Source organism: Actinomadura rugatobispora, from assembly GCF_042656285.1.
Taxonomy (GTDB): domain Bacteria; phylum Actinomycetota; class Actinomycetes; order Streptosporangiales; family Streptosporangiaceae; genus Spirillospora; species Spirillospora rugatobispora.
The window spans coordinates 1-55,138 of sequence record NZ_JBHSON010000080.1; the positions used below are offsets into that span (position 1 = coordinate 1).

17 protein-coding genes and 1 pseudogene are annotated in these 55,138 nt (G+C 74.2%); 2 read left to right on the forward strand and 16 right to left on the reverse strand.

The window, feature by feature from the left end; genetic code table 11:
• The 3 genes and pseudogenes from ACFPZN_RS41220 to ACFPZN_RS41230 form a co-directional block, all read right to left on the reverse strand.
• Positions 1-474 (reverse strand): hypothetical protein (locus tag ACFPZN_RS41220; RefSeq protein ID WP_378288029.1); only part of this gene is annotated, 474 nt, incomplete at its 3' end.
• Positions 475-1,501: 1,027 nt separating this feature from the next.
• Positions 1,502-3,112 (reverse strand): flavin-containing monooxygenase, encoded by a 1,611-nt coding sequence (locus tag ACFPZN_RS41225; RefSeq protein WP_378288030.1) that lies wholly within the window; start codon positions 3,110-3,112, stop codon positions 1,502-1,504.
• Positions 3,019-3,420 (reverse strand): annotated as a pseudogene (locus ACFPZN_RS41230) (alpha/beta hydrolase fold domain-containing protein); the annotation flags it as partial. The pseudogene ACFPZN_RS41230 and the gene ACFPZN_RS41225, both read right to left, overlap by 94 nt.
• A gap of 954 nt (positions 3,421-4,374) precedes the next feature.
• On the opposite strand from ACFPZN_RS41230, the gene ACFPZN_RS41235 reads away from it, so the two are divergent.
• Positions 4,375-5,604, forward strand: a complete 1,230-nt coding sequence (locus ACFPZN_RS41235; protein WP_378288031.1) for a cytochrome P450 — start codon at positions 4,375-4,377, stop codon at positions 5,602-5,604.
• Between the two features lie 55 nt (positions 5,605-5,659).
• Here the strand turns inward: ACFPZN_RS41235 and gmd are convergent, their stop codons facing one another.
• From gmd to ACFPZN_RS41285, 10 genes are all read right to left on the reverse strand, one after another.
• A complete protein-coding gene (gene gmd, locus ACFPZN_RS41240; RefSeq protein WP_378288032.1) occupies positions 5,660-6,694 on the reverse strand; it encodes a GDP-mannose 4,6-dehydratase in 1,035 nt (344 codons plus the stop codon).
• Between the two features lie 76 nt (positions 6,695-6,770).
• Positions 6,771-7,028 carry a ferredoxin gene (locus tag ACFPZN_RS41245; protein ID WP_378288033.1) on the reverse strand — a complete coding sequence of 86 codons (258 nt, stop codon included), beginning with the start codon at positions 7,026-7,028 and terminating at the stop codon, positions 6,771-6,773.
• Positions 7,028-8,242: a cytochrome P450 gene (locus ACFPZN_RS41250; RefSeq protein WP_378288034.1), complete on the reverse strand. Its 1,215-nt coding sequence runs from the start codon at positions 8,240-8,242 to the stop codon at positions 7,028-7,030. The genes ACFPZN_RS41245 and ACFPZN_RS41250 overlap by 1 nt, the downstream gene beginning before the upstream one ends.
• A gap of 46 nt (positions 8,243-8,288) precedes the next feature.
• Complete coding sequence (locus ACFPZN_RS41255) at positions 8,289-9,122, reverse strand: SAM-dependent methyltransferase (RefSeq protein ID WP_378288035.1); 834 nt, start codon at positions 9,120-9,122, stop codon at positions 8,289-8,291.
• A gap of 31 nt (positions 9,123-9,153) precedes the next feature.
• Positions 9,154-9,903, reverse strand: a complete 750-nt coding sequence (locus ACFPZN_RS41260) for a thioesterase II family protein (protein WP_378288036.1) — start codon at positions 9,901-9,903, stop codon at positions 9,154-9,156.
• Between the two features lie 29 nt (positions 9,904-9,932).
• Complete coding sequence (gene ccrA / locus ACFPZN_RS41265; protein ID WP_378288037.1) at positions 9,933-11,285, reverse strand: crotonyl-CoA carboxylase/reductase; 1,353 nt, start codon at positions 11,283-11,285, stop codon at positions 9,933-9,935.
• A gap of 19 nt (positions 11,286-11,304) precedes the next feature.
• Positions 11,305-12,495, reverse strand: coding sequence for a cytochrome P450 (locus tag ACFPZN_RS41270; RefSeq protein WP_378288038.1), 1,191 nt, complete (start codon positions 12,493-12,495; stop codon positions 11,305-11,307).
• 31 nt (positions 12,496-12,526) lie between these two features.
• A complete protein-coding gene (locus tag ACFPZN_RS41275) occupies positions 12,527-22,555 on the reverse strand; it encodes a type I polyketide synthase (RefSeq protein ID WP_378288039.1) in 10,029 nt (3,342 codons plus the stop codon).
• 117 nt (positions 22,556-22,672) lie between these two features.
• Positions 22,673-30,457, reverse strand: coding sequence for a type I polyketide synthase (locus ACFPZN_RS41280; RefSeq protein ID WP_378288040.1), 7,785 nt, complete (start codon positions 30,455-30,457; stop codon positions 22,673-22,675).
• Positions 30,457-40,953, reverse strand: a complete 10,497-nt coding sequence (locus ACFPZN_RS41285) for an SDR family NAD(P)-dependent oxidoreductase (RefSeq protein WP_378288041.1) — start codon at positions 40,951-40,953, stop codon at positions 30,457-30,459. The genes ACFPZN_RS41280 and ACFPZN_RS41285 overlap by 1 nt, the downstream gene beginning before the upstream one ends.
• 268 nt (positions 40,954-41,221) lie before the next feature.
• On the opposite strand from ACFPZN_RS41285, the gene ACFPZN_RS41290 reads away from it, so the two are divergent.
• Positions 41,222-41,686: a VOC family protein gene (locus ACFPZN_RS41290; RefSeq protein ID WP_378288042.1), complete on the forward strand. Its 465-nt coding sequence runs from the start codon at positions 41,222-41,224 to the stop codon at positions 41,684-41,686.
• A gap of 75 nt (positions 41,687-41,761) precedes the next feature.
• Here the strand turns inward: ACFPZN_RS41290 and ACFPZN_RS41295 are convergent, their stop codons facing one another.
• The 3 genes from ACFPZN_RS41295 to ACFPZN_RS41305 all read right to left on the reverse strand — a co-directional run.
• Entirely contained in the window at positions 41,762-43,156 is a 1,395-nt protein-coding gene (locus ACFPZN_RS41295; RefSeq protein WP_378288043.1) for a glycosyltransferase, read from the reverse strand.
• Positions 43,153-51,975, reverse strand: a complete 8,823-nt coding sequence (locus ACFPZN_RS41300; protein ID WP_378288044.1) for a type I polyketide synthase — start codon at positions 51,973-51,975, stop codon at positions 43,153-43,155. The genes ACFPZN_RS41295 and ACFPZN_RS41300 overlap by 4 nt, the downstream gene beginning before the upstream one ends.
• Positions 51,976-52,008: 33 nt before the next feature.
• Positions 52,009-55,138: SDR family NAD(P)-dependent oxidoreductase (locus ACFPZN_RS41305; protein WP_378288045.1), on the reverse strand; the 3,130-nt coding region annotated here is incomplete at its 5' end.

Consider the following 55,138-nt stretch of genomic DNA (forward strand, 5'->3'; position numbering starts at 1 on the left):
ATCCAAAGACTCCAACTCGCCACGCGCCACCGCCGCATCACGCTCACCCGACGCCACACCCTCAGCCACCACATGCACCAAACGGCCCAGCAGATGATCGGGAACAGCCTTCAGATCAGCCAGCGTCTCCTGCGGCGACGCCCCCGCACGAAGCCGCCCGATCAAATCAGGCAACGGCCCATCGACCAACTCACGCAACCGCCTCTCCAACCGGTCATCGTCGCTCTCCCGGTGAGACACCCAGTCGCGGACGCTACGCGCGTACCGGGCGTGATAGGCCGCGACCGCGAGCGCCAGGCTGACGATCAGCGCCGCCAGGCCGCCGATCGAGGCGCTCCAAGGACCGATGCGGTCCAGGATCAGAAGAGTTCCCAACCAGGCGCCGCCCGCGACGATGATCAGTATCAGCCAAACCCGGAACGCGTGTTCCAGCGCGTCTCGTTCAACTGCCGGCCGGCCTGCTTGTGCTGCCATCCATCGCGTCCTTCTGAGCATGGCGCGACGGGATGTGCGCAACCCTCGCCGCACTGCGAACATTACGGAAGTGAGTCCGATGGGAATGCACCATAACGCTCGCAGGTGCGGGCAGTCACTCAAACTTCGATTTTCTCCCGCACCCGGCGAATGAGACATGGAATCACCGAACAGGGTTCGGTAGTTAATGCATGCTCACCAGTATCCTAGGGGTCCCGAAGACCGGGACGGGGCGTCGGCCCTGCATTCGAGGAGTCGCCACAGTACGGTCATGGTCCTGGCCAGAGGTGATGCCCGCGCGGCGTGGCCGCTGCCGAGTGCCAAGGGCCGGCCCAGGCCCACGAACCGTCGCATGGCGAGATCCGGGCGGTTGCCAAGATCGCAGGCATGCCAGCGGCCGCCACGGTGGCGGCCGTCGGCATCCCCTCCCGTCGTAGATCGTGAAAGATGCTCGGGGAGCCTCAGCCTCGATCCACCGATGGATATCGGGAGTGCTCTTGCAGGCGGTTCTGGCTTGGGTTGCTGAGCCGCCGGTCGGTTGCGGGCATGGGCTATCAGCCGTTCTGCCCAGTTTCTCCGGTTGGGCCCTGGCGGGCGGGCCGGGGACACCGGCCAGGGGTGAGTGCGGATTCGGCACGGCCGAACACCTGCCGGTGAGTCAGGTCGACGTCGATGATGGCGACCCGTCGGCGCCGGGTAGCAGCGATGCCCGGGCGACCGGCTCGGCCATGTCCAGAGTCGAGGGAGCGCGGATCTGCTCAAGCGCCGCCGGCATGGCCGCATGCCGTCGCCGGTCGGAGTCGTCGGCCCCCCGCGCACATTGCCGCCGCTCGGCCCCGGCACCAGCCCGGAATCGGATACCGAGTTCACAGCAGAGACCCTAGAAGCGGCGTGGGAGATCTCATCGGGATCGAGGCCACGTGTGCGGCCAAAAGACGGACGCATGTTGCTCTTTCCGGGAAACGCCGGCCTCGCCCGCCCCGGCCGATCGGCCGGGGCGGGCGCAGATCGACAATCAATTCCGCCGCTACGCAGGAATAAAGTCGAATCCCTCATACCCCTTGGCCGCGACTTGTTCGCAGTGCTCCCGATAGGTCCCGACCCCGCCGGCGTACGCGAGGAAGACCCGCGGTTTACCGGGTACGTTCGCGCCATTGTAATAAGTGTCGGCGGTCGGGTAGAGCGTGTAGTGCGCGACCTCGTCGACGTGGGCCACCCACGCGCCCTCGGCCTGGACGTTCGCGTCGAGGGCCGCGTAGCCGTTGTCCCTCAGATGTGTGACCGCCTGAGTGACGAAGTCGACGTGCTGTTCGATCGAGACGACCATGTTGGACAGCACCGACGGGCTCAGCGGCCCGGTGATCGTGAAGAGGTTCGGGAAGCCGGCGACCGCCAGGCCCAGGTACGAGCGAGGGCCGTCCGACCATTTGTCGGTGAGCCGCACCCCGTCCCGGCCGCGGATGTCGATCGCGGTGAGCGCGCCGGTGATGGCGTCGAAGCCGGTGGCGAGGATGATGGCGTCGAACTCGTACTCCCGCTCCGCCGTGCGGATCCCCCTGTCGGTGAACTCGGCCAGCGGGGTCTGCCGCAGGTCGACCAGGTGGACGTTGTCCTTGTTGAACGTGGCGTAGTAGTCGGTGTCCAGGCACGGCCGTTTGATGCCGATCGGGTACGTGGTGGGGCAGAGCTTCTCGGCGACCTCGGGGTTCTCGACGATCTCGCGGATCTTGCCGCGGACGAACTCCGCCGCGGTGTCGTTGGCCGCCTGGGCGGTGATCGAATCGGTGAACGCGGTGAGGATGGGCATGAGTGACCCCTGATCCCAGGCCGCCTGATAGGTGGCGTTGCGCTCCTCCTCGCTCACCTCGAACGCCGACTTCTCGGCCACTGGGACCGGAACGCCGAAGCCGGACCGGCGCTGCGCCTCCCGCCACTCCCGGTAGTTCGCCTTCCGCTCGGCGATCTCCGCGTCGGTGAGGAGCCGGTTCCCGGCCGGGAGCGTGAAGTTCGGGGTCCGCTGGAACACGGTGGTGTCGGCGGCCTGCCCGGCCACGAGCGGGATGACCTGGATGCCGGAGCTGCCGGTCCCGATGACGCCGAGTCGCAGGCCGGTGAAGTCGACGCCTTCGTGCGGCCAGTCCGCCGTGCGGTAGATCTTCCCCTGGAAGCGCTCGATCCCGGGAACTTCTGGATCCTTCGGTACCGACAGGGACCCGGTCGCCATCACGACGTACCGAGCGGTGACGGTCTCGCCGCCGTCGGTCGTGACCGTCCACCGCTTGGCGCCGTCGTCCCAGGTCGCGCCGGTGACCTTCGTGGAGAACGTGATGTCCTCGCGCAGCTCGAACCGGTCGGCGACGTGGTTGAGGTACCGCAGGATCTCCGGTTGCGGCGGATACTTCTCGGTCCAGGTCCACTCCTGCTCCAGTTCCGGGGAGAAGGAATAGGAGTAGGACATGCTCTCGACATCGCAGCGGGCGCCGGGGTAGCGGTTCCAGTACCAGGTCCCGCCGACGTCCGGCGCCGCCTCGAACACGCGGGCGGTCAGGCCGAGTTCGCGGAATCGGTAGAGCTGGTAGAGCCCCGCGAACCCGGCTCCGACGATGACGGCGTCGACTGTGCGCTCCGATCCGGACATGTGGATCTGCCTTCCGAGAGGGGGGATGTGCCGTGTGGGGCGGGAAGTTCAGCGTCAGAACGAGGCCACGGTGGCGCCGGACCGATGCTTCTGGATCTGCTCACTGGCAAAGGACGGCTCCTCATTCCCTCCGGAAGCACATCGACGAAGGTGGAGAAGCCGTGTATCCGGCCTGGGAAGCGGTGATGCGCCACCGCGACGCTCGCGGAACGAGGCAGCTCGGCGTGGGCCTCATGGTCGTCTCGGAGTACGTCGTGTTCGGCGGTGAGCACAACCGCCGGTGGCCGGCCCGTCAGATCGGCCGCCCCGTAGCGGAGAGGCGTCCGGGGTGTCGCGGGAGCCCTTGTGCGTCATGGTCGCGGTACCGGCTCATCGCGTCCCGGTTGAGCATGAGCCGTTTCCCCGCATCGAGGTCCAGGTCGGCGTAGCGACCGGGCGGACGAGGGCGGGCGGCGGCGGACCCGGGTCGTACGCGCCGAGTCGGCGGGCCTCCCCGGGAGTCATTTCGTGCCCGGCTCGGCCATCTGGGTGGGGAAGCGCGCGGTCGCATCGTCGAGAGCCATGTCCACCTCGGCTTGTGAATCGGGGCACCAGGAGAGGTGATGAGACACGCGATTCGTGGCCGTCCTCCAGCGTGCCCACCGTTCGGTCGGGTGTCAACGGCGGTCCGGGCTCGCGCTGGATCGCGCCTCGCCGGTGGCGGCGCGCTGGTCCATCGCCGCGACGGCACCGGGTGGCCTGCGCCGTAACGCTCCTGGGTTCACGTAAAGCGTTCGGGTGCGAGTCGTGCATGCCGCCGTCCGCCGGCCTCCACAAGCACTTCTCGGCCGCGTTCCGTCCGCTCGTCCATTTGAGCGAATTCGCCCGCCGGGCGAGGACACGCGGCTCGCTGCGAATGCCCGGATCGGAACCAAGCGGGCCCTCGATAGAGGCAGGTAATGGTGGCGGTCTCGTATGAGTGCAGGTCGCGACGACCGCAGCAATGAGGTGACGGTCACCGTCAGGGCGACGCTCACCGCGCGACGCGCGCCCGCTGAGCACCATGCCCTCCCCCGTCACGGTGGACATGCTAGCGAGGCCGTGGCCCCAGCGTCTGGCACAGCGATCAGTTGGCACGACCAACGCGCTTCGGTTCCCCACAGTGCCTGTCAAGGACAATGGTGGCGATAGGGCAGGGTCACGGGCCAGGGCAGCACCTCAACCACATGAGAGATGATCGGACGAGTCTCGGGGACCGTGTGCGCGAAGGAAGGAGCACGACAGTGACCGTGACCGAAGAAGGGGCTCAGGCGATCAACCTGCTGTCCGTCGCGGCATGGGCTGACGGCCAACCACTCGACCAATTCCGTTGGCTGCGCGAGAACCACCCCGTCTATTGGCACTCTCAGCCCGAGCCCGCCCGCGACGCCAGATACGGGGCCGGATTCTGGGCGGTCACCAGCTACGAGGGCGTGCACACGGTTCTGCGGCACAACGACCTGTATTCGTCGCACGGCTACCTCGGAAAGCTGGATCTTCCCGAAGAGGTCGAGCGCAACAGTGCCTTCATCATGCTCGACGATCCGCGGCACGCGCTGCTCCGGAAGATCATCAGCGGCTGGTTCACGCCGCGCATGGTCAAGCGGCGGGAGGCCCGCTTCCGCGAGATCGCCGGCGACATCATCGACGAGATGAGCGAGCGGGGCACCTGCGAGTTCGTCCAGGACGTCGCCGGGAAGATGGCCTCGTACGTGGGCGCCGACCTGCTCGGCATCCCGCGCTCCGACGCGGTGGCCCTCTACCGGCACGTCGAGACGATCCACGGGGTTTCGGACACGCAGGATCCGGAGGCGGTCCGCGCCGCCAGGGAGGCCGAGGGCGAGTACTGCCGGCAGGTCTGGCGGGAGAAGCGCGCCAACCCGGCGGACGACATCTCGACCCGGCTCGCCTTCGGCATGATCGGCGACGAGCCGATGGACGAGGAGGCGTTCGTTCCCAACCTCGGACTCCTCGTCCACGGGAGCAGCGACACGACGCGCAACCTCATCGCGGGCGGGATCCTGGCCCTGCTGCAGAACCCGGACCAACGCGCCCTGCTGATGGAAGATCTCGACGGCGGGATCGGCGCCGCCGTCGAGGAGATGCTGCGATGGCTGAGCCCGGTCGCCCACGTCTACCGCATCGCCACGCGCGACACCGTCCTCCTCGGGCAGCGGATCGAACGCGGCGACGCGGTCATCCCGTGGTACGGCGCCGCCAACTCCGACCCGGCGAAATTCGAGAACCCCGAGCGGTTCGACGTCCTTCGTTCGCCGAATCCCCACATCTCTTTCGGTTTCTCCGGGCACTACTGCCTCGGGGTGCACGTGGGAAGGCTTCAGGGACGGGTCATGGTGCGCGAGGTCCTGCGGCGCATTCCGGACCTCGAACTCGCCGAGCCGGTCAGTTGGCTGGCCTCGACGCTCGTGTCCGGGCCGGCCACAATGCGGGTCCGGTATTCACCCACGAAATGACCCGCCTGACCTCCGCGGTAGGGGCCGGCCCCACGGACACGGCCCCGTCCTCCGCTCAGACGATGGTGCCGCGCAGGTGGCGTTCGATGTCGGCGTCGACCATCATCGCGGCCAGCTCGTCCACGGTCGTCTCGGCCTGCCAGCCGAGTACCTTCCTGGCCTTGGACGCGTCGCCGAACAGCAGGTCCACCTCGGCGGCGCGGTAGTACTGCGGATTGACCCGGACCAGCTCGCGGCCGGTCTCGGCGTCGACGCCCCGCTCGTCCAGGCCGCCGCCCCGCCACCGCAGCTCGATCCCCGCCGCCCGGAACGACAGGGTCACGAAGTCGCGGACGGACACGGTGCGGTTGGTGGCCAGCACGAAGGTGTCGGGCGTGTCGGCGTTCAGCATCCGCCACATGCCCTCGACGTACTCGCGGGCGAAGCCCCAGTCGCGCTGGGCGTCGAGGTTGCCGAGCTCGAGCGTCTCCAGCTTGCCCAGCTTGATCCGGGCGACCCCGTCGGTGATCTTCCGGGTGACGAACTCCCGGCCGCGCAGCGGCGACTCGTGGTTGAACAGGATCCCGCTCACCCCGAACAGGCCGTACGCCTCGCGGTAGTTCACGGTCATCCAGTGCGCGAAGAGCTTCGCGATGCCGTACGGGCTGCGGGGGTAGAACGACGTCGACTCGTTCTGCGGGACCTGCTGCGCCATGCCGAACATCTCCGAGGAGGACGCCTGGTAGAAGCGCGCCTCGGGCCGCACGGTGCGGACGGCCTCCAGCAGGTTCAGCGCGCCGACCCCGGTGATCTGCGCGGTCGTCACCGGCTGGTCGAAGGACACCCTGACGAAGCTCTGCGCGGCGAGGTTGTAGATCTCGTCGGCGCGGGTCGCCTCCAGCAGCCGGATGCTGCTGCCCAGGTCGGTCAGGTCGTACTCGACCAGGCTCAGGCACGGGTGGTCCCGGATGCGCAGTTCCTCGATGCGCCAGAAGTTGGCCGAGCTCGTCCGGCGGTAGGCGCCGTAGACCCGGTACCCCTTCTCCAGCAGGAGCTGGGCCAGGTAGGCGCCGTCCTGACCGGAGATCCCGGTGACCAGCGCGGTTCTCATCGGCGCCTCCTCGTGCCGCCCGGCAGCGGCGCGTTCGCGCACCGCTGCCGGCCGGCGTGCGTTCGGCTGGGCAGGCTCATGCCCGCTGCTGTCCGTAGACGCGGGCCGCCACCGGGTCGGCCAGGACCGGCTCGCCCGTCTCCGCGTCCGTGAGCACGATCGCCTCGACCGGGCACTGGAAGGCGATGTCGTAGACGTCGTGGCCGGGTTCCACCTCGGCGGTCACCGGCTGCGAGAACCCGTCCACGAGCTGGAAGTGATCCGCGGAGCTGCCGATGCACAGCCCGGAGCCGATGCAGTCCTCGGTGACCGCCAGGCGCCAGCGCACGGCCATCACCAGGCCACCGGCAGCCCGTGCAGGCCGCGGTCGAGGGTGCCCTTCTTCCACGGCAGCTCGTCCTCGGGTACCGCGATCCGCAGGTTGGGGAACCGCTGGATCAGGCCGGTGAGCGCCACGGCGATCTCCATCCGGACCAGGGCTGCGCCCAGGCAGTGGTGGATGCCGTGCCCGAAGCTCATGTGCGTCTTGCGCTTCTTGCTGAAGTCGCACTCCTCGGCGCCCTCGAAGATCCGCTCGTCGCGGTTGGTCACGTCGAGCTGCGAGATGACCGCCTCGCCCTTGCGGACGAGCACGTCGCCGATCTGGACGTCCTCCAGCGCCACCCGCGTGAAGCCGCCGCCCGCCACCAGCGGGGTGACCCGGAGCAGCTCCTCGATCGCGTCGGTGACCAGCTCGGGGTCCTCGACGAGCTGGTCCCACAGGTGCCGGTTGGACAGCAGCGTGTACATGAAGTTGCCGATCGCGTTGGCGGTGCCCTCGTTGCCGCCGATCAGCAGGCTCATGACCAGCAGCACCAGCTCGTGCTCGCTCAGCGCCCCGCGCTCGTCCCGGACCTCGATCAGCGCGCTGATCAGGTCGTCCGCCGACTCCTCCCGGCGCTCGGCGATGAGCTGCACGATGTAGGAGTAGATCTCGCCCGCGGCGATGCCGATCTCCTCGGGCGTGATGCCCTTGTTCGACAGGACGGTCCGGGCGAAGGAGTGGAAGCGGGCGCGCTCCACCAGGGGGACGCCGAGCAGCTCGCAGATCATGATGATCGGCAGCTTCATCGCGAACGACTCCACCAGGTCCGCCGGCGCGCCCTGCTCGGCCATCTCGTCCATCAGGCCCTCGGTGACCTCGACGGCGCGCGGCCGCAGGCTCTCCACCCGGCGCATGGTGAAGGTCTTGGCGACCAGCCGGCGGAGCCGGGCGTGCTCGGGGCCGTCCATGGACAGCAGGCTGCCCTCGGGCAGCGGGTTCGGGGTCACCCGCGGCACGTCGCGGTGGGTGCAGGCGGCCAGGCTGAACCGGGGGTCGCTCAGCACGGCGCGGGCCTCGTCGTAGCCGGTGACGAGCCAGGCGTCGCGGGTTCCGTGGGGCAGCCTGACCCGGATGACGGGCGTCTCGCGGCGCAGCGAGAGGTAGCGCGGGTCGAGTTCGAGGCGCTCGGACTCCTCGAACGGGAAGTCGAACTCGGGGCTCGCGGTGGACGAGTCGATGGTCACGTGGTGCTCCTCAGGTCGGTCCGGGGCCAGGGGTCTGGTGCGCCGGTCATGCGGGCCGCCGCGCGACGGCGATCATGTAGCCGATCTCCGCCGCCCCGGACACCGAGACCATGACCCGCTTCAGCAGCGCGTCGGCCCCGGCGCCGAAGCGCTCGTGGACGTGGCCGTGGATCCGGGCGAGGTCCGGGCCGAGGCGCAGCATCGTGTGCTGGGTGTGCGCGGTGATGTCCAGCAGCTCGACGGCCTCCAGCCCGGCGGCGGGCAGCAGGTCGCGGTACTCGGCCAGCCGGGGCAGCGGGACGAAGTCGGTCGCGCCGAAGGCGGCCTCGGCGACCGAGGGCTGGGAGGAGCCCTCCGGCGCGGTCTCGATCATGTCGGTCAGCACCAGCCGGCCGCCCGGCCGCAGCACCCGGGCCATCTCGGCGAGGGCGCGCGGACGGTCCATGTGGATGATCGATTCCAGCGCGAACACGGCGTCGAACTCGGCGTCGCCGAACGGCTGGTCCATCGCGTCCGCGTAGGCGAACCGGACGCGGTCGGCCAGGCCCGCCGCGGCCGCGCGCGCGGCCGCCTGCTCGACCTGTCCCCGGTTGGTGCTGATCCCCACGACCTCGGCGCCGGTCCGCTCGGCGAGCCGCACGGCGGGCTTGCCGATCCCGCAGCCCACGTCGAGGACCCGGTCGCCGGGGCCGACGGGGAGCCGGCCGAGCACCTGGTCGGTGAGCCGGTCGGTCGCCTCCTGGATCGAGGCCGGGTCCTTGTCGTCCTCCCAGTAGCCGACATGGAAGTTGCCGTCCCAGACCTCGCTGAACACGGGGCCGGTCAGGTCGTAGAAGTCCACGATCTCGTCGGGCGGGGGAATGCGCTGCTGTGCCGTCATCAGTGCTCCGTGAGAGGTGTGCGGGGGTCCGTCACCGGACCGCGAGCCGTTCGGTGATCACGTCCATGACCGCGATGAAGCGGTCGGTCAGGTAGAAGTGCCCGCCGGGGAACACGTGCAGCGCGAACGAGGAGTCGGTGTGCTCGGCCCACGCCCGCGCCTCCGGGACGGTCACCTTCGGGTCGGCGTCACCGGTGAGCGCGACGATCGGGCAGCTCAGCGGCGGGCCGGGCCGGTACCGGTAGGTCTCCACCGCGCGGTAGTCGCTGCGGATCGCGGGCAGGACCATGCGCCGGACCTCGTCGTCCTCGAACAGTTCCGGCGCGGAGCCGCCGAGCTCGCGGACGGCGGCGAGCAGCCCGGCGTCGTCCAGCAGGTGGTGCCGCTCGTCGCGCAGCCGGCTCGGCGCCCGCCGGCCGGAGGCGAACAGCACCGCCGGGCGGACGCCGGACGCCTCCAGGCGCCGCGCGACCTCGAACCCGAGCGTCGCGCCCATGCTGTGCCCGAACAGGCTGAGCGGCAGGTCCGCCCAGTCCCGCAGCACCTCGGCGATGTGGTCGGCGAGCTCGGGGATCGACTCGACGCACGGCTCGCCCCGGCGGTCCTGCCGGCCGGGGTACTGGACGGCGAGCACGTCGACGCGGGGCGCGAGGGCGTGCGCGGCGGGCAGGTAGAAGCTGGCCGAGCCGCCGGCGTGCGGCAGGCACACCAGCCGCTGGACGGCGTCCGGGGCGGGCCGGTAGCGCCGCACCCACCGCTGGTCCGTTCCGACGCCGGTCACCGGCCCCGGATCCGTTCGCTCGGCGCCCATCAGCCGACCAGCGCGCTCGTCGCGAGCCCCGCGAACGGGTTGAGCCGGTCGGCGCCGATCCGCTCCCGCAGGGCCGGGTCGGTCACCCCGAGACCGCGTTCGGGCGCGAGGCAGAGCACCGCGACCTTGCCGGTGTGCCGGTTGGTCTGCACGAGCCTGGCCGCCTCGCCGACCTCCGCCATCGGGAAGACCTCCGCCATCGTCGGCACGATGCGGCCCTGCTGGAAGAGCCGGTTGGACTCCCACTGCTCCTGGAGGTTGGCGACATGGCTGCCGATGACGCGCTTCAGCTTCATCCACAGGTAGCGGTTGTCGAACTCGTGGTGGTAGCCGGTGCTCGACCCGCATGTGACGACGGCGCCGCCGCGCCGCACCACGAACATCGAGATCCCGAAGGTGGCCCGGCCGACGTGCTCGAACACGATGTGCGGGTCCTCGCCGACCGCCCGCCGGATGATCTTGCCGAGCCGGCGGCCGATCTCGACGCTGTGCCTGGGGTCGGCGCCCTCGTCGCCGGCCAGCCCGAACTCCGAGCGCTGCACGATGACGTCGCAGCCGAGTCGGCGCAGCGCCTCCGCCTTGGCCTCCGAGCCGACGATCCCGATCGGGGTGCCGCCGCCGTTCTTGACGAACTGGACGGCGTAGGCGCCCAGGCCGCCGGCGGCGCCCCAGATCAGCACGACGTCGCCCTGCTTCATCCGGGCGCCGCGGTCGCTGACCAGCATCCGGTAGGCGGTGCCGGCGCACAGCGTGTTGCAGGCCGCCTCCTCCCAGGTGAGGTGGGACGGCTTGGGGATCAGCTGGCTCGCGCGCACCACCGAGTAGTGCGCCAGGCCGCCGAAGTTGGTCTCGAAGCCCCAGGCCCGCTGCTCGGCGCCGAGCATGCCGTCGGCGTGCGAGGCGGCCTCCTGGTCGTCGACGTAGGCGGGGCTCACCACCACGTGGTCGCCGACCCGCCAGCGCCGCACCCCGGACCCGACCCGGACGATGACGCCCGCCGCGTCGGACCCGACGACCTGGTAGGGCAGGTCGTGCCGGGCCGCCCAGCCGCCCTCGCGGGCGAACTGCTCCAGGAAGCGGAAGGTCGGCACCGGCTCGAACATCGCCGACCAGACCGTGTTGTAGTTCACCGAGCTGGCCATCACCGCGATGAGCACCTCGTCCGGTGCCAGCTCGGGCATGGCCACGGGCCCGACGTGCAGCGATCTGCGCACGTCCCGGTCCGCGTCGGCGCCGAAGAGGCCGACGTCCTCGGCCCGGATGTAGGTGGCCAGGTACTCGCCGGGGACCGGCGCCTGCGCGATCCGCTCGGGCTCGGCGCCCGCGATCGCCAGATCGGACAAGGTGTTCATGGAAGGGGACGACCTTTCGCTACCAGGCGACCTGGACCCGCTCGACGCCGTAGATCTCGTGATTGACCCGGAACTCGCCGGACTCCGCGGGCTCGGCGAGCCGCAGCGTGGGGAACTCGCGGACGAGGCGGTCGAACACGATCCGCAGCTCCACGCGGGCGAGCTGGGCCCCGAGGCAGTAGTGGATGCCGCGGCCGAAGGCCATGTGGCTCTGCGCGTTCCGGGTGACGTCCAGCTCGTCCGGGTCGTCGTACTTGCGGGGGTCGCGGTTCCCGGCCGCCAGCGACACGGTCACCATCTCCCCCGCCTTGACCTCCTGCTCCCCGATCCGCATGTCCTCCATCGCCGTCATCGTCGTGCCGTACTGGAAGATCGTCAGGTAGCGCAGCAGCTCCTCGACGGCGCCGTCCACCAGCCCGGGGTCGGCGCAGAGCCGCTCCCACTGCTCGCGGTGGGTGAGCAGCGCCATGGTGCCCAGCGCGATCATGTTGGTGACCGTCTCCAGGCCGCCGAACAGCAGCACGAAGGCGATGCCGACGATCTCGTCGTCGCGCAGCTCGCCGGCCTCGATCAGGGCGCTGATCACGTCCTCGCCGGGCGCGGCGCGCTTGGCGCCCACGAGCTGGTGCAGGAACATGACCACGTTCATCGACTGGCCCATCACCTCCTCGGGGGAGGCGTCCAGGGCGAGCTGGTTCTCCATCTGGGCCTGGAAGCTGTCGCGGTCCTCGTAGGCCACGCCGAGGATGTCGCAGATGACCTGGCCGGGAACGGGCCTGGCGAGGGCCTCGATGAGGTCGGCGGTGTCGCCGGCGGCCTTCATCTCCTTGATCTTCTTGTCGGTCAGCTCCTCGATCCCCTCGGCCAGCAGCTTCATCCGGCGGGCGGTGAACTGCTTGGCCACCTGGTTGCGCAGCCGGGTGTGGTCCGGCGGGTCCATGAACACGAACATGCCGGGCGGGGCGGGCATCTTCGGCGCGCCGGCCGGGGCGACCGGGGAGACCCGCAGCTCGCTCTTGGCGCTGAACCGCTGGTCGAGGTGGACCTGGTTGCCCTCCTCGTGCCCGGTCACGAGCCAGCCGAGCGAGCCGTCGGGGTAGCGGAGCCGCGAGACCGGTTCCCTCGCCATCTCCGCGAGGTCCGCGGGCGGATCGAACGGGCCGCGATCGCGGGCCATGGGCAGGCTCGGCGCCGCCGGGGTGTTCGTCATGGGTCTCCCTGGGTCGAAGGGGCGGTTCGGGTCACGAGTCGTCGGCCGGAACGCCGAACTCGGCGTCGATGAGGTTCATCAGCTCCTCGCCGGACGCCGATTCGAGCTCGCCGGACGCCGCGGTGCCGTCGTCCTGGCCGAGCCGGGCGAGCAGGGTGTTCAGGCGCGCCCTGAGCGGTCCGCGGGACGCCTCGTCCAGCGGCAGTTCGCCGAGCAGCGCGGCGAGCCGGTCCAGTTCCCGCAGCGCGGCCGCGCCGGGGGCGGGGGCGGAGGCGGCCTGCTCGGAGGCGAGGCGGGCGGCCAGCGCCTCCGGGTTCGGGAAGTCGAACACCATCGTCGCGGGAAGCCGCAGTCCGGTGGCGGTGGCGAGCCGGTTGCGCAGCTCGACCGCGGCCAGCGAGTCGAAGCCGAGGTCGCTGAACGCCTTGCGCGGCGCGACCGCCTCGGCCGTCGGATGCCCCAGCACGGCGGCCGCCTCGTCGCGGACCAGCTCCAGGAGCCGTTTGGCGCGTTCGGCCGGGTCGAGGCCGGCGAAACCGGCCGGCCGGTCGGCGGTCCCGCCGCCGCCCGCCGGGAGGCGCGGCTCCGGGCGCGGCGCGGGGACGAGCGCGCGCAGCATCGCGGGCGGTTCCTCCGCGCGGCGGCGCAGCGCGGCCAGGTCGAGCCGTCCCGCCACGACCGACGGCGCGCCCAGCCCGACCGACCTGCCGAGCAGGTCGAGCCCGTCCCCGGCGGAGAGCGGCAGGAACCCGCCGCGCCCGATGCGGCGGCGGTCCACCTCGGACAGCCCGGCGGTCATGCCGGTGCGCACCTCCCACGGTCCCCACGCCACCGAGACGGCGGGAAGCCCGGCCGCGGCGCGGTGCTGGGAGAAGGCGTCGAGGAAGGCGTTGGCGGCGGCGTACCCGGCCTGGCCGGGCGCGCCGAACACGCCCGCGGCCGAGGAGTAGAGCACGAACGCGGACAGGTCGAGGTGCGCGGTCAGCTCGTGCAGCCGGACCGCGGCGTCGACCTTGGGCGCGAGCACGGCGTGCAGGCGGTCCGGGGTCAGCCCGGTGAGCAGGCCGTCGTCGACCGCCCCGGCCGTGTGCACGACCGTCCGCAGCGGGTGCTCGGCGGGGACCCGGTCCAGCAGCGCGGCGGCGGCGGCCGGATCGGCGAGGTCGCACGCGTGCAGCTCCACCTCGGCGCCCTGGGCACGCAGCTCCGCGACCAGGTCGTCCGCGCCGGGCGCGCCGGGTCCGCGCCTGCTGGTCAGCAGCAGACGGCGCGCCCCGTGCACGGCGACCAGGTCGCGCGCGAGCAGCGCACCGAGAGCACCGGTCGCGCCGGTGACCAGCACCGTTCCGGTGGTGTCCCACACCGGGCCGGCCTCCCCCGCCGCGGCCGGTGCCAGCCGGGGGGCCAGCAGCTCCCCGTCCCGCACGGCGAGTTCGGGTTCCGCGGTGGACAGGGCCGCGGCCGACGGCAGCACCGCGTCCAGATCGGCGGACGCGTCCAGGTCGAGGAGCGCGAACCGGCCGGGGTGCTCGGACCGCGCGGAGCGCACCAGGCCCCACAGCGGCGCGTGCGCCAGGTCGGGCACCGCCTCGCCGTCGCGGGCGGCGACCGCGCCGCGGGTCACCAGCAGCAGCCTGGACGAGGCGTAGCGATCGTCGGCCAGCCAGTCCTGGAGGAGGGCCAGGGCCTCCTCCGTGGCCCGCCGGGCCCCGACGGCGAGATCCGCCGGGCCGCCCTCGGAGGTCCGGTAGACGACCATGACCGGCCGGACCGGCCCGTCGCCGCCGAGGAACGCCCAGCCAGCGGGGGCGGCCGGTGGGGTGACCGCCTCCCAGGACAGGGCGAAGACCGCCTGCCCGGCGGCGGCCCCGGCCGGCCCGGTGCGGCCCGCGACGCGGCTCACCAGCGCGTCGATGGACGCGATGACCTGGCCGTGGCCGCCATAGACGGTGATGCTCTGCTCATCCGGTCCGGTCGGGAGGATGCGGGCCCGGATCCGGCGCGAACCGGCCGCGTGCGGCCGGACGCCTCGCCAGGTGAACGGGAGCAGCGGTGGGCGCTCCTCCCCCGCGTCCCCCGCGTCCTCTGCGGCGGCGGCCGCGCGGAGCACCGCGTCGAGAAGGGCCGGGTGCAGCCAGAATCCCCCGGCGTCGGCCGATTCGGGCAGCACCGCTTCGGCGAAGACCTCCGCGCCGCGCGACCAGACGGCGGTGAGCCCCTGGAACGCCGGGCCGTAGTCGTAGCCGGCCGCCGCCGCGCGCTCGTGGTAGCCGGCGACCGGAACCGGTTCGGCTCCGAGCGGCGGCCAGGCCTCCGGGTCGTCCTCGGCGATCCCGGCGGTCCCGGCCGGAACGGCGAGGACGCCGGTCGCCGCCCTGGCCCACGGCTGGTCGCCGACGCGGGTGTGGACCGTGAACCCGCGCCCCGCGGCCAGGCCGGGGGCCGCGACGGTGATCCGGAACTGGACGCCCTCCCCGGAGGGGACGGCGACGGGGGCCTCCAGGGTGAGTTCCTCCACCAGCGGATGGCCGAGCCGCTGCCCGGCCTGCACCGCCAGCTCGACGAGCACCGTGCCGGGCAGCAGGGCGGCGCCGTGGATGACGTGCTCGGCCAGCCAGGGCGTGGCCGCGGCGGACAGCAGCCCGCTGAACACGAACTCGCCGGTGCCCGGCAGCTCGACGCCCGCCCCGAGCAGCGGGTGGTCGACCCGGTCCAGGCCGAGGTCCGCCGCGTCGCCCGGCCGCGCCGCGGCGCGCAGCCAGTACCGCTGGTGCTGGAACGCGTAGGTCGGAAGGTCGATCCGGCTCCCGCCGGTGCCCGCGAAGAACGCCGGCCAGTCCACCGCGACACCGCGGGCGTGCAGCCGGGCCAGCGCGGCCAGCAGCGTCTCCGGTTCCGGCCGGTCCTTGCGCAGCGCCGGGACCGCGGCGGCGTCCTCGCCCAGGCTCTCGTGCACCATCGCCGACAGGGTCGCACCGGGCCCGAGCTCCAGGAACGTCACCTCCGGGGACACGGCCGCCGCGGCCGCGACGCCGTCGGCGAACCGCACGGTCGCGTGCGCCTGGCGGACCCAGTACTCCGGTGTGGCCATCTCGTCGGCCGCCACGGCCCGGCCGGTCACCGTCGACACGATCGGCAGCCGCGGCCGCTGGAACCGCAGCCCGGCGCAGACCTCGGCGAACTCCGCCAGCATCGGCTCCAGCAGCGGGGAGTGGAAGGCATGCGAGACGCGCAGCCGGCTGGTGCGCCGTCCCGCCAGGCGCCGCTCGGCCTCGGCGATGTCCTCGGCCGCACCGGACAGGACGACCGAGCCCGGCGCGTTGACCGCCGCGACGGCCGTCCGGCCGGTGAGCAGCGGCCGCACCTCGTCCTCGGTGGCCCGCACCGCCAGCATCGCGCCGCCGGGGGGAAGGTCCTGCATCAGCCGGCCGCGCGCGGCCACGAGCGCGGCGGCGTCCGGCAGCGACAGGACGCCGGCCACGTGCGCCGCCGCGATCTCGCCGATCGAGTGGCCGAGCAGGTGGTCCGGCCGGATGCCCCAGGACTCGACGAGCCGGAACAGCGCGACCTCGACGGCGAACAGCGCGGGCTGGGTGTAGCCGGTCAGCCCGAGCCGTTCGGGATCGGTGAACACCACCTCGCGCAGCGGCTTTTCCAGCAGCGGGTCGAACTGGGCGCACACCTCGTCGAAGGCGTCGGCGAAGGCGGGGAAGACCGCGTGCAGTTCCCGGCCCATGCCGGCGCGCTGCGTGCCCTGGCCGGGGAAGATCACAGCGAGCTTGCCGTCCACGGCGACGTCCTGGCACACACCGGCGGCGGACGCTCCTCCGGCGACCGCCGCGAGACCGTCGCGCAGGTCGTCCGCCGTGCGGCCGAAGACGACGGCCCGGTGCTCCAGATGGGCGCGCGTCGTGGCCAGGGAGAAGGCGGCATCGGCAGGTTCGGCGCCGTCCACGGCGGATCGGATCCGTAGCGCCTGTTCCCGCAGGGCCTCCGCTGAATGGCCGGACACCGGGAACGGCAGGACCGGCAGCTCCACGTCGGGGGGGCGCTCTTCCTCGCGTGCGGGAGGCTCGGGTGCCCGTTCGATGATCACGTGGGCGTTGGTCCCGCTGACCCCGAACGCCGAGATCCCGGCACGCCAAGGCCGGTCCACCTCGGGGAGCGGGCTGTTCACGTCGGCCAGTTGCACATCGCCTGTGGTCCAGTCCACATGCGGGGACGGCTCGTCCAGATGCAGCGACGCCGGGACGACACCCTCCCGCAGCGCCAGCACCATCTTGATCACACCGGCGACCCCGGCCGCCGCCTGCGTATGACCGATGTTCGACTTCACCGACCCCAGCAACACCGGACGCTCGCGATCCTGGCCATAGGTCGCCAGCACCGCCTGCGCCTCGATCGGATCACCCAGCACCGTCCCAGTGCCGTGCGCCTCCACCACGTCGACCTCACCGGCCGACAGGCCCGCGTTCGCCAGCGCCGCACCGATCACCCGCTGCTGCGACAAACCATTCGGCGCCGTCAACCCATTGGACGCACCGTCCTGGTTCACCGCGGAGCCGCGGACCACACCCAGGATCTGCCGGCCGTTGCGCTCGGCGTCCGACAACCGCTCCAGGAGCACCAGCCCGACACCCTCACCCCAGCCCGTGCCATCCGCACCCGCCGCGAACGGCTTGCACCGGCCATCCGCCGCCAACCCGCCCTGCCGGGAAAACTCCACGAACGCCGCAGGCGTCGACATCACCGTCACGCCGCCCGCCAGCGCCAGATCGCACTCCCCCGACCGCAACGACTGCACCGCCAGATGCAGGCCCACCAGCGACGACGAACACGCCGTGTCCACCGTCACCGCAGGACCTTCCAACCCGAACACGTACGACAGGCGACCCGACAAAACGCTGCCGACACTGCCGGTGAGCGCGTATCCGTCGGTCGCCGATGTCGAGTCGAGCAGGAGTGCGGCGTAGTCGTGCGTGGCGCCGCCCACGAACACCCCGGTCGGGCTGCCCTTCAGTGAGGACGGGTCGATCCCGGCCCGCTCGAACAGCTCCCACGACGTCTCCAGCAGCAGCCGCTGCTGCGGATCCATGGCCTGGGCCTCGCGCGGCGAGATCCCGAAGAACGCGGCGTCGAAGCCGCCCGCGTCGGTCAGGAAGGCTCCGTCGCGGACGTAGGAGGTGCCGGGGCGTCCACTGTCCGGGTCGTAGAGGCGGCCGAGGTTCCAGCCCCGGTCGCCGGGGAAGCCGCCGACGGTGTCCGCGCCCCGCTCGACCAGCCGCCACAGGTCCTCCGGGGAGTCGGCCCCGCCGGGGAACCGGCAGGCCATCGCCGTGATCACCACCGGGTCCTCGGCGGGCGCGGCGGTCGCCGGGAGCGCGGCGGGCGCGGCCGGCTCCGCGCCGAACAGCTCGGCCAGCAGCAGCGCGGCCACCGCCTCGGCGGTCGGGTGGTCGAAGGCCAGGGTCGCGGGCAGCCGCAGCCCGGTGGCCGACGCCAGGCGGGTGCGCAGCGCCATCGACGTCAGCGAGTCGAAGCCGAGGTCCTTGAACGGCCGGTTCGCGGCGACCGCGCCGGAGGAGGTGTGGCCGAGCACCTCGGCGGCCGCGTCGCGGACCAGGGCCAGCAGCGCGGTACGGCGCTCCGCGGCGGTGAGGGGCTCCAGTTCGCGCAGCAGCGCGGGCGCGTCGGCGCCCGTGTCGTCCGGCCGCGCCTGTGCCGCCCGCACGGCTTCGGAGATCTCGTCGAGCAGCGGGCGGTGCCGGGCCGAGTTGTAGATCGGGGCGAACCGGGGCCAGTCCATGTCGGTGACGGTCACGGCGGTCTCGTCCAGGCCGACCGCGGTGTCCATGGCCCGGATCGCCAGGTCGGCGGGCATGAGCCGGATGCCCAGCAGGCCGGCGGACGCGGCGGCCGCGTCGTCGACCATGCCGCCGCCGGCCCAGCCGCCCCACGCGATCGAGGTGGCGGTGTCACCGCGTTCGCGGCGGGCCTCGGCCAGCGCGTCCAGATGGGCGTTGGCCGCGGCGTAGGCGCCCTGCCGGGCGCTGCCCCAGACGGCGGCACCGGACGAGAACAGCACGAACGCGTCCAGCGGCCGTCCCGCGAGCAGCGCGTCGAGGTGGGTCGCGCCCGCGGCCTTCGCGGCCATGACCGCGGCGAACTCCTCGTCGGTGGTCTCGGCGAGCGGTGTCTCCTGCGGGACGCCGGCCGCGTGCACCACCGCGCTGAGGGGCCCGGCCGTGTCGAGCAGGCGCGCCAGCGCCTCCCGGTCGGCCACGTCGCAGGCGGCGATGGTGACCCGCGCGCCGAGCCCGGCCAGCTCGTCGCGCAGCTCGGCCGCGCCCGGCGCGTCCGGTCCGCGGCGGCTGAGCAGGACGAGGTGATCCGCGCCGCCGCCGGCCAGCCGGCGGGCGACGTGCGCGCCGAGGCCGCCGGTGCCGCCGGTGATCAGGACGGTGCCGCGCGGGCGCCAGGTCCGGTCCGGGTCCGCCGCTCCGCCCGGAGCGGGGACCAGGCGGCGGACGAACGCCCCGGAACCGCGGAGGGCGATCTGGTCCTCGTCGCCCGCGGCGGTGAGCGCCCAGGCCAGCCGGTCGGCGCCACGCCGGTCGAGCTCGCCGGGAAGGTCGATGAGGCCGCCGAGCAGGGCGGGGAACTCCAGCCCGATCACCCGGCCGAGGCCCCAGAGCTGTGCCTGCGCCGGGTCGGGGGCGGCGTCGGAACGGCCGATGGACACCGCGCCCCTGGTCAGGCACCAGAGGCGCGGGCCGTCCCCGCGCCCGGCGAGCGCGGCGGCGAGGGCGGCGGTGGCGGTCAGGCCGGTGCCGAGCCACGGGTGCCGTTCGTGTCGGCGCTCGTCGGCGCCGAGCAGGGACAGCACGCCCGCGACGCCGGTGCCCGCGCTCTCCGCGAGCACGCCCTCGAACCCTCCGGGGTCGCGGGCGGGGTCGACGGTCAGGACGCGCGCCTCGGCGCCCCTCGCGGTGAGCGCGCCGGCCAGCGGCCCGGCGATGGCGGCGGCGCGGTCGCCGGGCGGCACCAGGATCAGCCAGGTCCCGGAGAGCGCGGCGTTCCCGGCGGGCGGCACGGGCCGCCAGTCGACCCGGTACCGCCATGCGTCCACGGTGGTCAGCTCGCCGTCCGCGCGGTGCCAGGCGGACAGCTCCGGCAGGATCGACCGCCATCCGTCGGCTTCGCCGGCCGGGCCGAGCGCGCCGGCCAGCGCGGCGGGGTCGGCGTCGTCGACCGCGGCCCAGAACCTCCGCTCGGCCCTGCTCTGCCCGGTGCCCGTCTCGGCGGGGGCCGCCGCGTCCGGTTCGAGCCAGTAGCGGCCGCCCTGGAAGGGATAGGTCGGCAGCGGGACGCGCCTGCCGGGCGTCTGGCCGCTCCAGTCGACGGGCACTCCGGCCACGTGGGCCTCGGCGAGCGCGGTCAGGAACCGCTCCGGGCCTCCTTCCAGCCTCCGCAGCGAGGTCAGCAGCAGCGGCTCCACGCCCGCGGTCTCCAGGGTCTCCTGGAGGGCCGGGCCGAGCGCGGGATGGGCGCTCACTTCGAGGAAGGCGGTGAAGCCCGCGTCCGCGAGGGCCGAGACCGCCCGCTCGAACAGCACCGGCTCGCGCGCGTTGCGGTACCAGTAGGCGGTGTCCATCTCGCCGGTGTCGATGGGCGCGCCGGTCACCGTGGAGAAGAAGGGGATCGCCGCGGTCCGCGGCGCGACCCCGGCGAGATCGGTGAACAGCCGCTCGCGCATCGTCTCGACCTGCGGCGAGTGGCCCGGCGCGTTGACGCCGGTCAGCCGCCTGGTCTGGACGCCGTCGGCGTCGAGTTCGGCCAGCAGCTCGTCCACGGCCTGCGCGTCCCCGGTCACCAGCACCGCGGCCGGGCCGTTCACCGCCGCGATCGTCACGCGGTCGCCGAAGCGGGCGGTCCGCTCGGCGGCGTCCTGCCGGGACAGCCGCAGCGACGCCATCGCGCCGCCGCCCGACAGCGCGGTCCACGCCTTGCCCCGCAGCGCCACGATGCGCGCGCCGTCCTCCAGGGACAGCGCGCCCACGACGCAGGCGGCGGCGATCTCCCCCTGCGAATGGCCGACCACGGCGGCGGGCCGGACGCCGAAGTGCTCCCACAGCCGCGCCAGGGACACCATGACGGCGAACAGCATGGGCTGGACGACATCGATGCGGTCCAGGTCGGCGGCGCCGGGTTCGCCGCGCAGGACCGCGGTCGGCGACCAGTCCACGAAGGCGCCCAGCGCCCGCGCGCACTCGTCGAACGCGGCGCGGAAGACCGGCGAGGAGTCGTACAGGCCGGCGGCCATCCCGGCCCACTGCGTGCCCTGGCCCGGGAACACGAAGACCGTGCCGGATCCGGCCCGTGCCCGGCCGCACACGACGGCGGGGCCGGTGCGTCCTTCGGCGAGGTCCGCGAGCCCGGCGCGCAGGCCCTGCCGATCGGTGCCGAGCACCACGGCGCGCTCCTCGAACGGCGTCCGCTCCGCGAGCGTGCGGGCCAGATCCGCGAGGTCCACCGCGGGATCGGCCGCGGCCTCGGCCAACCGTGCCGCCGCCGCCCGCAGCGCCGATTCGTCGCGAGCGCTGAGCGGCCACGGCGTGACCCCGGTGGCGAGCGGCCGTTCCGGGGCCGGCGGCTCGTCCGCCTCCGTTCCGGGCTCGGGCGCCTGCTCGACGATCACGTGCGCGTTGGTGCCGCTGACCCCGAACGCCGACACCCCGGCGCGCCGGGGCCGGTCCACCTCGGGCCAGGGGGTGTTCTCGGTCAGCAGCCGGACCGCACCGCCGTCCCAGTCGACCTGACCGGTCGGCCGGTCGATGTGCAGCGTGCGCGGGGCCAGCCCGTTGCGGACGGCCAGCACCATCTTGATGACGCCGGCGACCCCGGCCGCCGCCTGCGTGTGCCCGATGTTCGACTTGATGGAACCGAGCAGCAGGGGCCGGTCCGCCGGGCGGCCCTGCCCGTAGGTCCGCAGCAGCGCCCCGGCCTCGATGGGGTCGCCGAGCACGGTGCCCGTGCCGTGCCCCTCGGCGACGTCGACGTCCGCGGCCGACAGCCGGGCGTCGGCCAGCGCCGCCTCGATGACGGCCTGCTGCGTCCGGCCGTTCGGCGCGGTCAGGCCGTTGGAGGCGCCGTCCTGGTTGATCGCCGAGCCGCGCAGCACCGCCAGGACCGGGTGCCCGTTGCGCTCGGCCTCGCTCAGCAGCTCCAGCGCGAGCACCCCGACGCCCTCGCCCCAGCCGGTGCCGTCGGCGGACGCGGCGTAGGCGCGGCAGCGGCCGTCCTCGGCGAGCACCCGCTGGCGGCACATCTCGACCAGGAGCGCCGGGGTGGAGATGATCGTCGCGCCGCCGGCCAGCGCCAGGGTGCACTCGCGGTGGCGCAGCGACCGCGCCGCCAGGTGGATCGCGACCAGCGAGGACGAGCAGGCGGTGTCGATGGTCAGCGCCGGCCCCTCCAGGCCGAGCGTGTAGGCGATCCGGCCGGATCCGACGCTGCCCGCGTTGCCGGTGGTCAGGTGCCCTTCGACGCTCTCCGCGCCGCGGCCGGCGAGGGTGCGGTAGTCGCCGCCGGCCAGGCCGACGAACACTCCGGTGGGGCTGCCGCGCAGCGCCGCGGGGTCGATCCCGGTCCGCTCGACCGCCTCCCAGGAGGTCTCCAGCAGGAGCCGCTGCTGGGGGTCCATGGACACGGCCTCGCGCGGGCTGATGCCGAAGAAGGCCGCGTCGAACCGGTCGACGTCGTCGAGGAAGCCGCCGCCGCGCGTGTAGAGCGTGCCGGGCCGCGCCGGGTCGGGGTCGTACAGCGCCGCCAGGTCCCAGCCGCGGTCGGCGGGCAGCGGGGAGATCGCGTCCACGCCGTCGACGACCGTGCGCCACAGATCGTCCGGTGAACTCACCCCGCCGGGAAAGCGGCACGCCATTCCGACGATCGCGATCGGCTCGTGCGCACGCGATTCCAGCTCGGCCAGGCTGCGCCGAGTGCGATGCAGATCGGCTGCGACCCACCGCAGATTTTCCCGTAGCTCGACCTCGTTGGCCATCGACTCCGCTTTCTCATGACGTTTCAATGGCTTTGGCGGAACACCGCAAGTCTCGGCGGTTCACAGGTTATGGACGCGCCCACCCTTGCCGGCAACCCCTAGCCAACCCCAGACCGGTCAGGTGCCGCGCAGCTCCGTCCGGATGAAATCGAGCAGGTCATCGTCACTTCCCGTGGCCAGTTTCGCCAGCGCGGACGCCGGCTCCACGGCGTCGAACCGCGCGGCGAGCGCACGGAGCCTGGCCGCGACGGTCACCCGCAATTCTTCGTCGGCCACGGCCGCCAGCGACGATTCCAGCCTGGACAGTTGTCCGAGGACGGGTTCCGGTTCCGGATCGGCCGTTTCCGTCCCGCCGAGCCGCTCATGCAGGAATTCCGCGAGTGCGCTCGGATTCGGTTGTTCGAATGCGAGTGCCGGCGGCAGTTTCAGCCCGGTCTCCATGGTCAGCCTGTTCCGCAGTTCGATCGCGGCGAGCGAGTCGAACCCCAGATCGCGGAACGGGCGGGCGCCGTCGAGGGACGCGGGGGCGTTCGGTCCCAGCACCGCCGCCACCTGGGTGCGCACGAGGTCGCTCAGCATCCTTTCCCGCTCGCCGGGGGACGCCGCGTCGAACCGGTCCCGGAACGTGGACGCCGATGCCCGCCCGGACTCGGGCGCGGGCTCGGCGACGAGGTCGCGCAGCAGCAGGCCGGGCCTGCTCGCCCCCGCCGTCGCCTGGTAGCGCCGCCAGTCCATGTCGGCGACCAGGAGGAATGCCTCGTCCTGGGCGAGCGCCCGGCGCAGCGCGAGCAGCGCGGCGTCCGGATCGAGCTGGAAGACGCCCTGCACCTCGTCGACCTTGCGGAGCGCGCCCGCCATGCCCTCGCCCCGCCATGGCCCCCAGGCGATCGACGTCGCGGGCAGCCCGGCCGCCCGCCGGTGCGCCGCCAGCGCGTCGAGGAACGCGTTGCCGGGCGCGTAGTTCGCCTGTCCCAAGGCTCCGACGGTCGCGCCCGCCGACGAGAACAGCACGAACGCCGACAGGTCCAGGGACCGGGTCAGCTCGTGCAGGTGCCGCGCGCCGAGCAGCTTGGCCCGCAGCGCGCGGTCCATCTGCTCGACGGTCAGCGCGTCGGCCGCGGCGTCGTCCAGCGCGCCCGCCGCGTGCACGACCGTGGTCAGCGGGTGCTCGGCGGGGAGGCCGCCGATCAGGCGGGCGAGCGCGTCCCGGTCCGCGACGTCGCACGAGACGACCGTCACCCGCGCGCCCAGAGCGGTGAGCTCGGCCCGCAGCTCCCCCGCGCCCGGCGCGTCCAGGCCCTGCCTGCCGGCCAGCACCAGGTGCTCTGCCCCCTGTGCCGCGAGGTGGCGCGCCACGTGCGCGCCGAGCGCACCGGTGCCGCCGGTGATGAGGGTGGTCCCGCGCGGCCGCCACAACGGCGCCGCCGCCGGGGCGGGCGCCGGGAGCAGCCGCCGGGCCAGCACGCCGGCGTCCCGCACGGCGAGCTGGTCCTCGCCGCCGGGGGCCAGCACCGCGCGGGCGGCGCCCGCCGCCGCGTCCGGCGTCACCTCCGCCGGGAGGTCGACCAGGCCGCCCCAGCGCTCCGGCTGTTCCAGGGCGAGGACGGCCCCGAGTCCCCAGACCGTCGCCTGCCGGGTGCCCGCGACCCGGTCCCCGGCGGCGGCCGCGACCGCGTCCTGGGTGAGGCACCACAGCGGTGCCCGCACTCCGCTCTCGCCGAGGGCCTGGACGAGCGTCACGGTGGCGCGCAGCCCCATCGGCACGGCGGGGCTTCCCGCCACTGGTTCCTCGGCCAGCGCGAGCAGCGAGAGCACGGCGGTGACGGAGCCGGGGATCCGCCGGAGCCGTTCGGCGAGGGCGGCGCGGTCATCGCCGCCGACGGCCAGCGGCACGGCCACCACGCTGGGCAGGTCCGCGAACAAAGCCGCGAGGCGTTCGGCCCGCGCGTCGCCCGCCGGGACCACGAGCAGGAACACGGCTTCCCGCGCCTCGGCGTCCGGGCCGGTGAACGGCGCCCAGGAGACCTGGTAGCAGTGCCGCCCGACGGCGCTCTCCAGCGCGTGCCTGCGCTGCCAGCGCGCCACGGCGGGCAGCACCTCGCGCAGCGGCTGCCCGGGGTCCACGTCCAGTTCGGCGGCGACAGCGTCGGCGTCGGCGCCGTGCACCAGCTCCCAGAAGCGCGCGTCGTTCCCGGCGGGCCCGGCGGGCCGTTTCGCCTCCAGCCAGTAGCGCCGGCGCTGGAAGGGGTAGGTCGGCAGATCCACCGGCCGCGACGGCCCGGTGAAGTACCGGCGCCAGTCGGTCCGCAGACCGTGGACGTGCAGCGCGGCGACGGCCCCCAGCAGCGTGGCGGTCTCCGGGCGCTCGCGGCGCAGGCCCGCCGCAGCGATCACCCCCTCGTCACCCCGGCCGCGCACCAGCGAGGTCAGCGAACCGTCCGGACCCAGTTCCAGGAAACCGGTCACCCCGGCATCGACGGCAGCGGACACGCCATCGGCGAACCGCACCGTCTCCCGCACATGCCGCACCCAATACTCGGCACTGCCTACTTCATCAGCCACGACCCCGCCGGTCACATTGGAAATCAACGTCAATTCCGGGCGACGAAACTCCACACCCTCGATCGCCCGCCCGAAATCGGCCAGCACCGGCTCCATCAAGAACGAATGAAAACCATGCCCGACCGGCAACCGCCGCACCCGGCGCCCGCGCTCCGCCACCCGATCCAGCACCGTGCCCACCGCACTCTCATCGCCGGAGACCACCACCGCCTCCGGCCCGTTCACCGCCGCGATCTCCACCCCGTCCACCAGCAACCCGCCCACCTCGGACTCCGACGCCTCCAACGCGGCCATCGCCCCAGGCCCTGCATCACCCATCAACCGGCCACGAGCCACCACCAAACCCACGGCATCCGACAAGTTGAAAACACCGGCGACATGCGCAGCAACGATCTCCCCCAACGAATGACCCATCACCGCGTCGACCTCGACGCCCCACGAACACACCAAACGAAACAACGCCACTTCAAACGCGAACAAACCAAGCTGGGCAGACAACGTCCCAGTCACATCACCTCCCCCCTCGAACACCGCATCCCGCAACGAACAACCGATCAACGCATCCGCGACCCCGCACACCTCATCAAAAGCCTCACGAAAGACGTCGAACGCCTCATATAGTTCTCGCCCCATCCCCACACGTTCCGACCCCTGACCTGAGAACACCACCGCCAGCCGGCCGCCGCTCCGGGCCGTGCCGGTCGTCACGTTCGCCGCCGCCGTGCCGTCCGCCAGGGCCGCGAGACCTGCGAGCAGTTCGTCGTGTCCCGCCGCGACCACCACCGCCCGCCGCTCCAGCGCCGCCCGCGCCGACACCAGCGAGCGCGCCACATCCCCGAGTGCGACGTCCGGGCGCTGCTCCAGGAAGTCCCGCAACCGTGCGGCCTGGGCGCGCACCGCCTCGTCGGACTTCGCCGACACGAGGAACGGAAGGGCGGCGTCCTCGGTGGATCCCGCCGAGGCGCCGCGGGACTCCTCGGGTGCCTGTTCGACGATGACGTGGGCGTTGGTCCCGCTGACCCCGAACGCCGAGATCCCGGCACGCCAGGGCCGCTTCACCTCGGGCAGCGGGCTGTTCACGTCGGTGAGCTGGACGTTGCCCGTGGTCCAGTCCACGTGCGGGGACGGGTCGTCCAGATGCAGCGACGCCGGAACGACACCGTGCCGCAGCGCCAGCACCATCTTGATCACACCGGCGACCCCGGCCGCCGCCTGCGTGTGACCGATGTTCGACTTCACCGACCCCAGCAACACCGGACGGTCGCGCTCCTGGCCATAGGTCGCCAAGACCGCCTGCGCCTCGATCGGATCGCCGAGAGTCGTCCCGGTGCCGTGCGCCTCCACCACGTCCACGTCACCGGCCGACAGGCCCGCGCTCGCCAGCGCCGCACCGATCACCCGCTGCTGCGACAGACCATTCGGTGCCGTCAAACCGTTGGACGCACCGTCCTGATTCACCGCCGTGCCGCGCACGATCCCCAGGATCCGATGGCCGTTGCGCTCGGCGTCCGACAAACGCTCCAGCAGCACCAACCCCGCACCTTCGCCCCAGCCCGTGCCATCCGCGCCCGCCGCGAACGGCTTGCAGCGCCCATCCGCCGCCAACCCGCCCTGCCGGGAAAACTCCACGAACGCGGCGGGCGTCGCCATCACCGTCACGCCGCCCGCCAGCGCCAGATCGCACTCACCCGACCGCAACGACTGCACCGCAAGATGCAGGCCCACCAGCGACGACGAACACGCCGTGTCCACCGTCACCGCAGGCCCCACCAACCCGAACACATACGACAGGCGACCTGACAGGACGCTGCCGACACTGCCGGTGAGGGTGTATCCGGTGGCGGATTCCGGGATGTCGGCGTCCGATCCCGCGTAGTCCCGCCCGGACATGCCGGCGAAGACCCCGGTCCGGCTGCCCTTCAGCGAGGACGGGTCGATCCCGGCCCGCTCGAACAGCTCCCACGACGTCTCCAGCAGCAGCCGCTGCTGCGGATCCATCACCAGGGCCTCGTCCGGCGAGATCCCGAACAGCCCGGCGTCGAAGCCGCCCGCGTCGTCGAGGAAGCCGCCCCTGTGGGCGACCGACGTGCCCGGCTCGAAGAGCCCGCTCACGTCCCAGCCCCGGTCGGTGGGGAACCCGGTGATGGCGTCGGTGCCGGTGGACACCAGACGCCACAGGTCCTCGGGCGAGCCGGCACCGCCCGGAAAGTGGCACGCCATGGACACGATCGCGATGGGCTCCCCGGTCGCGGCACGGCGTCCGGGGTCGTCCGCCCGCCCGTCCCGGCCGGTGAGCCCGGCGTCCACGTGCTTCACCAGCTCGGCCGGGGTCGGGTGGTCGAACACCAGCGTGACCGGCAGGTCCATTCCGATGGCGGCGGCCAGGCGCTTGCGGAAGTCCACCGCGGTGAGGGATTCGAATCCCATGTCCTTGAACGCCTGGTCCACGGGGATGTCCGCCGGTGACGCGTGGCCGAGCACGTCCGCGGCCTGCCTGCGGACGAGGTCGAGCAACCGTGCCCGGCGTTCGCCGCCGGTGAGGCCCTGCCACTGCGACGGGATCGCCGCCGGGTCGGTGTCGCCCTCGTCGGGGACGGGCATGGCGGGGACGGGTGCGCCCGCCCGGCCGATCCAGTAGGCGTCGCGCTGGAAGGCGTAGGTCGGCAGGTCGATCCGGCGGCCGGCGGGAATGGGCCAGGTCACGGGCAGCCCGGCCGTCCAGGCTTCGGCGAGCGCGCGCAGCAGGCGGCCGTGCCCGCCGTCGTCGCGGCGCAGCGTCGCGAGCACGGTCGCGGCGGTGCCGGACGCCTCGCCCGTGCTCTCCAGGCTCAGGCTGAGGACGGGGTGGGCGCTGACCTCCACGAACCGGCGGTGGCCTCCGTCCAGCAGGGCCCGCGTCGCGTCGTGGAAGCGGACCTTGCCGCGCAGGTTGCGGATCCAGTAACCGCCGTCCAGCTCCCCCGCGCTCACCCAGTCGGCGGTGACGGACGACATCATCGGCACGGCCCCGGCGCCGGACAACGGGAGCCCGCCCAGGACGTCGCGCAGTTCCTCCAGAACGGCGTCCACCTGGACGGAGTGCGACGCGTAGTCCACGTCGATCCAGCGCGCCCGGATCTGGCGTTCCCCGCACGCGGCCACGAAGCCGGCCAGGGCGGTGCGCTCGCCGGCGACCACGACCGCGTTCGGGCCGTTCACGGCCGCCACCGAGAGCCCCGGATGGTCGGCGAGCATCGTCTCGGCCTCGTGTTCCGGCAGCGCGGCGGACACCATGCCGCCCACACCGGACAGCACCCGTCCCACGACGCGGCTGCGCTCCAGCACGACGCGGGCGCCCGCCTCCAGGCTGAGCCAGCCGCCCACCACCGCCGCGGCGACCTCACCCTGCGAGTGGCCGACGACCGCGTCCGGCGTGATCCCGCACGACTCCCACACCGCGGCCAGGGACACCATCACGGCGAACGTCGCGGGCTGCACGACGTCGACCCGGCTCAGCGCGTCGGCGTCGTCCAGGGCGTCGATCAGCGACCAGCCGGTCAGGGGGTCCAGCACCTCCGCGCACTCGGCCATGCGGGCCGCGAACACCGGTGTCGAGGCCAGCAGGCCGCGTCCCATGCCGGTCCACTGCGAGCCCTGCCCGGGGAACACGAACACCGTCCTGCCACCACCGCCGCGGGCCACGCCCCCGATCGCCCCGCCGCCGGGCTCGCCGGCGGCGATGTCCGCGAGGCCGGACAGCAGCTCCTCCCGGTCCTCCGCGACGACCACGGCGCGGTGGTCCAGCGCGGCCCGGGACGTCACGAGCGACCAGGACAGGTCCCGCATCCCGACCCCGGGGTCGGCCAGCAGGAACTCCCGCAGCCGCGCCGACTGCGCCCGCAGCGCCGCGGCCGAGTTCCCCGACACCGGGAACGGCGAGACCCGCGGGTCCCCGACGGGCTCCGGGGCCGGATCCTGGTCCGTGTCCGGCGGCGCCTGCTCCACGATCACGTGCGCGTTCGTCCCGCTCACCCCGAAGGACGACACCCCGGCCCGCCACGGCCGGTCCAGCGCGGGCAGCTCGCGCGCCCCGGCCGCCAGCTCGACGGCACCGCCGGACCAGTCCACGCGCGGGGTCGGCTCGGCCGCGTGCAGCGACGCCGGGACCACGCCGTGCCGCAGGGCGAGCAGCATCTTGATCACACCGGCGACCCCGGCGGCCGCCTGGGTGTGCCCGATGTTCGACTTGATCGATCCGAGCAGCAGCGGCCGCGGGCGGCCCTGGCCGTAGGTCGCCAGCAGCGCCTCCGCCTCGATCGGGTCGCCGAGCCGGGTGCCGGTGCCGTGCGCCTCGACCACGTCCACGTCGGCGGCGGACAGCCCGGCGCCGGCCAGCGCCGCCCGGATCACCCGCCGCTGCGCCACCCCGTTCGGCGCGGTCAGGCCGTTGGACGCGCCGTCCTGGTTGACCGCGGACCCCCGGATGAGGCCGAGGATCGGCCGCCCGTGGCGTTCGGCGGCCGACAGCCGCTCCAGCAGCAGCAGGCCGATGCCCTCGCCCCAGCCGGTGCCGTCCGCGGCGGCCGCGAACGGCTTGCAGCGGCCGTCCTCCGCCAGGCCGCCCTGCCGGGAGAACTCCACGAACGCGGCGGGCGTCGACATCACCGTCACCCCGCCCGCCAGCGCCAGATCGCATTCCCCCGCCCGCAGCGCCTGCGCGGCCAGATGCACCCCGACCAGGGACGCCGAGCACGCCGTGTCGACGGTCACCGCGGGACCTTGGAGGCCGAACACGTACGCGGCGCGGCCGGACAGGACGCTGCCGGCGCTGCCGATCACCGCGTGCGGGTTCGCCGCGCCGGCCTCCCGGGTCAGGTCGCGGTAGTCCTGGCCGTTGGTGCCGATGAAGAGCCCGGTGCGGCCGCCCTTGACCGACAGCGGGTCGATCCCCGCCCGTTCGAACGTCTCCCACGCGGTCTCCAGCAGGATCCGCTGCTGCGGGTCCATGGCCAGGGCCTCGCGCGGGGAGATCCCGAACAGCGCGGCGTCGAACCCCGCGGCGTCGCGGAGGAACCCGCCCACGTCCGTGTGGCTGGTGCCCGGTCGCGACCGGGACGGGTCGTGGACCTCGTCGACGTCCCAGCGGTCGGCGGGGAACCCGGTGAGCGCGTCGGTCCCGTCGACGAGCAGGTCCCACAGGTCCTCCGGTGAGGACACGCCGCCCGGCAGGCGGCATCCCATCGCGACGACGGCGATCGGCTCGGTGCGTTCGGACTCGACGTCGTGGAGCCGCCGCCGGGTCCGCTGGAGCTCGGCGGTGACCTTCTTCAGATACTCGACGATCTTGTCCTGGTTCTCCACTAGCCCAGCTCTCCGAACTCGCGATCGATGAAGTCGAGCACCTCGGCCGCCGACGTCGTGGCGAGGATCTCCTGCTCCGGCGGCCCGTCCGGCCCGGGACCGGACCGTTCGCGCGCCAGCCCGTGCGCCAGGGCGCGGAGCCGCGCGGAGATCTCCGGGTAGGACTCGTCGGCCGTGCCGACGGCGGCCAGGTCCGCCTCGATGCCGACGATCCCGCGCAGCACGCGCGCGGCCGCCGTCTCCTCCGGCGCCAGCCGGTCCGCCAGGTACTCGGCCAGCGCGGCGGCCGACGGGTAGTCGAACACCAGGCCGCCGGGCAGCACGAGGCCGGTGCGCGCGGCGAGCCGGTTCCGCAGTTCGACCGCGGTCAGGGAGTCGAAGCCCAGCTCGGCGAACGGCCGGTCCTCCCGGATCGCGCCGGGGTCGGTGTGGACGAGGACGGCCGCGACGCTCTCCCGCACGAGGTCGACCACGGCCGGGAGCCGCCGTTCGGGGGGCATCGCTGCCAGCCGCTCCGCGAACGGCTCCGCCGGGCGGGGCGCGGGCCCGGCGGCGTCGCCGAGCAGCGCGCGGAAGACCGGCGGGACGGCGTCGCCGGGCCGGGCCGGGGACGGCCGGAGCGGCACGAGGTACGGCAGCCCCGAGCTGAGGGCCGCGTCGAACAGCGCCGTGCCCTGGGTCTCGGTGAGCGTCTGCGCGCCGAGCCGCGCGAGCCTGCGCAGCTGGACATCGTCGAGCGTGCCGGTCATGCCGCCCGACCCCGTCCACGGCCCCCAGGCCAGCGCGGTCGCGGGCAGCCCCGCGGCGTGGCGGTGCCGGGCCAGCGCGTCGAGGAACGCGTTGGCCACCAGGTAGTTGCCCTGGCCGGGCACGCCGATGGCGGCGGCGGCCGAGGAGAACAGCACGAACAGTTCGAGGTCGAGGTCGCGGGTCAGCTCGTGCAGGTGCCAGGCGGCGTCGGCCTTGGGGCGCAGCACTCGGTCCAGCCGGTCCGGGTGGAGCGCCTGGACGGTCCCGTCGTCCAGCACGCCCGCCACGTGGACGACACCCGTCAGGGGGTGTTCGCCTGGGATCGCCGCGAGCAGCTCTGCCAGCGCGGACCTGTCGCCGACGTCGCAGCGGGCGAATTCGACGTCGGCGCCCAGTTCGCGCAGGTCGGCCTCCAAACGGGCGGCGTCCGGGGCGTCCCTGCCCGTCCTGCTCGCCAGCAGCAGCCGCCGGGCCCCGCGGTGGGCGGCCAGGTGCCGGGCGATGATCCGGCCAAGGCCGCCGGTGGCGCCGGTGACCAGGACCGTGCCCCGCGGGTCGAGCGGCGTCGGATCCTGCGGCGCCGTCGCCGGCGCGCGGACCAGGCGGCGTGCGTGCGGGCGCCCGTCCCGGACGGCGATCTCGGGTTCGCCGGTGGCCAGCGCCTCGGCCAGCCCCGCGCCGGTGAGCGGCCGCCCGTCGGGGACCAGCAGCACGAACCGTCCCGGGTGCTCGGCCTGCGCGGCGCGCACCAGCCCCCGGACGGCGGTGCCGATCATGTCGGCCGGGCCGGGGCCGGGGTCCGGGACGACCAGTGCCAGGGCGGTGCCCGCGAGCCGGGGCTCGTCCAGCAGCGCCTGGATCAGGGCGAGCGCCTGCCCGGCGGCCGCGCGCACTCCCGCCGGGACGTCGTCGTGCGCGCCGGGGGCGATGTGGGCGAGCACGGCGTCGGGCCGGGGGAGGCCGTCCGCGATGGCATCGGCCAGTTTCGCCAGGTCCGGGAAGGTCTCGATGACCGGCCCGGCCGCCGGGGACGGATCGCCGACGGCGACGAGGTGGCGCGGCGAACCGGGGCTCTCCTCGGCCTGCACCGGGACCCAGTCGGTGGTGAGCAGTGCCTCCCGCACGATCGCGCCGGGATCGGGCGCGGCCGGTCGCGCCGGGGACGGCCAGTAGCGGCGGTGCTGGAAGGCGTAGGTCGGCAGTTCGACCGAGCGCGGTGCGCCGGGGAGATGGCGCGTCCAGTCGACCGGGACACCGCGGGTGTACTGGGCGGCGACGGCGTCCAGCAGCGTGGCGGCCTCCGGCCGGCCGCGCCGCTGAGCCGCGGTGGCGACCACCCCGCCAGGCACGACACCCTGCACCAGTGAGGTCAGCGAGCCGTCCGGACCCAATTCCAGGAAACCGGTCACCCCGGTAGCGAGTGCAGCGGTCACACCGTCGGCGAACCGCACCGTCTCCCGCACATGCCGCACCCAATACTCAGCACCGCATACCTCATCAGCCACGGCCCCACCGGTCACGTTCGAGATCAATTCCAGATCCGGCCGGCGGAACTCCACACCCTCGATCGCCCGCCCGAACTCCTCCAACATCGACTCCATCAAGAACGAATGGAAACCATGGCCGACCGGCAACCGCCGCACCCGGTGTCCCCGTTCCGCCACCCGCTCCACCACTCGACCCACGGCGTCCTCATCACCGGAGACCACCACCGCCTCCGGCCCGTTGACCGCCGCGATCTCCGCACCGGCCACCAGCAAGCCGCCTACTTCCGACTCCGACGCACCCACCGCGGCCATCACCCCAGGCGCCGCACCCTCCATCAACCGCCCACGCGCCACCACCAGACGCACCGCGTCCACCACGTCGAAGACACCGGCCACGTGCGCGGCGACGATCTCCCCCAAGGAATGGCCCAACACCACATCAACGTGAACACCCCACGAACGCACCAGACGAAACAACGCCACCTCGAAAGCGAACAGCCCGAGCTGGGCGAACAACGTCCCATCACCGGCACCGTCGAACACCGCATCCCGCAACGAGCAACCGATCAGCCCATCCGCGACCCCGCACACCTCATCGAAAGCCTCGCGAAAGACATCGAAAGCCTCATACAGCTCCCGCCCCATCCCCACGCGCTCCGACCCCTGCCCCGAGAACACCACCGCCAGCCGGGCATCGCGGACCGCCGGGGACGTGGCGCCGATCCGGTCGAGTCCGGCCAGCAGCTCGCCGCGGGTCGCGGCCACCACCACCGCGCGGTGCTCCAGCTCCGCGCGTGCCGACGCCAGCGTCCACGCCACGTCGGCCTGGCCGAGGGAGGGGCGGTCGGCGAGGAACTCGCGCAGCCGCGCCGCCTGCGCGCGCAGCGCCTCGTCCGACTTGCCGGAGACGACGAACGCCAGCGGCAGGCCGTCCGCGGAAGGCGTCGCGGGTTCGGCGGGCGGGGCCGGGGACGCCTGTTCGATGGTCACGTGCGCGTTGGTGCCGCTGATCCCGAACGACGACACGGCGGCCCGCCAGGGGCGGTCGAGCGCGGGCAGCGGCCGCGGCCCGGTGACCACCTCGACGGCGCCGCCGGTCCAGTCCACGTGCGGCGTCGGCTCGTCCACGTGCAGCGACGCCGGGACCACACCGTGCCGCAGGGCGAGGACCATCTTGATCACGCCGGCGACCCCGGCGGCCGCCTGGGTGTGCCCGATGTTCGACTTCAGCGAGCCGAGCAGCACCGGCCGCTCGCGCTCGTCCTGCCCGTAGGTGGCGAGCAGCGCCTGCGCCTCGATGGGGTCGCCGAGCACGGTCCCGGTGCCGTGCGCCTCGACCACGTCCACGTCGGCGGCGGACAGCCCGGCGCCCGCCAGCGCCGACCGGATCACCCGCTGCTGCGACAACCCGTTCGGTGCCGTCAGGCCGTTGGACGCGCCGTCCTGGTTGACGGCGGAGCCGCGCAGGATCCCCAGGATCCGCCTGCCGTTGCGCACGGCGTCGGGGAGGCGTTCGAGCAGCACCAGGCCGGCGCCCTCGGCCCATCCGGTGCCGTCGGCGGCGGCCGCGAACGGCTTGCAGCGGCCGTCGCCCGACAGGCCGCCCTGCCGGGCGAACTCCATGAACGCGGCGGGCGTCGCCATCACCGTCACCCCGCCCGCCAACGCCAGATCGCACTCACCCGACCGCAGCGACTGCGCCGCCAGATGCAGGCCCACCAGCGACGACGAACACGCCGTGTCCACCGTCACCGCGGGCCCTTCCAGGCCGAACACGTAGGCGACACGGCCGGACAGCACGCTCCCGGAGCCGCCGGTGAGCGCGTAGCCGGACGGCTCGTCGCCGGTCGTGTGGGTCAGCGCCGCCCAGTCCTGGCTGTTGCCCCCGGCGAACACGCCGGTCTGGCTGCCGCGCAGGGAGAGCGGGTCGATGCCGGCCCGCTCGAACAGTTCCCAGGAGGTCTCCAGCAGCAGCCGCTGCTGCGGGTCCATCGCCGCCGCCTCGCGCGGCGAGATCCCGAACAGCTCCGCGTCGAAACCGGCCGCGTCCGCGAGGAAGCCGCCGCGCGCCGCCCGCCCGAGGTCCGGCACGTCCCACCCGCGATCGGCGGGGAAGTCGCCGATCGCGTCCCGTCCGTCGGACAGCATCTCCCACAGACCGTCCGGAGAGGTGACCCCGCCGGGCAGCCGGCACGCCATACCCACGATCGCGATCTGCTCGCCCTCCGCGCGCGCCCGCACGGCGCCGGGCGCCGCCCGTGCGCCGGACACCCGCGCGTCCAGGTACTCCGCGACCGCGCGCGGCGTCGGATGGTCGAAGACCAGCGTGGCCGGGATCTCCATCCCGGTGGCCGTGGCGAGGCGGTTGCGCAGTTCCACGGACATCAGGGAGTCGAAGCCGAGGTCTTTGAAGGACCGGGAGCCGTCGACCGCGTCGGCGGAGGTGTAGGCGAGCGTCGCACTCGTCTCGGCCAGGACCGCCGCGCCGATCGCGGCGCGGCGGGCGGGCTCGGGCAGGCCGGACATCTCCTGCCGCCAGGCGGCGGCGCCTTCGTCCGCGCCGGGGTCGCGGCGCGCGGCGCGGGCCTCGGGCAGGTCGCCGATCAGGGGGCTCGGGCGGGAGCTGGTGAAGGCCGCGGCGAAACGCTCCCAGTCGATGTCGGCGACCACGAGGTGCGCGGCGTCCGCGCCGAGCACCCGGTGCAGCACGCCGAGCGCGAGGCCGGGGTCCATGGCGCGCAGGCCGTTACGGGCCAGGGCCGCGTCCAGGTCCCCCTGCGCGATCATCCCGTCGCCGGCCCAGCTTCCCCAGTCCACGCAGGTGGCGGGCAGGCCCCGCGCGCGCCGCCGCGCGGCCAGGCCGTCCAGGTGGGCGTTGCCGGCGGCGTAGGCGCCCTGCGTCCCGCCGCCCCAGGCCGCCGCGCCCGACGAGAACAGCACGAACCGTTCGAGCGGGCGGCCGGCGGTCAGTTCGTCCAGGTGCCGCGCCCCGGCGACCTTGGCGGCGGTCGCCGCGGCCAGGCCACCGGCGGTCAGCTCGTCCAGCGCGCCGAACTCCGCCACGCCCGCGGCGTGCAGGACGGCGGTCAGCTCGGGCAGGTCTGCCAGCACCCCGGCCACGGCCGCGCGATCGGCGACGTCGCAGGCCACGACGGTCACGGCGGCACCGGTCTCCTCCAGCTCCGCGGTCAGGGCCGCGGCCCCCGGGGCGGCCGGGCCGCGACGGCTCAGCAGCACGACGTGCCCGGCGCCGCAGCGGACGGCCCAGCGCGCCAGATGCGCGCCCAGGCCGCCGGTGCCGCCGGTGATGAGCACCGTCCCGGACGGCTGCCAGGCGGGTTCGGCCGCGGGCGGCACGGCCCGGACGAGGCGGCGGGCCAGGACTCCGGTGCCGCGGATCGCGACCTGGTCCTCGCCACCCGCGCCACCCAGCACGCCGCCCAGTGCGCGCAGGTCCCGCTCGCCGGGCTCGGCGGGCAGGTCGGCCAGTCCGCCCCAGCGGCGCGGGTGTTCGAGGGCGGCCACGCGGCCCAGACCCCAACTCTGGGTCTGGGCCGGGTTGACCTCGGTGTCGTCCGGGCCGGTCGCGACCGCCCCGGACGTCACGCACCACAGCGGCGCCTCGACGCCCGCGTCCCCCAGCGCCTGGAGCACCGCGAGCGTCCCGGCCAGACCTCGGGGCACGGCGCCGTGGGCGGGGTGCGGGCGCTCGTCCATGGCCAGCAGGGACACGACCCCGTCCACCGCGGGCAGGGCGCGCAGCCGCTCGGCGAGTTCGCCGCGTCCCATCGCGGGGTCCCACCCGGTGGTCACGATCTCGGCGGAGGATCGCAGGGCGTCCAGCACGGCGGCCCACGGCTCCTGGTCCTCCTCACCGTCCGGCAGTACCGCCAGCCAGGTGCCGGACAGCGCGCGGCTGGACGCGGGGACGGGCCGCCAGGCTTCCCGGTAGCACCACGCGTCCGTTCTTGATTCCGGGGACGGGGACCCGCCGTCCGGCCGGAGCCTCTCCAGCCAGTAGTGCTCGTGCTGGAAGGGGTAGGAGGGGAGGTCGAGGAGTCGGCCCGTGCCGCCGTAGTAGTCGCGCCAGCCAACGGTCAGGCCGTGGGCGTACTGGGCGGCGACGGCGTCCAGCAGGGTGGCGGCCTCCGGCCGGCCGCGCCGCTGAGCCGCGGTGGCGACCACCCCGCCGGGCACGACACCCTGCACCAGCGAAGTCAGCGAACCGTCCGGTCCCAATTCCAGGAAACCGGTCACCCCGGCATCGACAGCAGCGGTGACACCGTCGGCGAACCGCACCGTCTCCCGCACATGCCGCACCCAATACTCGGCACTGCCTACTTCATCGGCCACGACCCCGCCGGTCACATTGGAAACCAGCGTCAATTCCGGACGACGAAACTCCACACCCTCGATCGCCCGCCCGAAATCCGCCAGCACCGGCTCCATCAAGAACGAATGGAAACCATGCCCGACCGGCAACCAACGCACCCGACGCCCCAACCCCGCCGCGCGCTCCACCACCCGGCCGACCGCATCCTCATCACCGGAGAGCACCACCGCCTCCGGCCCGTTCACCGCCGCGATCTCCACCCCATCCAGCAACAACCCGCGCGCCTCCGACTCCGGCGCCCCCACCGCGGCCATCACCCCGGGCGCCGCACCCTCCATCAGCCGACCACGCGCCACCACCAGACGCACCGCGTCCGCCAGATCAAAAACACCCGCCACATACGCGGCAACGATCTCCCCCAACGAATGACCCAGCACCACGTCGACCGCCACACCCCACGACCGCACCAAACGGAACAACGCCACCTCAAAGGCGAACAACCCAAGCTGAGCGAACAACGTCCCGCCGACACCGGCACCGTCGAACACCGCATCCCGCAGCGAACAGCCGATCAGCCCATCCGCAACCCCGCACACCTCATCGAAAGCCTCACGGAAAACATCAAAACCCTCATACAGCTCCCGGCCCATCCCCACACGCTCCGAGCCCTGACCGGAGAACACCACCGCCAGGCGGCCGCCGTCCTCGGCGGCCGGGGGCAGGGTGCTCGCGCCCTCGGCCAGGGCCGTCAGGGCGGATACGGCGTCCTCCCGCTCCCGCCCGACGATCAGCGCGCGGTGCGCCAGCGGCGCCCGGCGGGCCAGCGAGAACCCGATGTCGCGCAGCTCCGCGCCGGGGTTCTCCCGCATGAACGCCGCCATCCGGCCCGCCTGATCGCGCAGCGCGCGCCCGGTGGCCGCGGACAGCGGCAGCGGAACCGGTTCCGGCTCGGAGGCCGGTCCTGGCGGCGCCTCCTCGGGGGCCTGCTCCAGGATCACGTGCGCGTTGGTGCCGCTGATCCCGAACGAGGACACACCGGCGCGGCGCGGCCGTCCGGTCTCGGGCCACGGCGCCGGCTCGGTCAGCAGCCGGACGCCGTCCGCCGGCCAGTCGACGTGCGGCGTCGGCTCGTCCACGTGCAGGGTCCTCGGCAGCACGCCGTGCCGCATCGCCAGCACCATCTTGATCACGCCGCCCACCCCGGCCGCCGCCTGGGCGTGCCCGATGTTGGACTTCAGCGACCCGAGCAGCAGCGGGCGGTCGCGGTCCCGGCCGTAGGCGGCGATGAGGGCCTGCGCCTCGATCGGGTCGCCGAGCACGGTCCCGGTGCCGTGCGCCTCGACGGCGTCCACGTCGGCCGCCGCCAGCCCGGCGCCGGCCAGCGCTTCGAGCACCACCCGCCGCTGCGCCGACATGCTCGGCGCGCTCAGCCCGTTGGAGGCGCCGTCCTGGTTGACCGCGCTGCCGCGGACCACCGCCAGGACGCGGTCGCCGTCCCGCCGCGCGTCGGCGAGCCGCTTCAGGACCAGGACGCCGACGCCTTCGCCGAGGCCCGTCCCGTCCGCCGCCGCGGCGAACGCCTTGCACCGGCCGTCCGCCGCCAGTCCGCCCTGCCGGATGAACTCCAGGATGAGGAACGGGCCGGCCATCACCGTCACGCCGCCGGCCAGCGCGAGGGAGCATTCGCCGGAGCGCAGCGACTGCGCGGCCAGGTGCAGCGCCACCAGCGACGACGAGCACGCCGTGTCGACCGTCACCGCGGGCCCTTCGAGGCCGAAGGTGTAGGCCACCCGCCCCGAGGCGACGCTCATGAGGTTGCCGGTCAGCAGGTGGCCCCGCGCGGACTCGGGGGTGTTCACCAGGTCGCCGGCGTAGTCGCGGCTGGACATCCCGGCGAACACGCCGGTGCGGGTGCCGTGCAGCGCGTGCGGGTCGATCCCGGCCGCCTCGAACGCCTCCCACGAGGTCTCCAGCAGCAGCCGCTGCTGCGGGTCCATCGCCGCCGCCTCGCGCGGCGAGATCCCGAAGAACGCGGCGTCGAAGCCGCCGGGGGCGGTGAGGAAGCCGCCGCGCGGGACCGAGCCGCCGATCGTCGGCGGGCGCGGCCAGCCGCGGTCGGCGGGCCAGTCCGAGACGGCGTCGCCGCCGTCCAGCAGGAACCGCCAGAGCCGCTCGGGCGATCCGATGTCGCCGGGGTAGCGGCAGGCCATGCCGATGATGGCGATCGGCTCGTCGGTGCGGCCGGGCGGGACAGGCGCGGCGGGCGGGTCGGCCGCGGGACGGCCCTCGCCCTCCAGCAGGTCGAGGAGGTGCGCGGCGAGGGCGGCGGGGGTCGCGTGGTCGAAGACGGCGGTCGCCGGGAGGCGCAGCCCCGTCTCCTCGTTGAGCCGGTTGCGCAGCTGCACGCCGGTGAGCGAGTCGAAGCCGAAGTCGCGGAAGGACGTCCGCGGGGACATCGGGACGGAGCCGTCCAGGCCGAGCACCGCCGTGGCCGCGGCACCGATCACCTCCTGGGCCAGGCGTGCCCGTTCGGTCCCGGGCAGGCCCGCGAGCCGCTGGGCGAAGCCCGTGACGGCGGGCGCGGGACGCGGCGCGCCGGCGCCGGGTTCTCCGAGTTCCGGGAACTCCACCCGGCGCGCGCCGTATTCGGCGAAATGCCTGTCCCAGTCGATCGGGACGCCCGCGACATATGCCTCGGCCACCGCCGTGCGAAAACGCGCGAGGTCGCCGCGCCCTTTCAGCAGGGAGCCCAGGGCGACGGCGTCTATTCCGCTCTGTTCGAAGGCGTCCTGCATCGCCAAGGTCAATACCGGGCGCGGGCTCGCCTCGATGAAAAACCGGTATCCGTGCTCCAGCATCCGCCGCAGCGTCGAATCGAACAGCACGGGCCTGCACAGATTGTCCGGCCAGTAATCCTCGTCGAGAAGCGCGGTGTCCAGGACGTCACCGGTGACCGTGGAATAGCGCGGAATCGCGGACGCCCGCGGTGCGAGCGGGGCCAGCGCGGCACGGGTCGATTCACGGATCTGCTCCATCTGCGGCGAATGCACCGCGACACCGACGGGCAGCCTCCTGGCCCACACCCCGGCGGCGTCGAGCCGGGCCAGCAGCCCGGCCACCGCGTCCGGCTCACCGGTGACCACGGTCGAGTGCGGGCCGCTGAACCCGGCGACGAACAGCTCTCCGGGACGGTCCGCGAGGTAGGGGGCGAGGTCGGCCGGCGACAGCGCGACCGTGCCCATCTCGCCCTGGCCGTAGTACCTCCCCTGTTCCCGGCTCCACCGGGCGACCACCCGTGCCGCGTCCCCGGCGGACAGGCCGCCGACGGCGTACGCGGAGACGACCTCGCCGACGCTGTAGCCGACCACCGCCGCCGGGTCCACGCCGGCCGAGCGCCACAGGGCGCCGAGGCCGGCCATCACCGCGCACAGCGTCGGCTGGATGATCTCGGGGCGCTCCAGCGCGGGCGCCCCGGGGACACCGCGCAGCACGTCCATGACCGACCAGTCCAGATACGGTGCGAGCGCTGCGGCGAACGCCTCGGCCTCGGCGCGGAAGACCGGCGCGGAGGCGAGCAGCTCGGCGGCCATCGCCGGCCACTCCGAGCCCGAGCCGGGGAACACCATCGCGACGGGCGCGTCCGGCAGCGCGGTGCCCACCGTCGTCCCGGCCGGGGCGGCCCCGGCGGCGAGCCCCTCCAGCGCGGCCAGCAGCTCCGCGCGATCGGTGGCGAGGATGCCCGCGCGGAAGGGGTCGCCGGGGTCGGCGGCGGCGAGGGAGTAGCCGAGATCGGGCAGGGCGAGGTCCGGCGACCCGAGCACGAGGTCGCGGAGGGCGGCCGCGCGCGCGGCGAGATCCTCCCGGCGCGGCGCCGACAGCACGCACAGCACGGGCACCGGGGTCTGTCCTTGCGGTTCGCTGGTCATCGCACTCCGCCGCTACCGGCGCCCGCTCCGGGACGCCGGACACCGCATCCGCGCGTCACGAAGTCCGGGCGAAACCTTATGCATATCGGGAACCTAGCTAAAAGACCCCCTAAACCAGCACCCCTAGCGCACCCGGAGCGGGCACCGAAGGCTCCCCACCTGTGTTGACAGCCTGAAATCGGCGACTTAAATTGGCCGCGGACACGGCCTCATGGTCCATGAATACCATCCCGGCGAGAGCTGAATTCACCCCGAAAGGAACGGACCATTGTCCAACGCCACCGCACGAGTCATGTTCTTCGAGATCGGCAGCCGCGACCCCGGTGCGGCCGAGAAGTTCTACGAGCAGGCATTCGGCTGGAGCTTCACCGAGGGAAAGGGGAACCCGTTCAGCTTCGCCAACACTCCGGAGGGCAGCAACATGCCGTTCGGCACCGTGTTCGACACCAAGCTGACGCCGGAGGGGACCGAGGTGCCCGAGGAGTACGTGACGCTGGTCCTCCAGGTCGACGACCTGAGGGACACCTGCCGGCGGGTCGAGGAGGCCGGCGGCCGGGTCACGATCCCGCCGATGAAGAACGAGGACGGCACCTTCGACATCGCGCACGTCCGGGACAACCGGGGCACCCTGATCGGCCTGTTCTCCATGAACATGAGCCAGGACTCGACGCCGAACCCCAACGCGGTCGAGCCCGGGACGACCCCGGTCCCGGACGCGCTCAAGGATGTCTGAGCCGGCCCGTCCGAACACACCGAAGCCTTCGCCCGCGCCGCCGGGACCGGTCCCACCGGTCCCGGCGGCGCGGTCTCATGCCGCGGTCGGGTCGGGCGCGGGACGTGCGGCCGCGGCCGCGGCCCGCTCGATCAGGTCGGCGGCGGCGCGGACCCCGCCCGCGCCGCGCTGGCTGTCCGCGATGGCGCGCGCGGCGTCGCGGAAGCCGTCCTCGGCCAGCAGCCGCTCCAGCTTCGCCGTGATCACCTCGGCGTCGCCGCTCTCCCGCTGGTCCAGCGCCAGCGCGGCGCCGCTGTCGACGGCGCGGACCGCGTAGTCGTGGCAGTCCATCCAGAACGGCAGCACCAGGAGCGGCTTGCCGAAGTAGAGGCCCTCGGTCACGGCGTTGCCCCCGGCGTGGTTGAAGAAGACCCGCACGTTCGGGTGGGCGAGCACCGCGAGCTGGGACGGCAGCCAGGTCTCGACGCGCAGGTTGCCCGGCGGCTTCTCCGGCAGCAGTTCGTGCCGGGCGGCGGGCAGCCGCCACAGCACCTGGTGCCGGTCCCCGAGTCGCTCGCACATCTCCACGATCGCCTTCACCTGCGCCGCGGTGGGCCGCATGATGGTCCCGAACCCGATGTAGACGATGGACTCGTGCCGGTCCAGCCAGGCGGCCAGCTCGCCGCCGTCGTCGCCGGCGGCCGCCCCGTCCTCCTCGGGGAGCACCGCGCCGAGCATGGTCACCTTCTCCTGGCCGGGGAAGGGGTACTCCAGTTCCGGCACCATGGTGCTGAGGACGGCCTCTGCTCCGTCGGCGTAGCGTGAGGGCGCGGCGGCGACGTTGGGCAGGTCGGCGCCCTTACGGCGGCGCGCGTTCTCCGCGATCATGCGAAGCCGGGACGGCGTGAAGAACGCGAGCCTGCTGCCGATGCGGAACGCGACGTTGGCGATCCGCTGGCGCGGGCCCATCCGCCCGGGCAGGCCGCTGAACGGGGCCGGGTAGCCCCACGGCAGCCGGTCCAGGTAGGCGCCGCTCGCCGGGAGGGGCACCGTCATCACGTAGGGGACGCCGCGGACCATCGCCGCGTCCAGCGCCCAGCCGGTCGAGGAGTCGACGACCATCAGGGCCGGGCGGATGCGGTCGATCTCGGCCAGCAGGCGCTCGTACTTCGCCCAGACGTCGGCGGCGTCGAAGGCGTGGTCCAGGAAGGTCGTGTACCGGCGCAGCCGTGACTCCCCGATCAGCGCGCGGTGCGTCTCGTCCGGCCAGCTCACCGGGTCGACGGCCGGGAGGTGCTCGCCGACGGAGACGAACCGCACCCGCTCCGCTCCGGGCAGGCGCCACACGTCCCCGCTGCGGTCCTCGGTGCTGGCGAACCACAGGTCGGCGCCCCCGCGCCGGTTGACCTCGCCGGCCATGGCCAGCACGCAGTTGATCAGTCCCGCGCTGGGGTTGGAGGCGAACAGGATCGGGCCGCGGTGCTCTGTCATGCGTGTGTCTCCTCCGTCGCGGTCTTCGTGGTGATCCAGCCGTCGACCGTGGCCGCGGTGTCTTCCGCGTGCTCCTCGGTCATGCTGAAGTGGTCCGCGGCGACCTCGGCCAGTTCGTGGTCGAGGGACCACGTGCTGCGGGCCGCCTCGCCGGGGGCCAGGTCCCCGGTCGCGCGGACGAACAGGCTCGGGGCCTGCGGGTTCCGCCGCCGCCATCCCGACAGCAGCGCGAAGTAGGCGGCCATCGCGGTGAGCCGGACGTCGTCGATGGCGCCGAACCTGGCCTCCTGGTCGCCCAGGTTCGCCAGCAGTCCCGGCTGGGCCTGCTCGGCCGCCTCGCTGCCCACCTCGTAGGTGTCCAGCAGCACCAGCCCGGCGGGGCGGACGCCGCGCTCCTCCAGGCGCAGGGCGACCTGGTGCGCGAGGGTGCCGCCGGACGAGCGGCCGACCAGGACGAGCGGGCGCCCGGCGGCGACGTCCAGGGCCGCGTTCGCGTGCAGCTCGACCAGGGCGTCCAGCGTCGCGGGCAGCTTCTCGCCCGCGACGAATCCCGGCACCGGCAGCACCCACAGCTCGCGTTTCCCGTCCAGCGCGCGGGCGAACCGGACGAACTCGTGCGGCCCGGACAGCATGCTGGTCGCGGGGATCCCGACCAGCACCGGCCCGGCCGCCGCCCCGGTGGCCATCCGGACGGGCGAGCCCGCCGCCCCCGGCTCGGCGGGGTCGGCGAACGTGGCGCGCAGCCGGCCGGCCATCATGATCATCTCGTTGGCCTCGGTGAACCGGCCCACCGCGCACGCGTCGCGGTAGAGCGCGGCCAGGCTCGCCGGAGACTGCGCGGGCGGCGCCCCGGCGCCCAGCCGCTCCAGCAGTTCCCGGGCGAGCGCGTCCGCGGTCGGATGGTCGAAGACCACCGTGGCGGGCAGGGTGAGGCCGGTCGCCCTGGCGAGCCGGTCGCGCAACTCCATCCCGGTCAGCGAGTCGAAGCCCAGCTCGGCGAGCGGGCGGGCGGGGCCGACCTCGTCCGGCCCCGCGTACCCGAGCACGGCGGCGATCTCGGTGCGCACCAGGCGGGCCACCGTCTCCTGCCGCTCGCCCGGCGGCAGCGCCGCGAGCCTGTCGCGCGCCCGGGGGTCGGCTGCCGCGCCGGCCGGGCCCCCGGCCCCGGCGTCGAGCGCGGCGCGCGCCGCCGGCACGCCGCCGATCAGCGGGCTGGGCCGGGCGATGGTGAACGTCGGGGCGAACCGGGGCCAGTCCACGTCGGTGACGGCGACGTGCCCGTCCCCGGCGCCGACCGCGAGGGCGAGGGCGCGCAGGGACTCCTCGGGCGGCATCGGCCGCAGCCCCCGGGCGCGCAGCGCCGCCAGCGCCTCGCCGCCGCTCATCCCCTCGCCCGCCCACGCGCCCCACGCGATCGAGGTCGCCGGGAGCCCGCGCCGAGCCCGGTCCTGGGCAAGCCCGGTCAGGTAGGTGTTGGAGGCGCAGTAGGCCGCGCCGCCCGCGCTGCCCCACAACCCGGCGCAGGACGAGAACAGGACGAACGCGTCGAGCGGGTACCCGGCGGTGAGCGCGTCGAGGTTCGCGGCGCCGGCGACCTTCGCCGTGGTCACGGCGGCGAAGCCGTCGACGCCGAGGCCGGCGACCGGCTCCGATCCCGTGGCCCCCGCGGCGTGCACCACGGCCGTCGGCGGTTCGGGCAGGCCGTCGAGCAGCGCGGCCAGGGCGTCGCGGTCGGCGACGTCGCACGCCTCGATGCGGACCGCGGTCGACGCCGCGAGTTCCGCCTCCAATTCCGCCGCGCCGGGCGCCCGCTTGCCGGATCGGCTGACCAGCACCACCTGCTCGGCACCGTTCGCGGCGGCCCAGCGCGCGACATGGGCGCCGAGGCCGCCGGTCCCACCGGTGATCAGCACGGTGCCGCGCGGCCGCCACTCCCGCGTCCCCGTCTGCGGGGCCGGGACGAGGCGGCGCCCGAGGACGCCGTCCGCGCGCAGCCCGCGGTGGACGTGCTCGCCCGCGGCGCCCGCCAGGATCCGCGCCAGCAGGTCGGCCGCCGAAGCGTCGCCGACGTCGACCAGGCCGCCCCAGGTGCGGGGGTGCTCCAGCGCCATGACCCGGCCGATGCCGAGGAGCTGCGCCTGCGCGGAGCCGGTGACGGGATCGTCGGGCTCGGTCGACACCGCGCCGCGGGTCAGCCACCACTGCGGCGCGGTGACACCGGCGTCCAGCAGCCCCTGGGCGAGCAGCAGGCTTGCCGCGACGCCGAGCGGGACGGCGGGACGGTCCGGGTCGGGGCGCTCGTCCAGGCCCAGCAGGGACAGCACGGCCCGGACCGGCGGGGCCGCCCGCAGCCGCGCGGCGAGGCTCTCCCGATCGAGGTCGCCGACCGTCAGGCGGTGCACCTCGGCCGTGCGGCCGAGGCCGGTGAGCAGGGCGCGCGCCGCGTCGTCCAGGCCGTGCGCGGGCAGCACGGCCAGGACCGGGCCGGGGTCGGCGGGCGGGCCGAGGGGCACCGGCTCCCAGGTCTCGCGGTAGCGCCACCCGTCCAGGCCGCTTCCCGTCCGGGCCAGGGGGTCACCGTCCAGCCAGTAGTCGGCGCGCTGGAACGCGTAGGTGGGCAGCTCCACGGTCCGGCCGCTCTCGACCGGCCATTCGACCGGCGAGCCCGCCGTCCAGGCGGTGGCCGCCGCCCGCAGGCCGTCGGGGCCCGCGCCCCAGACGCCGGTCCCCTCGTCGGCGACCTGGGCCAGGCCGGCGGCCAGCTCGTCGCGGTCGGCGGCGATCACCACCGCGCGTCGCTCCAGTGCGGCACGGGCGGACATCAGCGTCCACGCCACGTCCCGCAGCCCGGTTCCGGGGTCGCGGAGAACGAGATCGCGCAGCCGCGCGGCCTGCTCTCGCAGCGCGGTGTCGGTCTTCCCCGACACCGGGAAGGGCAGCGGGGAGGTATCGGTCTCGGGCTCGACGACCTCGGCCGCCTCGGGGGCCTGTTCGATGATGACGTGGGCGTTGGTCCCGCTGATCCCGAACGAGGAGATCCCGGCGCGCCAGGGCCGGTCCAGCTCGGGCAGGTCGTGCGCCCCGGCGGCCAGCTCGACCGCTCCGCTCGACCAGTCCACGTGGGGGGACGGCTCGTCCAGATGCAACGACGCGGGGACCACGCCCTCCCGCAGCGCCATCACCATCTTGATCACCCCGGCGACCCCGGCCGCCGCCTGCGTATGACCGATGTTCGACTTCACCGACCCCAACAGCACCGGACGCTCCCGGTCCTGCCCGTAGGTCGCCAAGACCGCCTGCGCCTCGATCGGATCACCCAGCACCGTCCCGGTGCCATGCGCCTCCACCACGTCGACCTCACCAGCCGACAGGCCCGCGCTCGCCAGCGCCGCACCGATCACCCGCTGCTGCGACAAACCATTCGGCGCCGTCAACCCATTGGACGCACCGTCCTGATTCACCGCCGAGCCACGGACCACACCCAGGATCCGGCGGCCGTTGCGCTCGGCGTCCGACAACCGCTCCAGCAGCACCAGCCCGACGCCCTCACCCCAGCCCGTACCGTCGGCGGCGGCGGCGAAGGACTTGCAGCGGCCGTCGCCCGCCAGCCCGCCCTGCCGCGCGAACTCCATGAACGCACCCGGCGTCGCCATCACCGTGACGCCGCCCGCCAGCGCCAGATCGCACTCACCCGACCGGAGCGACTGCGCCGCCAGATGCAACCCGACCAGCGACGACGAGCACGCCGTGTCCACCGTCACCGCGGGCCCGACCAGTCCGAACGAGTAGGCCAGGCGGCCGGACAGCACGCTGCTCGACGCGCTGGTACTGGCGCTGCCGTCGGGCCCGGCCAGCAGCAGTTTGAGGGAGTGGTCCTGCGCGGTGCCGCCGACGAAGACCCCCGTGGCGGAGCCCTTCAGCGACAGCGGGTCGATGCCGGCCCGCTCGAAGGTCTCCCACGACGTCTCCAGCAGCAGCCGCTGCTGCGGATCCATCGCCAGGGCCTCGCGCGGCGAGATCGCGAACAGCCCGGCGTCGAAGCCGCCCGCGCCGCGCAGGAAGCCGCCCGCGGCGGCGGCGTTCTCGCCCGTCCAGCCGCGGTCGCCCGGCACCGGCGCGATCGCGTCGGCGCCCGACGCGACCAGTTCCCACAGGTCCGCAGGGCTCTCGACGCCGCCCGGGTAGCGGCAGCCCATCGCCACGATGGCGATCGGCTCGTCCGGCGAGGCCGCGCCGCGCCCGGCGGCCGACGGATCCGCGCGGTCCCCGCGCAGCTCGGCGAGCAGATGCGCGGCCAGCTCCGCGACGGTCGGGCGGTCGAACACCAGGGTCGCCGGCAGGCTCAGGCCGGTGGCGGCGGTGAGCCGATCGCGCAGCTCCACCGCGGTCAGCGAATCGAACCCGAGGTCGGCGAACGGGCGGCCCGGATCGATGTCGTCGCCGCCGGAATGGCCGAGCACCACGGCGACCTCGGCGCGCACGAGGTCGGCCACCGCCCGCTCCGGGTCGTCGGCGGCGGCGAGCATGCGGCGCAGCTCGGCGGCGTGGCCCGCGTCGGCGGGACCGGCCTGGTCGCGCAGGGCCTCGCGCGCGGCGGGGATACCGTCCAGCAGCGGCGCCGGGCGGGCCAGCGTGAAGGTCGGTGCGAAGCGGGACCAGTCCATGTCGGCCACCGTCACCGTGGGCTCGCCCGCGGCGACCGCCTCGGCGAGCGCGGCGATCGCCGGTTCCGGGGCCATGGCCCGCACGCCCCGCCTGGACAGCATCGCGTCGGCGGCGCCGTCGGCCATGCCACCGCCCGCCCAGGTGCCCCACGCGATGGCCGTGGCCGGCAGGCCGCGCGCGGTGCGGTCGGCCGCGAGCGCGTCCAGGTAGGCGTTGCCCGCGGCGTAGGCGGCGTTGCCGCCGCTCCCCCAGGCCGCCGCGCCGGACGAGAACAGCACGAACGCCTCCAGCGGCAGGTCCGCGGTGAGCGCGTCGAGGTTCGCGGCGCCGGTGACCTTCGCCCGGGTCAGCTCGGCCAGCTCGGCGAGGCCGAGGTCGGCGACCGGCTGGAACGCCGCGACACCGGCGGCGTGCACGACCGAGGCCAGCGGCCGGTCGGCCGGGATCTCGCGCAGCAGCGCGGCCAGTTCGTCCCGGTCGGCGACGTCGCAGGCCGCGACGGTGACGTGGGTGCCGAGGGCGGTCAGCTCCTCCGTCAGCGCCGCCGCCCCCGGCGCGTCGGCGCCCTGCCTGCTGGTGAGCAGCAGGCCCGCGACGCCCCGTTCGGCCGCCCATCGGGCGACGCGGGCGCCGAGCGCGCCGGTGCCGCCGGTGATGAGCATGGTGCCGCCGGGCCGCCACGGGGTCTGCCCGGTGGCCGGGTGCGGGGTCAGGCGGCGGCCGAACACTCCGGACTCCCGGATCGCCACCTGGTCCTCGCCGCCCGCGGACGCCAGGACGGCCATCAGCCGCGCGGGGCCGTCCTGGAACCCGGACGGCAGGTCGACCAGGCCGCCCCAGCGGCGGGGATGCTCCAGCGCCACGACCCGGCCGAGGCCCCAGAGCTGGTTCTGGACGGGGCTGGTCACGGCCGCGCCGGCGGTCACGGCACCGCTGGTGACGCACCACAGCGGGGCGTCGATCCCGGCGTCTCCGAGCGCCTGCACGAGCAGCACGGACGCCGCGAGCCCGGCGGGAAGCCCTTCGGGGCCGGGCCGCTCGTCCAGGCCGAGCAGGGACAGCACTCCGGCGGGCCGCTCCCCGGCGGACTCCGCGAGCCTGGCGGCCAGCTCCCGCCGCCCCGCGGCGCCCTCCACGGGCAGGACGACCGGTTCGGCGCCCGCCGCCGCCAAGACGTCGCGGAAGCCCGCCCCGTCGACGCCGTCCGGGACAAGGACCAGCCAGCGTCCAGACGGCCCGCCCTCGGGCAGGTCGAGACGCCGCCACGTCTCCCGGTAGCGCCAGGAGTCCGCGGCGCGCCGGTCGTCCTCGCGCCGCCGCCACTCCAGCAGACCCGGCAGCACGCGCCCGGCCGCCTCCGCGTCGACACCGAACTCCGCGGCGAGCGTCGGCGCGTCCGCCTCCCGCAGCAGGTCCCAGAAGCGCCCTTCCGGCTGCCCGGCGGGCACCACCGGTTCGGTCTTCAGCCAGTAGTGCCGGCGCTGGAACGGATAGGTCGGCAGGTCGAGCGGGCCCGCGCCGCCGCCGACGCAACGGCGCCAGTCGACGGGCAGGCCGCCCGCGTGCAGGGCCGCGACGGCGCCGAGCAACGTCGCCGCATCCGCGCGGCCACGGCGCTGCCCCGCCACGGCCGGGACGTCATCGTGCCCTCCCGCGCCGAGCCGGGACCGCACGAGCGAGGTCAGCGAGCCGTCCGGCCCGAGCTCCAGGAAGGCGGTCGCGCCAGCCTCCACGGCGGCGCCGACACCGTCGGCGAACCGCACCGTCCGCCGCACGTGCCGCACCCAGTAGCCGGGGTCGCACAGCTCCGCGCCCGCGAGCCCGCCGGTCACGTTGGAGATCACCGGGATCTCCGGGCGGTGGAACCGCACATCGGCGATGGCGCGCCGGAAGTCCTCCAGCACCGGCTCCATCTGGGCCGAGTGGAACCCGTGCTCCACCCGCAGCCAGCGCACCCGCGCACCGGATTCGGCCAGCCGCCCCGCGACGGCGCGGACCGCGTCCCGCTCGCCCGACACCACCGTCGCGTCCGGGCCGTTGACCGCGGCGATCTCCGCCCCGTCGGCCAGCGCCGCCCGCACCGCCTCCTCGGACGCCTCCACCGCCGCCATCGCGCCACCGGAGACGCCGTCCATCAGGCGGCCGCGCGCCACCACCAGCCGTACCGCGTCCGCCAGGCCGAACACCCCGGCGACGTGCGCGGCCACCACCTCGCCCAGCGAGTGCCCGAGCACGACCTCGACCGGCACCCCCCACGACCGCACCAGGCGGAACAGCGACACCTCGACCACGAACAGGCCGAGCTGCGCGAAGAGCGTCCCCCGCAAGGGGGTCTCCGCGGCGTCGCCGAACACCGCGTCCCGCAGCGAGCAGCCGATCAGCCCGTCGGCGACCGCGCACACCTCGTCGAAGGCGTCGCGGAACACTGGAAACGCCTCGTACAGTTCGCGGCCCATGCCGACACGCTCCGAGCCCTGCCCGGAGAAGACCACGCCGAGCCGGGCGGTGCCGCGCGCCGTACCGGACACCACGTTGCCGGCCGCCGTTCCGCCGGCGACGGCCACGAGACCGGCCAGCAGCTCGTCCCGGCCGGCGGCGAGCACCGTCGCCCGGCGGTCCAGCGCGGCCCGCGAGGACACCAGCCCGGAGGCGAGGTCGCGCAACGGGACCTCGGGGCTCTCCAGGACGAACCGGCGCAGCCGGCCCGCCTGCGCCCGCAACGCGGCCTCGGACTTCCCCGACACCGCGAAGGGGAGCACCGCGTCACCGGCGGCGGGCTCCCCGGCCGGGGCCTGCCGGGCCGCGGCGTCCTCGTCCGGCTCCGGGGGCTGCTCGACGATGACGTGCGCGTTGGTGCCGCTGATCCCGAACGAGGACACCCCCGCCCGCCACGGCCGGTCCACCTCCGGCAGCGGGCGCGGGCCCGTGACCAGCTCGACGTCGCCCGCGGACCAGTCCACGTGCGGCGACGGCTCGTCCACGTGCAGCGTCCGCGGGACGACGCCGTGCCGCAGCGCCAGCACCATCTTGATCACACCGGCCACGCCCGACGCCGCCTGCGCGTGCCCGATGTTCGACTTGATCGACCCCAGCAGCAGCGGCCGGTCCCGGTCCTGCCCGTAGGCCGCCAGCAGCGCCTGCGCCTCGATCGGGTCGCCGAGCACCGTCCCGGTGCCGTGCGCCTCGACCACGTCCACGTCGCCGGGCAGCAGCCGCGCGGCGGACAGCGCCGCCCTGATCACCCGCTGCTGCGCCAGGCCGTTCGGCGCGGTCAGCCCGTTGGACGCGCCGTCCTGGTTCACCGCCGTGCCGCGCACGATCCCCAGGACCCGGCGGCCGTTGCGCCGGGCGTCCGACAGGCGCTCCAGCAGGAGCATCCCGACGCCCTCGCCCCAGCCCGTGCCGTCCGCGGCCGCGGCGAACGACTTGCAGCGGCCGTCGAACGCCATCCCGCCCTGCCGCGAGAACTCCAGGAAGGCGCCCGGCGTCGACATCACCGCCACCCCGCCCGCCAGCGCCAGCGAGCTCTCCCCGGACCGCAGCGACTGCACCGCCAGGTGCACCGCCACCAGCGACGACGAGCACGCCGTGTCGATCGTCACCGCCGGGCCCTCCAGCCCGAACACGTACGCCACGCGGCCGGACAGCACGCTCCCGGAACCGCCGGTGATGTAGCTGGGGACGGAGTCGCCGGCGCCCACCATCCGCATCGCGAAGTCCTGGGACGTGCCGCCGACGAACACCCCGGCCCGGCCGCCGCGCAGCGAGTGCGGGTCGATCCCCGCGCGCTCGAACGCCTCCCACGCGGCCTCCAGCACCAGCCGCTGCTGCGGGTCCATCCCCAGCGCCTCGCGCGGCGAGATCCCGAACAGGTCCGCGTCGAAGCCGCCCGCGTCCGCGACGAAACCGCCCGCGCAGGACAGCTCCGGGTCCCAGCCGCGGTCCGCGGGCGCGTCCGCGATCATGTCGCGGCCCGCGTCCACCACCCGCCACAGCTCCTCGGGAGACTCCGCGCCCGGATAGCGGCAGCTCATGCCGACGATCGCGACGGGCTCCCCCCAGCCGGACTCGACCGCCTGAAGCCGCTCGCGGGTGGCCTGAAGGTCCGCCGTCACGCGCTTGAGGTACTCGCGCAGCCTGTCTTCAACGCGCACGTGATGTCCTCGTTTCTCCCACGGTGCCCGGGGTCAGGAGACGCCCAGATCGTTGTCGATGAAGCCGAAGAGCTCCTCGTCGGAGGCGCCGTCGAGACCGTTCGCCGCCCCGTTCCCGGTGCCGTTCTCGCTCAGCTTCGCGATGAGGGTCTGAAGGCGGACCACGACCTGGCGGCGCGTGTCGCCGTCGTGGTCCGCGGCCGCCATCTCCCGGGCGAGCTCGTCCAGGACGTCGAGCCGGGAGCGCGGCGCGGCGTCCGTCTCGACCAGGGTCGCCAGGAGCAGCTCGGTGATCGCGGCCGGTGTCGGATGGTCGAACACCACGGTCGCCGGCAACGGCGTCCCGGTCTTCCTCGTCAGCCGGTTGCGCAGCTCGACGGCGGTGACCGAGTCGAACCCGACCTCCTGGAACGGCCGGTCGGGCTCGACGTCGTCGGGGCCCGCGTACCCGAGCACCGCGGCGATCTCGGTGCCGACCAGCACGGAGACCAGGCGGCGCCGCTCGGGCGCGGTCAGCTCCGCGAGCCGCCGCCGCAGGCCGGTCGTGGCGCCCTCGTCCGCGGCCGCCCCGGCGAGCGCGTCCCGCGCCTCCGGGATCTCGCCGATCAGCGGGCTCGGGCGGCCGAGCGCGAACGGCGGCGCGAACCGCTCCCAGTCGAGGTCGGCGATCGTCAGCAGCGTCTCGCCGTGCCCGACGGCCTGCGCCAGGGCCCGCACCGCCGTGTCGGGGTCCATCGCCCGGACGCCGCGCCGGGTGAGCGCCTCCTCCCCGGCGCCCGCGGTCAGGCCGCCGCCGCCCCAGTTCCCCCACGCCACCGAGGTGGCGGGCAGGCCGGCCGCCCGGCGGACCTGGGCGAGCCCGTCCAGATAGGCGTTGCCCGCCGCGTAGGCCGCGTTGCCCGCGCTGCCCCAGGACGCCGATCCCGAGGAGAACAGGACGAACGCGTCCAGGTCGAGACCGGCCGTGAGCTCGTGCAGGTTCCGCGCGCCCGCGGCCTTCCCGGTCAGGGTCCGCGCGAACTCCGGGACCGTGGTCTCGGCGAGCATCCCCACCTCGGCGATCCCGGCCGCGTGGACGACGGCGGTGAGCGGCCGGTCCGCGGGCAGCCCGGCCAGCAGGGCGGCCACCGCCGCCCGGTCGGCGGCGTCGCAGGCGGCGACCGTCACCCCGGCGCCGGACTCGCGCAACTCGGCGGCCAGGGCGGCGGCGCCGGGGGCGTCCGGGCCCCGGCGTCCGGTGAGGACCAGATGCTCCGCGCCGTTGGCCGCCGCCCAGCGGGCGACGCGGGCGCCCAGCGCACCGGTGCCGCCGGTGATCAGCACGGTGCCGCGCGGCCGCCACGGCGCCTTCTCCGCCCCGGCCTGCGGGGCGCGGACGAGCCGCCGCCCGAACGCCCCGGCCGCGCGCACCGCGACCTGGTCCTCCCCGGACCCGGACGCCAGCACGCCGCGCAGCAGGGCGACGGCCCGCTCGTCGACGGTCGCGGGCAGGTCGACGAGGCCGCCCCAGCGCCGCGCGTACTCGAGCGCGGCGACGCGGCCGGTCCCCCAGGTCATGGCCTGCTCCGCACCGAGCACCGGGTCGGCGGCGCCGAGGGACACCGCGCCGCGGGTCGCCCACCACAGCGGCGCGTCGACCCCGGCGTCCGTCATCGCCCGCAGGGCGAGCAGGTTGTGAACGAAGCCGGACGGCATCGCCGCGTGCACGGGATGGGCGCGCTCGTCGAGCGCCAGCAGCGACAGCACACCGGCGACCCCGTCGAGGGCACGGAACCATTCGGCCAGCTCGGCGCCGTCGCCGCCGTCCGGGACGACGAGCACCTCCGCGGACTCGCCGAAGCCGTCCGCCACGGCCGTGGCGGCCTCGCGGGCGGGCCCGGCGGCGGAATCCGGCAGGAGCAGCAGCCACTTTCCGGCCGGCGACCCCTCGGCCGGGACGGTGAGCGGGTGCCAGGACTCGCGGTAGCGCCAGGAGTCGATGACGGACCGGGATCGCCGGCCGCGGTGCCAGGTCCGCAGCGACCGGACCATGTCCCGCAGGGGTTCGGCCTCGACCGCGAGCGAGTCCGCCAGCGTTTGGACGTCCTCCTGCTCCACCAGCTTCCAGAACTCGCCGTCCACCGTGGACTCGGCCGGCGCTGGGCGCGGCGTGAGCCAGTAGCGCCGGTGCTGGAAGGCGTAGGTGGGCAGGTCGATCGGCTGGCCAGGTGTGATGGGCCAGGTCACGGGGAGCCCGGCCGTCCAGGCTTCGCCCAGGGAGCGCAGCAGGCGGGCGGCGCCGCCGTCGTCGCGCCTGAGCGTGCCCACGACACTCGCGGTGACCTCGGCGTTCTCGCATGCCGCCTCGATCCCCGGCGTCAGCACCGGATGACTACTGATTTCGACGAAGCACCGGAACCCCTCTGCCACGAGGTTGCGGATCGCGTCGTGGAAACGGACCTTCTCGCGCAGGTTCCGCACCCAGTAGTCCCCGTCGGGGGCCACCCCATCGGACCCGATCCAGCCCGCGGTCACCGACGACATCATCGCGATCCGCTGCGTCCCCACCGGAACCTCCGCCAGTTCCGCTCGCAGAGCATCGGCGACCCCGTCCACCTGAGACGAATGCGAGGCGTAATCCACCTCGATCAACCGGGCCCGCACACCCTGGTCTGAACACGAGGCGACGAACCGCTCCAGTTCTCCGCCATCACCCGCGACCACGACGGCGTCCGGGCCGTTGACCGCCGCGATCGACAGCCCCGGCCACTCCGCGAGCGACTCGGCCGCCTCCGCCTCGGAAAGGCCGATGGACGCCATGCCGCCCTGGCCCGACAGCACCGTCAACGCACGCGATCGGGCAACAACAACGGTCGCGGCGTCCTCCAGCGACAGCGCACCCGCCACGACCGCGGCCGCGATCTCACCTTGCGAATGCCCGACCACCGCGTCCGGCGTGACGCCGCATGACTCCCACACCGCCGCCAGCGACACCATCACCGCGAACACCACCGGCTGCACCACATCCACCCGCCGCAGCGCCTCCCCGTCGTCCAGGACCTCCAGCAGCGACCACCCCGTCAGCGGATCCAGCACCGCCGCGCACTCACCCATCCGCGCCGCGAACACCGGCGAACACCCCAGCAGGTCACGCCCCATCCCCACCCACTGCGTCCCCTGCCCC

What these genes read in the sequence shown, in the direction of transcription:
- ACFPZN_RS41270 (WP_378288038.1), bottom strand. Translation starts at nt 12,495, where the DNA reads ATGACGAACACCCCGGCGGCGCCGAGCCTGCCCATGGCCCGCGATCGC.
- ACFPZN_RS41225 (WP_378288030.1), bottom strand. Translation starts at nt 3,112, where the DNA reads ATGTCCGGATCGGAGCGCACAGTCGACGCCGTCATCGTCGGAGCCGGG.
- ACFPZN_RS41285 (WP_378288041.1), bottom strand. Translation starts at nt 40,953, where the DNA reads ATGACCAGCGAACCGCAAGGACAGACCCCGGTGCCCGTGCTGTGCGTG.
- ACFPZN_RS41295 (WP_378288043.1), bottom strand. Translation starts at nt 43,156, where the DNA reads ATGACAGAGCACCGCGGCCCGATCCTGTTCGCCTCCAACCCCAGCGCG.
- ccrA (WP_378288037.1), bottom strand. Translation starts at nt 11,285, where the DNA reads ATGAACACCTTGTCCGATCTGGCGATCGCGGGCGCCGAGCCCGAGCGG.
- ACFPZN_RS41245 (WP_378288033.1), bottom strand. Translation starts at nt 7,028, where the DNA reads ATGGCCGTGCGCTGGCGCCTGGCGGTCACCGAGGACTGCATCGGCTCC.
- ACFPZN_RS41275 (WP_378288039.1), bottom strand. Translation starts at nt 22,555, where the DNA reads ATGGCCAACGAGGTCGAGCTACGGGAAAATCTGCGGTGGGTCGCAGCC.
- gmd (WP_378288032.1), bottom strand. Translation starts at nt 6,694, where the DNA reads ATGAGAACCGCGCTGGTCACCGGGATCTCCGGTCAGGACGGCGCCTAC.
- ACFPZN_RS41255 (WP_378288035.1), bottom strand. Translation starts at nt 9,122, where the DNA reads ATGACGGCACAGCAGCGCATTCCCCCGCCCGACGAGATCGTGGACTTC.